Here is a 57,671-nt window from a genome sequence, read left to right on the forward strand (position 1 = left end):
AACTGCATTGGACAGAAGCTCGGAAAGTGGTATATCCTTACGGGCTTTACAGACAGGCTCGAAAGTACCAAAGCGTGTGTTTTCCATCTTTATCTCGCCCAACACCATTTCGGGGTGTTCGACAAAATATCTGTTCATCGTAACACCGTTTTCGTCCGTATCAAGGTGTACCCAGTCTGGCTCTATATCCATCACTCGGTCACGCTTTTGCAAGATAAGAATATCGCTCGTGACCTCCGTGCCTGCGTTTGCCTTAAAGGTGTTGTCTGGCAGACGGATAGCACCTAAAAGCTCGGCTCTCTGGGCAATATACTTGCGTACCTCTGGACTTGCTTTATCCATCGTACCCTTTGAGGTAATGAACATCACAACGCCGCCGGCACGGACTTTATCCAGAGCCTTTGCGAAAAAGTAGTCGTGTATGAGAAATTTCTGGGCGTTGTATCGGCTGTCATTGACCCTTATCTCCCCAAAAGGCACATTACCGAGGACTACATCAAAATGGTCGTCTGGGAGATTTGTTTTCTCAAAGCCCTCAATGGCAATGTTCGCTTTTTGGTAGAGCTGCTTTGCAATCCTGCCTGTGAGAGAGTCGATTTCCACGCCGTGGAGCTTGCTGTTTTGCATACTTTCGGGAAGCAGACCAAAGAAATTGCCTGTACCGCAGGACGGCTCCAAGATATTGCCTTGTGAAAAGCCCAGGCGGTCAAGTGCGTCATACATCGCCTTGATAACAACAGGCGGCGTATAAAAAGCGGTCAGCGTTGACTCCATAGCGGCACGGTATTCCTCTGGGGATAGGCTGGCATATAGCTCCTTAAATTCCTCCGCCCACGCCGCATTGTGTTCATCAAATGCCATAGAAAGACCGCCCCAACCGACATACTGAGATAAGACCTCCTGTTCTTCGGGTGTGGCAAGGCGGTTTTCGATTTCAAGCTCGTGCAGCAGGTTGATTGCCGCCATATTGTTACGGAACTTTTCTTTTGCTCCGCCGACACCGATGGCGTCATCGTTAATACGGAAATTATGACGGTCTACAGCAGGAGCTTCCGTTTTTTCTTCGGGGAGTAATTCGGTTTTTTCCTGTTCCAATAGCTTTTGGATATAGCCGATTTTCTCCACTCGGTTTATCGGAAAACCCACATTGTTCTGGAATGTGATGTCACGCAGGGACACATCGCCGCTGATTTTGCCAATGTTCTCAATGAGATATTTACGGTTATCTATGATGATTTCCCTGCCTATGAGGTCGTCTGCGGATTTCTCCATTTCAATGGCAGGAGCTTCTGAGCCATTCATTATATCGGCATACGCCTGTGGTTTTTCTTTGGCTTCCTCGGCTGTCCTGTACCAATCACTTTCGGTAGCCATAATCTCATCAAGGAGCTTCTCGTCCTCTTTGGTCAGCTCGGTGTGCTGTTCCAAGAATGGGATAAACTCACCTCTGCCACGGAGCAGGCTTTCTCGGTCATCTCCATATAGCTGTTCGCCCTTTGGCGATAAGGCATAATCGTAAAAATTCTTAATGTGGGCAATTAAATCACCCTCACCATCGCCAATATCAAACCGCCCTTCATAGTTAAATTCCTCGCCGCCGATAACAGCCTTGATAACAAAATCGGTCTTGTGATACCACCCGATATTTTTATCGCCCTCACGCTCACGGTGCTGTTTCTCGTCCAAAATACCAAGCAGCTTATTCCCCAGAGCAAAGCTCAAATCCGTATAGCGGTCATTAAACTGTCTGTCATAAAAGGCAGGGTGTTCGGAAAAACCGATAGAAAACTGTATTCCGTCCTGCTTTTTCTCGGACGGTGTTTCTGTCCTCTGTTTCTCGGTTACGACCACTTTCAAATGGTCATTTGCAGGATTTTCCGTTAGCTTTTCTTCAAAGTCGGCTCGGCTGTATTCCTGTCCCAAGATAGGGAACTCGGCATTTTGCAGATAAACCTTTTCCTCGGTAAGTGTTGCAATCTCATATTTATCCGCACCGATATACACCACATCGCCCTCATTGTAGAGGTAACGGAGTGGGTGCAGCTCCCTTAATTCCTCGGTAAACTTCCACCCATTACTGCGGCTGAAAACCGAGGTCGTTTTCCATTGTACCTGTGCAAGAAAGTCTATGAGCTGTTGAACAGTTGAGGGGTCGGACAGGTGCTGTTCCATTTGCTCGGCGGTAACATCTGCAAGGTCGCTTCGTTCCACAGCAGATAACAGGTCTTTTTCGTACCTGTCCAAGTCACGGATAAAGTCAGATAGCCGCAAAGCAAGGGTATCCCGTTTGTCGGCAGGCGGCAGGTCACGGTGGGCGTCAATAAAACGCTGCCTTGCTATTTTCCTCTGGGTGTCAATCTCATATTGGGGAGCTGACACGCTCTCCAGATAATCGGCATAATGGTCTTTTTCTTTCGGATTGAGATAGCGGTTATCCTTAATCAGCTCACGCAGACGCTTTTCAACCTGTGACCATTTCAACACAAGGTCGTGATTGGTATAAGTGCCGTTTCGGTCAATGGCAAGACCTTTGCTGTCATGCCAAGAATGACCGCTGAAACCATCGGGGAAGATGTGCGTACCGCCGCCCGTTCCATACTCATTTTTAAGGAACTCAATATTTTTCTGTCTGTCCACGCCCTTTTGGAATTGGCGGTAGATGCGGTATTTTCCGTCCGCAACACCGCTGCCTTTCTGAAGCACGGAGTCAATATCTTCTTTGGAAATAGCAAAAGCAGAGGCTTTTTCGTCCTCTGCTTTTGCTATCATTTCGATTTGTTCATCTACGGTTGGAAGATTGACCCTAACCTCATCCTCTTTGGCAACGCTTACTTGTAAATCAGTTCGGTCAGTATCACTTCCTCCGCTTGGCTGCGGATGTTGTTCATCAGTCCGACCCACTGCATCGGTGCTTTCTCTTTCAGTTCCTCTGTCACGCCCTGCTCGGCTGAGAGCTGCTTCGTCAGAAGCTCCAACCTCTGGAGTGCTGTCTGCTCTACCTCGTGCAGATGCCCGTTCAGCCTGCCCGATGTCAGCAGATTGAGATAGGTCACTCGCTTGTGCTTCTCCAGATAATCCCTGTGCATCAAAGCGTACCTGCCAAGCGGAAGCTCTGGCTCTGTCGGTAATGTTAGGTCGGGAATAAGATAATCCCCCTGTCTGCTGTAAGTGATTTTGCTCATTGTATTCGCTCCTTTCGGGTTGTTGTCTGCCTTTATCATACTGAGCCTGCGTTCTTTGTGCAAAGGTGCGATTCTGGTCTTTTTCCGCCATTTGCACATTTCGGATAGACTGTGAGATTTCCCGTAACGCCATTTCCGCAATATCGCTCGTGGCAACGCCGATGGCGTTTATCGTTGCAGGGGTATTGAAATTTACAATATCCGCAAAATCATCACGGTCAAAAAACTCATTCGTATCCAGACCGCAGCGGCTGATCAGCATAAAAGCAACGCTGTTTGCTGCCAGCCGCCTGTAAACGACTTCTATATTAAAGTCATCCAGTTCTTCCAAAAAGCTGTCTTTCGTGCAGTCCTTTAACTGAGAAAAATAGTCTTGCAGATTGTCCTCCACGGCGTTCTTTGCCGTTTCCATTAAGGCAGAAGCAAGGTCAGTGCTTTCCACATCTCCAAACCTGTCCGAGAGCCTTTCCATAACAGCCTGCTCGTATCGCTCATCCATCTGCCATATCGGAACAGGGCGGCTGCCATAATAGCCCTCGTGGGTGTCGGACACATCAAAATAGTATTTCAGCGTATTCCTGCGACCTTTCGGGTCAAATACGGCAATACCCTTGCTGTCCTTATTGACCCAACGCTTGAATTGCCTGTTCCAAGTTTCGAGCTTCGCAACGGCGACAGCATCGGGGCGTTGGGCGTATATTAAAAGCTGTTCGTCAAAACGGCATTTATAGTTGCGGCAGGCAGAGGACAGAAAGCCCTGCCACGCCTGCGGATTTTTTGCAACCGCAACGCCTGTACGCCGATACAGCTCTGTGATTAGCTGATACTTCGCAGCCATTCAACCTACACCTCCTTATCGTTTTTGTTTCAAATATTCCTGTTTGCTCACTCCGCACCACCGCCAAGAAAAGCAATGACCTTGTTCGATTTAATGCTCTTTTGCAGGTCATTGATGAGAGTAATATCCGCAACCGTGATGCCCTGCATAGAAAGAATATCGTCCATAGTCATAGCGGCAATCGCTTTTTCATCGGTAAAGCCTGCTTCCAAGACCTTATTCAAGACCTTGACGGCTTTCTGATTAACAGCCATATTCTAAATCCTCCTTATCGTTCTAAATCCTTGTGCTTCGGTGTTTTCTGCGGCGTTTGTTCCGCAGGTTTCGGCTCATAGGTCGCCCCGTTTTTCTGCATACGCTCGGCAAACTCGCAGATGTGGTACAGATTGCTGCCGACTTCGGTATGGTATTCATCAATAAAGCGGCAGGGATACTCCCGTTTCTCTCCCCAAGAGATCTTGACAATGACCTTTCCGCCGTCTGGGATACGGAACAGTTCTTTATATTGAGGGTCAATATAGCGGATACCTTGTTCCGCTTTCTGGATATGCTTATCAAGCCATTCCTTCACATAACAATAGCAATAAAAATTATAGTCGCCTTTGGTGGGATTGCATCGAAGCAGAAAAGCGTGTTTCTCCGTATCTACACGGAAACCGTACTCAGTACAATAGTTGCCCTTTATCGCACTTTCGGGAAAATGCCTTGCAAACGCACTCATATCATAGCGGTTATGCAAAAGCCCTTTATCCTTCCGTAAAGCATTGATGACCGTATCAAGGTCTGCCTTAAATTCGTCAGATTTCCATTGGGGTCTGGTATCAAACCAAGTGGTGTAAAAGCCATAGCCCGTTGTGGCAAAGTCTCCACGCAGATGCCCGATAGTGCCTGTCTGCCCCTCAAGCTGCATACTTTGGGCATAGGTGTATTTCTGTTCTGTCGGGGTTAAAGGTCTTGTCTTTATTTCATTACTCATTCGGCTGCTCCTTTCTTTCCTTTTTCTCCTTCTGCTCGTCTAAAATCTTGCGGATACAGACATCGCAGAAAATAACTAACCCGTCCTTATATCGGGGATAAGGACAGGTCGTGCAGTCATATTTTGATTTATCGCTCACGGTCATCACCGTTTTTCTGCTTTTGTGCAGGCTGATTATAGGGCATACGGCACTCTGACTGGTATCGTTCATTCAGCTTTTTCCGTGCATCATCAAGCTCATTCGTGTAATAACCCCAGAAATAATTTGAGCCGCCCTTGCAGTACCAACACACATAAGGGTTGGGTGCGTTGGGATTGTGACCGATGACAAACTCTGTACTCCCGATAGTACAGCTCTCGATGATTTCATAGTTCTGATTGGAGCGTTTTTCTTCGTCCATAAGCACCTCTCTATTCTTTGGCATAACGCCGATAGGCTTTCTCGCCCGTGGCTCTCATTTTCTGAACAGGGCGGCTCCCTGCAAGCTCTGGATGCTGTGCCTGCAGCTTGCGGCGTGTCCTGCTGACGCTCTCAAAGCTCGGCAGACCGAGATATTTGTGCTGCGTCATTATCTCTGCAAGCGGCATTGCCCCTGCATCCTTCAGACAGGCATTACAAAGTGCAAGATATAGCACCATATCGTCATTTCTGGCATCTTCATTCTTTTCCAGAACAGCCCTGACTTTCTTTTCAATGGTTTTAAGGTTTTTCATTGTTACCTCCATAAAGGAAAGGGCGGCATCTTTCAGCCGCCCAGACCACTTACTTTTTCTTTCTGTTACGGATATTCAGCCATACCGCCGCACCCACAATGAACACGACAAGCACGATTGCGATAATGGTTTTAGCGTCCATCAATTAGTCCTCCTTTTTCTTCTTTCTGTTCTTATAGCCGACAAATCCGAGAACGCCCGCACCGACAACAGACAGAGCTGCAAGGCTTACCCATAAGCCCAGATTGAAGTCATCGCCTGTTTTCGGGGTATCCCTGAACTCATTGTGCATCTGCACGATAGCCGTAGCGTCCACCTTGACCGTTGCCTGTTTATCGGCAGGCAGGATATATCCTGCGGAAGCCTTGTTACTTACTTCGGATACGGTATAGTCGCCAATCCGCAAGCCCTCAATCACGATTTCTCCGTTCTTATCTGTCTTAAAGGTCTGGTCATAGTCCACGCCTGTCACACGGAAAGAGAAGCCCTCCACCTTACCGTCAGAGGAAGTCTTTACGATTTTAAGAGAGCCTTTCTGTGCTGCATTGATAAATCCTACACCCGCCTTATTTTCCACGGTGTAGGTCTTGCCGTTCTCCTCAACGGATACGGAATACACATTTTCGTCAAGCACAAAACCTGTCGGAGCTTTGGTTTCCTTTACCAGATATTTGCCGAAGCGGAGTTCACTCATCTGGTAAACGCCGCCGTCAAGTTCTTTCATTTCGCCAAGCAACGTATCGTCTTTATCCAGTTTCCCATCGCCATTGGTATCGGAGTAAACCTCAAATACCGCACCAGACAGCTTGTTGTCGGGATAATCCTCATCAACCTTTGTCAAAGCGATATTGCCCTTAATGAAGTAGTTGACAAGTTCGATTTCCACAACTTCGTCCACCTTGCCGATAGTCACGGCGATTTCTTCCTCGGAGAGTACATATCCCTTCGGGCTTTCGATTTCACGGATTATCCAAGTTCCATACGGTACTTTGGCAAAAGAAAAACTACCATCATCTTTTGATGTGGTAGCTACAATCGCATTTTCCTTTGTAAACTCGGTAGTTCCTGTCTTAAAGATACCGATAACTGCACTGCCCAGAGCTTTTCCATCCTCATCAGATTTCTTACCGCTTACAGAGCCGTAAATAATGTCATTTGTGATAGCTTCGCCCTCATTGGCTATGATGCGGACAGTTTCGGTATCCTGTCCTGCGTATTCAAAAATAACAGGGTATTTTGCATCGCTGACAATATATGCGGAGTTGGTCGAGGTTTCCTGCACATAATAGCTGCCCATCGGCAGGTCGCTGATAGCTTTCCCGTGACCGCTTTCATCAAGGGAAATGACCTCAATCAGACCGTCCGCAGGAATGGTCTTTCCATCTGCGGCTGTGAGTTCCTCCGCCGCATACAAGCCAAAGGTCACATCAAAGATTTCTCCATTCTTGCCAATGCCGTAGGCTTCATCAATGGCAAGGCTCTTGATGAGGTCGATTTCAACACGCTGTTTTTCATTATAGAAAGAAGTAGCCGTTTCCGTTACATCAACATTCTGTCCTGCATACACAAGCTCAACAGAACGAACTTCCTCATTCAGCACCATTCCATACGGAGCTGTGATTTCCTTAACCTCATATTTTCCGAGATACAGTTCTTTGGATTTTGCTGTACCGTCCTTTCCTGTCGTAACGGTATCCACAACCTCGCCCTTGTTTGCTCTGACCGTTCCGTCCAGAGTGACAATATCCTCGGCTGCGGTAATCTCATAGACTGCACCCTCAAGACCGCTGACAGAGAAAATCGGCTGATACAATCCCTTATCGCCTGCCACGGAGCTGAATACTTCGCCAGACTTTTCTACTGTAATTGTACCTTTCTGTGCCATATTGGAACGTACTACCTCAATAACGGTAATGCCGCTTTCTTCCTCGGAATTTTCCTGCACCACATCAAAATAAACAGGCTCGGAATTTAAGACATACCCATACGGGGCTTGTACTTCCACAAGGGAATAGCCTTTGCCGTATTCCAATGTCTGCGGTGTGATTAGGTCGCCGTCTGCCGTAGTATAGAAGGTGTCAATGGTCGTCACTTCGGGATAAGTGAAAGTCATAGTCACAAGATTTCCATTTGGGTCGTAAATCTGGAAGCCTGCACCTGCATACGGGATTGTATTGCCTGTTTCTGCATCTTTCTTTACGATTTTGATATAGCTCTCAAAGTTAGCGTTGTTGATAAGGTAGCGGTAGGTCTGACCGTCCTTGCTGATAAACACATCAAAGTCTTTCATCAGTTCACGCCCCTCCCAACCAAAGGTCTGGCGGACGGTATAAATGCCATACGGCATATCCTTTGTCTGGGCAAAACCGTTCTCGTCACATGTCAGCACATCACGCTCGGTTTCCTTTGCATTTTCATAGCTGCCTGCGGATTTGAGGAACACTTCAAATACCGCACCTTCTTCGGGTGTTTCAATCTGGGTTTCCCCGTTATCCGTATGCTTGATGAGTGCGATATTGCCTTTGATGACCTGTTCATTCACATCGTTTGCGGTACTGTTAAGCTCTACCGTGTATAGTTCTGGTTCTGCACCTACCTTGTGGATTGCGGTATCCAGAAGATACCCCTCGGACGGGCTGATTTCACGGACAGTCCAATCATTATCACAGATATAATACTTGGTCGTAAACTGACCGTTTTCATCAGTCGTGTAGGTGTCAATCAGTTCCTCACCTTTATAGATGCCGTAAACCGCACCTGCAAGGGAAGCGTCGCCCTGCGGAGAACCTGTTTCTGCATCGGTCTTTGTCACAGTCACTTGGAATTTCTTCAACACATTGTCGAAGCTGCGTTTTGTGACCTTGTTCCATTCAATCGGAGCTGTCTGGGAAGCAGGAACGACATAGCGGACTGCGGTATCCACTTCCTCAACCACATACGGGGTATCGCCACTGATAAGGACATTTTCAAACTTAGCTAGTCCGTTTTTATCAGTCACGGCATACTCGTCAACAGGCAAGCCGCTTAAAGATGTGCCATAAAGGTGGAATTTCATTCCCTCCACCAGATTGTCCTCGGAAGTCTTAACGATTTCCAGACTGCCACGCTTCAAAGTATTGCTGAAGGTCACAGTAGAGGTTTTTCCTCCGATAAGTGTGACAGTCTGGGTTTTCTGCGGCTCATAACGGTCAATAGACTGTTCTGTGACCGTATAAGTGCCAGGGAATAATCCCTCCACGGAGACAGAGCCGTCCTTTCCTGTCTTAACTGTTTTATTGAAGTTATCACCTTTGATTGTAAAAGAGATGCCCTCCACAACTCCGTCCTCAGAAGTCTTTTTGAGGGCAATCGTGCCTGTCGGCGTTTCGATATTGATATATGCAGACACGGTATCAGCATTCTCCACACCTGTTACCAAATCCTGCAAGTTCGGGTCGCCATAGGCAATGAGCTTTGCACTGCTGCTGACAGTCGGCACATTGTTCCTCTTTGCCGTAATGCGGACAGAACCGCTGATAGCTACGGTGGAGCTGATTGTCAGCTTATTTCCAGACTTCGATACACTCACATTGCTGTCAGAGCTTGAAAAGCTGTAATCGGAAAGGACGCCGTTGCTGTCCGTCAATGTGATGCTGTACTTTCCGTCCTTGTAGGCAAGCTCCTTTGTGATGTCATTCTTACCGCCCGACATAAAGCTCGGAATGGTGTTATGCTCACGCAGCATTGCAACAATCTGGTCATACACTGCCCTTGCTCCGCTGTTGGCATAATTTGAACCGAAGTGCAGGCTGTAAACGGTGGTGCTTGTCTGGTTATATGAGCCTGTGGCTTCACGGCAGCCTGTGACAAACTCCCATACGAGGGTCTGCGTGGCAAGCCATTTTTCATCATCACTTCCCGACAGATTATTTCGGTTGCCCTGATACCCATAGAGCAGGGCAAGCCCAACCACCTTTTTCTGATTGGCTGAAAGGGCGTTCCAAGTATCAGAGGAAGCCTTTTTCAAGGTGTTTCCTGTTTTCAGCGGTACTCCCGGCTGAATACAAAACGCATTCTCACCGTCCACAAACATACGGTACTTGTAATTTCCCGTTCCGCCTGCGGTATAACCGCCGATATTCGCACTGGAATTGTACCTCATCGCATTACCGTTGCTGTCATAGGTGTGGGAAAAGGAAATCGTCCCGATGTCACCCGCAGCAAACGCTGTCGCAGGCATTATGGATAATGCCGTGACCGCAGCCATTACAAAAGCCGCAGCCTTTTTGAATAATTTAGGGATTTTCATAGTTACCTCCTGTAATTTGGATTGAATATTTTACCTTACTGACCGAAAAAAGCTGCCCGTTATGGACAGCTTAAAGTATTTCTTTTCTCGGATAGTTACTGGCAGTAGTTAGGGGGTGAGGTGTGGAGAGGGGGAAGCCAAAATAATGGCTATGCACTCAAATGGGCAGACCTCGCCCTCGGTGTGTGGCTATCTCTCGTGAGCCTTGTTCCGCTGCAAGTGTCGGTTATAAAACTCCAACGCCTTGACAACAAAATCCGTTTCCTGCCCTCTGGGAACAGTCTTGGGAATGAGCTTGGTTATCCTCTCGTCACGGAAAGCAGGTTTTCCCTTCTGGTTGGGCTTTTCTTCCTCCATAATGGACTGGATAACCTCGGAAGTGAGCTTGCCGTATTGGTTATACTTCTTCATTTTGATAGCCTGTGCCAATGACGGGGTAGCATCGTTGTACTCCATTGCTTCAAGCAAGGTGTATTGCTGTTCCTCGGTCAGATAGGAAATTTCAACCGCAGGACGGAAAGCAATCTGCCGTTCATCTACCATTTGCAGGATTTCGGGAACAAGCTCGGTTAGACGGATATAGCGGCGTATCTGGTCTTTGCTTTCTCCAACAAGTTCTCCTAATTCCTTATCAGAACGCCCTTTTGATAAATTAGTCGCCAATGGCGACGCATTTTCTTTTGGGGGTCTGCCTGCCTGTCGTTTCATAGCTTCCAACCGCATTTTATACGCAAACGCTTTCTCACTCGGCAAAATAACAGAGCGTTGGAGATTACTTTCCACCATAACAATAATGGCTTCATCACGGGTAAGCTCTTTGACCTCGCATTTCAGCGTTTCAAGTCCTGCAAGTTCACAAGCCTTTTTTCGCCTGTGACCACTGATAAGCTCATACCGTCCGTCCTCTTTTAAGCGAACTGTCGCAGGGGTCATTACACCGTTTCGCTTGATACTCTCAACAAGCTGTTCCATATCCTCGTCCATTAAAACCTTGAACGGGTGGTCTGGAAACTCGTCAATCTCCGATATGGGAATATCCCTTATCTTAGAGAGCTTTGCTTCCTCACGGCTTTCGTCCGTCTGAAAAAGGTCATCGTATGCAGTCAGCTCGATTTTGGTTTCTCTGCTTCTCGCCAATCTCTGCCACCTCCTTTCCGAACTGCTCATAGGCTGCGGCAACCTTGCCGCTTTTGTCGTAGGCAAAGATACTTTTGCCCTCTGCGGTAGCTTCCACCGCACGGATAGAATGAGGTATCTCGGTATCAAACACCTTGATTTTCTGACCGTATGCACTTTTGACCGTTGCCGTAATCTCCTTAGAAATGTTGGTACGGGGCATTACCATAGTCATTAAGATACCGTCTATCCGCAGCTTTGGGTTGATTTGCCGCTTGACCATTGATACGGAGCGAAGCAAAAGCTCCAAACCTTTAGCCGAGAGATAGTGGGGCTGTGTCGGGATAATCACGCTGTCAGCCGCCGCCAGAGCATTGATGGTTATCATGCCTAAGCTCGGCATACAATCAATAAGCACATAATCGTAATTCTTTTTAACCTCATTGACATAGGTTTTCAGTACACGCTCACGGCTCATTGCATTGATTAGCCTTACCTCAAAGCCCGACAGCTCAATGTTTGACGGAAGCAGGTCAACGCCCTCTCTGTGATGGATAATACCCTGTGAAGCATCAAGCGTTTTATCGTCTATGATGTTCTGCATCACAGTAGAGAGCGTTATGGGAATATCGTCTGGTCTGTTATAACCCAGAGCCATCGTGAGATTTGCCTGTGCATCGGCATCAATCAGCAGGACTTTTTTACCCTGCTGCACCAGACTTACACCCAGATTGACCGCTGTGGTTGTTTTTCCGACACCACCTTTCTGGTTAGTCAGAGCAATTACTTTGCAATTTGACATAGATGCGTCCTCCTTTCACATAGATTTAGCCACTTTGTCAAGGTGGCTATGTAAACAGTACCAGAGAACGCAAAAAAGCCGCCTACTCTTAAAATCAATAAGAATAAGCGGCTTTGTAATTTGCCTTAGACATATTCAATTTTCATTCTCTTGGTCGGTGCATTTATGACCTTAAAAATAAGCTCGTCAATACAATCCGTATATCTGCCTTGCTGAATAAGCTGATTTTTTAACTCTACAAGGCTATGTATTAAAAGTTTTCTTTCGTGGCTATCCAAATACAGATGATTAAATTTCTCTCTCATAAGCACACCTCCACTTCTTTAGCTTCATTATATTTGAAAACGGGGGAAAGGACAAATCTGCAAAAGGGACAAAAAATAAGCGTACCACTATTTCTAATGATACGCTTATCATATTTAACTGTTAATCAAGGTCTATGAATACCCTTACAGTGGTATCTCTCCACTGATTTTTCCTTACATACTGTCCGTTAGCCTTCCGATAGGCTGCTGCCTGCTCGAAACTAAGCGGCAATTCAAAGGAAAGAGAACTCCTACCTATTTGCGATAGCAGCCTGAGCAGCAGCAAGTCTAGCAATTGGAACTCTGAATGGTGAGCAAGATACATAGTCAAGACCGATCTTGTTGCAGAACTCAACAGATGTTGGGTCGCCGCCGTGCTCACCGCAGATACCGCAGTGGAGCTTTGGATTAACTGGCTTACCAAGTTCAAGAGCCATTTCCATAAGCTTGCCTACGCCGTTCTGGTCGAGCTTAGCAAATGGATCGTTCTCGTAGATCTTTGCATCATAGTAAGCATTGAGGAACTTACCAGCGTCATCTCTTGAGAAACCGAATGTCATCTGTGTAAGGTCGTTTGTACCGAAGCAGAAGAAGTCAGCTTCCTTAGCGATCTCGTCAGCTGTAAGAGCAGCTCTTGGGATCTCGATCATTGTACCAACCTCGTACTCAAGGTCAGAGCCAGCAGCCTTGATCTCAGCGTCAGCAGTCTCAACAACGAACTTCTTAACATACTTAAGCTCCTTGATATCATTTACCAGTGGAATCATGATCTCAGGCTTAACTGTCCAGTCTGGGTGATTCTTCTTAACGTTGATTGCAGCCTTGATAACAGCCTTTGTCTGCATCTTAGCGATCTCAGGATATGTTACTGCAAGACGGCAGCCACGGTGACCCATCATTGGGTTGAACTCGTGAAGTGAAGCGATGATAGCCTTGATAGTCTCAACAGGCTTGTTCTGTGCCTTAGCAAGAGCCTCGATATCAGCCTCTTCTGTTGGTACGAACTCGTGAAGTGGTGGGTCAAGGAATCTGATAGTAACAGGGTTACCCTCAAGTGCCTCATAAAGAGCCTCGAAGTCAGCCTGCTGCATTGGCTCGATCTTAGCAAGAGCAGCTTCTCTCTCTTCAACTGTATCTGAGCAGATCATCTCTCTGAATGCAGCGATTCTCTCAGGGTCAAAGAACATGTGCTCTGTACGGCAAAGACCGATACCCTCAGCACCCAGCTCTCTTGCCTTCTTAGCGTCAGCAGGAGTATCTGCGTTTGTTCTAACCTTCATTGTTCTGAACTTGTCAGCCCAGCCCATGATTCTGCCGAACTCGCCAGCGATTGTAGCGTCAACAGTTGGAATGATACCATCATAGATGTTACCTGTTGAACCGTCGATAGAAATGTAGTCACCCTCGTGGAACTCCTTGCCTGCGAGTGTGAACTTCTTGTTAGCCTCGTCCATAACGATATCTGAGCAGCCAGATACGCAGCATGTACCCATACCACGAGCAACAACGGCAGCGTGTGATGTCATACCGCCTCTAACTGTAAGGATACCCTGTGAAGCCTTCATACCTGTGATATCCTCAGGTGATGTCTCAAGTCTTACGAGAACGACCTTCTCGCCTCTCTCGTTCCAAGCCTCAGCGTCATCAGCTGTGAATACGATCTTACCACAAGCAGCTCCTGGAGAAGCGCCAAGACCCTTGCCCATAGGAGTAGCAGCCTTGAGTGCCTTTGCGTCGAACTGTGGGTGAAGAAGTGTATCGAGGTTTCTTGGGTCGATCATTGCAACAGCCTCTTCCTCAGTTCTCATGCCCTCATCAACGAGGTCACAAGCGATCTTAAGAGCAGCCTGTGCAGTTCTCTTACCATTTCTTGTCTGAAGCATATAAAGCTTACCGTGCTCAACAGTGAACTCCATATCCTGCATATCTCTGTAGTGATCTTCAAGTGTCTTACAAACCTTGTTGAACTCAGCGAATGCCTCTGGGAACTTCTGCTCCATTTCAGAGATGTGCATTGGTGTACGAACACCAGCAACAACGTCCTCGCCCTGTGCGTTTGTAAGGAACTCACCGAACAGACCCTTAGCACCTGTAGCTGGGTCTCTTGTGAATGCAACACCTGTACCGCAGTCGTCACCCATGTTACCGAATGCCATGGACTGAACGTTTACTGCTGTACCCCATGAATAAGGGATATCGTTATCTCTTCTGTATACGTTAGCTCTTGGGTTATCCCATGAACGGAATACAGCCTTGATAGCGCCCATGAGCTGCTCCTTAGGATCAGTTGGGAAGTCAGAACCGATCTTAGACTTGTACTCAGCCTTGAACTGGTTAGCCAGTTCCTTAAGATCCTCAGCGTTCAGCTCAACGTCCTGCTTAACGCCCTTCTTAGCCTTCATCTCGTCGATAAGCTCTTCAAAATATTTCTTACCAACTTCCATAACCACGTCAGAATACATCTGAATGAATCTTCTGTAGCAGTCCCAAGCCCATCTTGGGTTACCAGACTGAGCAGCGATAGTCTCAACAACTTCTTCGTTAAGACCGAGGTTAAGGATTGTATCCATCATACCAGGCATTGATGCTCTAGCACCTGAACGTACAGAAACGAGGAGTGGGTTCTCCTTGTCACCGAACTTCTTGCCTGTGATCTCTTCCATCTTTACAATGTACTCGTTGATCTCTGCCATGATCTCAGGATTGATCTCACGGTTGTCCTCATAATACTGAGTACAAGCTTCCGTTGTGATCGTAAAGCCCTGAGGAACAGGGAGACCGATATTTGTCATCTCAGCAAGGTTAGCACCCTTACCGCCGAGAAGCTCTCTCATGTTGGCATTACCCTCAGAGAAAAGATAACAATACTTCTTTGCCATTGGTTTTTTACCTCCAAAAATTTTTTGAATTCCGAAGCGTGCGGACACAATTATCCCGTCGCCCACGGTTACATATATATTATAACAGATTTAAAGCCAAATTACCATAGGTTTTTCTCACTTTTATACATAAAATCTTATACAATATTTGCTCACTTTTTATGTGCAATATGACAGTTTTTAAATACCAACACATAAAAAAGCCCTGCTGAAATCAACAGGGCTGAAATGTCTATTTTGTCGGTGGAAGCAGCTGCCTCTGCAGAAAATACCTACTTATGTCCGATACCGCAGACAAACGGCAATATATGACATGCCGTACATTTATAATGCGCTGAACGGGGTGCGCCACGCTTATTTCTAAGTCACCTATATCATACCATATCCGCAAGCATTTGTCAATAGCAAAATGCAAATAAAAAGCCCTGCTGAAAACAACAGGGCTGAAAAGTCTATTTCGTCGGCTGGAAGCCAAGATACCCAAGATACCTGTGACTTATGTCCGAACACAGCAGACAAACTGTGATATATCTGGTCTTTCGACAACTATATTATATCACATTACGGCTTATTTGTCAACACTATACCACCTGAAAAAGATAAAATTTCAGATAATCCGTTTCAGGCACATTGAGAAGTATCGGGTGGTCAGGGGCTTGCTGTCTTGCTTCAATAAGCTTGAGCTGAACGCCTGCGTCCTTTGCAGCACTCATTACCATTTTCACAAACAGCCTGTTCTCCATAAAATGCGAACATGAGCAAGTGGCAAGATATCCGCCCCTTGGCAGAAGTCTCATCGCCCTGTAGTTTATCTCCTTATATCCCCTCTCAGCGCTTCCCACTGTTTTTCTGCTCTTTGTGAAGGCAGGCGGGTCAAGGATTATCATGTCATAATCAGCCTTTTCTTCAAGAAGCTTCGGGAGCAGGTCGAAAACGTCTGCACAAAGAAAATCCATTCTGTCCGTCAAACCGTTTCTCTCAGCATTCTCCCTGGCCGTATCAACAGCGAACTGTGAAACGTCCACCGCCGTAACGTGCCTTGCACCGCCCATTGCCGCATTGAGTGCGAACGAACCTGTGTGGGTAAAGCAGTCAAGGACCTTCTTGCCCTTTGCTATCTTCGACACCGCAAGGCGGTTATATTTCTGGTCAAGGAAAAATCCAGTTTTCTGACCGTTTTCAACATCGACCTCATAGCGTATGCCATTCTCCATTATCTCAGTGATATTTGACGGTGGCTCAGGGAGAAATCCAGCCCTATACCAGCCCTTGTACTGTTCCAAGCCCTCCAGCTTTCTGATAGCGACATCGTTACGCTCCATTATGCCAGAAACTTTAACTCCGTCCTTTTCAAGCTCTTCAACAAGAAGCCTGAATATCATATCCTTTATCATATCCATGCCGTAGGAAAGCACCTGCGAAACAAGTATATCTCCATACTTGTCGATAGTAAGCCCCGGCATGCCGTCAGCCTCACCAAAAATAAGCCTGCAAACCGAAAAATCGTCCCCCATAACAGTTTTTCTGTAATCTATGGCATAGCGGATACGTCTGCGGAAAAAGTTTTCCGAGAAATTTTCATTTGCGTTGTCAGATAAGATCCTTATCCTTATCTTGCTGTTAAGGCTGAGAAAACCAGTTCCAAGATAAGAGCCTTTTTCAGAGAAAACATCGCAAAGCTCACCGTTTTTCAAGCCCTCAGGCTCGTTTCTCAGTTCGTCACAATACACCCATGGGTGACCGTTTTTCAGGGACATTTCCCCTTTTTTCGATATAGTGAACGCAGGATAGATTCTTTTGCTTTTCATTATTATACCTCACAATCAAGATTTGTCGATTTGTCAGATATAATTATACCACAGCATACCCATTTTTGCAAGACGATACGCAACAATAACAAAATGCAGAGGACAGCGTCCCGATAGCCATGTCCCACAGCAATAAAAATATGTATCGCCGCACCCGAAAATTTTCAGATGCGGCGTTATATGGGGGATTATAACATCAGCACTTTGTATTACAAAGCGCCAAAATGAAGAAAGCTTATTTGTCCGCAGGGTCAATAAACTCGATAGGGTCTATCCACTGACCGTTCTTTTTCAAGCCAAAGTGCAGATGAGAAAGCTCTGCCGCTTCCGCCTGAGCAGTGTCGCCCACAGCACCTATGACCTCCCCTGCATTCACCTCGTCGCCCTCCTTGACGGACATTTCCTTTGACAGATTGTAGCAATGCCCTACAATGCCGTTTCCATGATCGATAGTCATGCAGTTGCCCCACAGAGGGTCGTCCCATATCTTTGTAACAGTGCCCTTGTTCATCGCCTTGACAGGCTCGCCAAGGTCAGCTTTGATATCAACACCATCATGGGTTTTCCAGTAGCCGAGAGTTTCCGACTTCACAAGCTCGCCATTAGAAAACGGCTCTAATATCTCACCGTTCACAGGCATAACATTTGGCTGCGTCTGAATGTCCACATCCGGCTTGGAGCTTTCGTCCTTTTTAACGTCCGTTTTCTTGTTATCAGCCTGCTTTGGCGCAGTGCTGTCAACGCTCGAAATAGTCAGATTGTCGGTGATATCCTCCATAGCCTTGTTATATGCAGCTATACCCGCACCGCCAAGAGCCAGCAGACACGCCGCAAGTGTAATGTAAACACCCTTCGCTCCCAGAGCCTTGCCTGCGTGTGAATTTCTGATACTGAATTTTTTCATACACACAAAACCTTTCTCCGATATGATTTCCGCAGCCACTGTTGCGCCCACGGCAGTCTTATGCTATCGGCGGCATAAGTCCTCTGGCATTATTTTTGACATATACGGGTAAAATATTCACAGCAAAATAAAAATACCGCACCCAAGCTTTCACCCAAGTGCGGTATTCCCTATTTCTAATCACATTTATGTAGGGGACGGCGTCCTCGACGTCCCACAAAGTCCAAATTGTCCCTATCCGTTTTGTATCTTTCTTTTGTCCTCTCAGCCTTACCTATCCTGCGGTTTTTTCCTCACAAACTTATACACAACCCCTGCAATAGCAAGCACCGCCGCAACTCCTGCCAGACAAAGGCAGACTATAACATCATAGCGGCTGTTGTCAGCACCTTTCACCGAAACTATCTCAGACAGTTTCATGCCGTTCCATGCATTGCTCAGCACAGTCATTGCCGCTACCCATACCACAGATGCCGCAAAGCAAAGTGCACACTTGAAAAAGCCGTTCACCTTTAGATACCTTATAATAAGGAACACAGCCCACACCAATGCCACACAAGCCACCGTAGCGGCCATGCCTTCACGAAGGTCTACCACGTCACCGTATTTCAGCGTACCATAAATAACGCAGGCAAAAGTCAGTACCGAATCCGCCGCCATGCACACAAGCCCCTTGCTGTTTCTCACATACTTTTCAAGCTGTTCACTTCTCAGCACAAAAGGCAAAAATACGATAGCCTCCCCAAGGAGCGTTCCAAGCACCGCCATAACAAACCAATCCCCGTGTGAATAAACGCACCCTGCGACGTAAAGAAGCATAAGCGAAACTGTTGAAGTCCCAAGCGTCCACAGTGCCCTATTCTCCCTCACAAGCACAGGCACATTGATGAAAGAAAACGTCAGCATCAGCGACGTGATAAGCACCATGAACCAACCTATACCACCATGAGCCACATTATAAATAAAGCTCGGTATTATCGCCGCAAGATAGCCTATCCCAGTTATGATAGTGTACCCCCGAACAAAGCTTTTATAACTTCGCGCCATAAACTCAGCCTCTCTCTGCTGATTGTCCTCGCTCGCCGTGCAAAGCTCGTGCTCAGAAATGCCCAGCACCCTGCAAAGTCCCGATATCATCGTTATATCAGGATATGATACCCCTCTCTCCCACTTGCTCACTGCCGACTCAGTAACATAAAGCTCCTTAGCAAGGTCTTTTTGAGAAAGCCCCAGTTCTTTTCTTTTTGATTGAATGAATTTTCCAAGAGTAATTTTATCTTCCATAGCATATCACCTTTCAATTTGTTCGGAGCGCACTCTCTATGGTCAACATTATAGCCCACGGCTTTGAAAAAGTCAACAAAATCGGGCTGGACTGTCAGTCAAGCCGCCTATCTACGCACTTTTTCACATCTTTTTCATCTTATCACTGCCCTATCCACACCCACAAAACAGCACAAAAAATCGCCCTGCTAAAAAGCAAGGCGTTACTGGAGCGGGTCAGAGGGATCGCACCTCCATCTCCTTTCAGGAAGAAAAGTATTCTGGTAATTGAAATAAACCCGCAAAAAATATGAAGTCCTTACTTATCGTAAGGACTTTTTTGGAGCGGATTACGAGGCTCGAACTCGCTACCTCCACCTTGGCAAGGTGGCGCTCTACCAGATGAGCTAAATCCGCATTTGGTGCTTCCGGACGGAATCGAACCATCGACACGAGGATTTTCAGTCCTCTGCTCTACCGACTGAGCTACAGAAGCAAAACAATGGCGACCGGAATGGGGCTCGAACCCACGACCTCTAGCGTGACAGGCTAGCGTTCTAACCAGCTGAACTACCCGGCCATTGAAAAAAATAACTTCAAACTTTTCGAGTTCAGCTCTCCGAGAATGAAGAATAATTATTATCGTTGACAGGCAAATCTCTTTACCTGTCACGAAATAATTGGTGGGAACAACAGGGCTCGAACCTGTGACCCTCTGCTTGTAAGGCAGATGCTCTCCCAGCTGAGCTATGCTCCCTTTTAGCTGGTTTGTTGTTTTCAGGACTTTGTTTTGTTGTGTCCCTCACAACAGTATCTATTATACACTATCCCACTCTGTTTGTCAACACTTTTTTTGATATTTTTTATGTTTTGTATCATTTTACAATGCTAGTCCGATATTTTTAAAAACTTATGTGCATTTGCAACATCAAAGCCGCATTTTTTGCCTCGAAATGGGCTTTTTCATCAGGCTTTCCCCCAAAAAAATCCGCCGAGCCACACGCCCGACGGATAAATTTTTTTCAAGAATTATTTTTTATCAAGCTGTTTTTTGAGCTTTTCCTGCTCCTGCTCCATAAGCTTCATAAGTTCCTCCAAGGAAGCTGACGCTGTCTTTGTCTGCTGTGCAGGCTTTGCCGCAGGTTTTGCCTTTGGCACAGGCTTTTTCTCAGGCTCAGGGGCTACAGTATCCTCAGTTGAAGCCGCCTCGTCAAGAAGCTGTGAAGCTCTCTCGTAGTAAGAACGGTCTATCTCAGCACGCTCTTCCTTTTCCGCAGGTCTTTCAAATATAGTTTCCTCGACCTCTTCTACTTCCTCGATAACTTCCTCCGTTTCAGCCTTCTCTTCACCCTCAGGCTCAGCCTTGTGGTGAGAAGCTATCTCGTCGTCAACGTGCTTGCGATGTTTTGCGATCTGCTCGCCCTCGTTCTCGCCGCCGAACAGGAAATCGTCAAGAGTAACGCTCTCTGCAGGTTCTTGCTCGTCATCGTCCTCTTCCTCATCATCTGAAGAATGAGTAGCGATAGCAATTATAAGCTCGATAACAACGAGCAGGAATATAGGAACAACAGCGCACACTATCATGCCGAATGTTGACGACATGAACGTAAGCACCTTGCCTGCTGTCATATAATATGTAGAAGCTACGCCCACAACGTTCTTTGAGCTTATCTCATAAAGCTTTGCAGGGTCTTTTTCCTGATAAACAGTGTAAACAACGCCGTTGTTATCGTCAGTTGAAGTGATGTCATAAAGCCAGAACACGCTTGTTCCAATATCAGGCACGTTCTCGCACACAACTGCCTCGCCTATCTTGTCTGTGCTAGGGGTCATGTTCGATGTGATAACAAGTGCGCCGTCAGGAACTCTGTCACCCATGCCGTCACCATTCATTATGTACAGACTGTAGCCTGCAATGCTCGGTGTAACGTTCTTGTTTTTGAAAACACGTCCCACTCCCACAACTATAAGCATTTCCAGAATAATAAAAACAATAAAGAATATCAGCACGTTCTTGCCTGCTGATGACTTCTGCTTAGTAGCACTGCTCATACTAAAAATAACATTCCTTTCCAAGATATATCCAAAATATCATATTTTATCGCACTAATACATTTATTATATCACAAAGCGACGCAAATTTCAACACATTTGAGCATATTTTTTTGCTTTTGAGAAAATTACTCATTTTTGTAAAGTATTATCGTGACAGTACACAATTCGTCATTTTTTATGACCGCATATTTCGAGGTAGACCAATCTCCCCCAGCCTGACTGTATGCACGCCTCAGCACGTCAAAGATAACACCGCTATTCTCATCAAAGAGAGTATCCACAGCCTTGTCATACATTTCACTGTCAGCACATTTTAGCCTTGCATATCCACTGTCAGCCATTGCTTCCGCCACAGAACGGCACATCATCTGAACGACATCATCACCGCTTTGAGCATACAGACCGTTTCTTCTGTAATAATTTGCCCCCGAGGAAAATGCCTCAGGATAGTTCAAAAACTTGTTGTCGTCCGCTGTATGGTCTTTTGCACACTCGGCGTCAGTGATGCCAAAATAGTCATAGCGGATATAGTCCTCCCCTGCATCTGTCACAGGATCGTCCCAAGTGAGGTCAACGTTCGTCCATTCACCGTCTATCATGACCTTGTTCCATAAATGTGGCTGAACAGCTCCGCCGTCATAGGCTTTGCCTGCCACAGGTATGCACTTTATACCCGCCTTGGAACAAAGTATCTGCATTGCCTTTGCATACCCCTCGCACACAGCCTTGCCCTCTACAAGACAGCCATATGCAGAATAGCAATTTTTTGCTGTATCGTCATAGTTACACTCAAGAATTATGCTGTCATGGAAATACAGCACCTTGTCATAATCCGACCAGCCCTGCTCAATGCCTGCAAGTATCTCCCCGACCTTTTTATCCAGCTTTTCTTTCTCAGCCTGCGCTTCCTCAGCGGTCTTGTCATATGTGACCTCCACAGATGTCACATATCCATCTCCGTCAATGCAGATAGTATACTGTGAACCCATATAGTCGATATAAGGACAAGCCGAAGTAAGCATGGAGATAAACGCACCGATATCGTCCTTGCTTATAACTCCCTCAGCCAGCTCCACAGAGCTTTCAAATTCGCTCAGCCCTTTGTAAAGCTGTGAAAACACACGTTTTTCGTCAGTACAAAGAAAATCGGCGATATACTCTGCCGTGTCAGGTATCTCAAGTGCCGTAAAACTCTCGTTTCTGCTGTCAAGCCCTGTTTCAGTATGTCTTTCCGAACTGGCTTCAACATACGCATGAGTGTTCACAAAAGTATTTTTTGAACGGTTTTTATTTTTCTCTCCCGTTCCGCCTAAGCTGCACCCCGATGTGCAGATAAGCACTGCCGCTGTGAGTGCGGCGACCATTTTCTTTTTTTTCAATTTTTGTCCTCGATTTTTACACAAAATTCTGTCTGTATATTTCAGCCCTTAGTCCGTGACCTCTTCATTATCTCTTTTTATCACAGCCCTGAGCCGTTCTATTTTCTTTTCATGTATCGACAGCACCTTAAACTCAACGTTTTCCCAATGCACTGTCACCTTTTCGTTATCCTCAGGCACATGGCCCAGCAGGTCCATAACGAATCCGCCTATAGTGTCATAATCCACCTCGCCGTGATACTCCTTGCCAAGAGCCTCCATAACGTCGTCAAACGCCGCTGTGCCTACCATATCATAGCAGTCAGAAGATACCTTCTGTATCTCCTCCGTTTCGTCATCATATTCGTCCTGAATACTACCCACGATAGTTTCAAGCAGATCCTCCATAGTAATGATACCGGCTGTTCCGCCGTAATCGTCCACCACAACTGCTATCTGTGTCTTATCTTCAGTGAACTCTTTGAAAAGCTCACCACACTTGTTGCTCTCAGGCACAAAGGTTATATCTCTCATGAACTCCTTTACAGGACGTTCTTTCTTATCCTCTTCAAACACCAGCCTGAGCAAGTCCTTTGCGAATATAACACCACTTATGTTGTCGGCATTGTCGCAGTAAACAGGTATTCTCGAAAAGCCCTCGCCTATAACAAGCTTCACAGCCTCCGAAAGCGTGGAATTTTCTTCTATGGCAACCATTTCTGTGCGGTGTGTCATAACTTCACGAACTTCGATATCGTCAAAATCAAAAATGTTGCTTATCATTTCCGCCTGACTTTCCTCGATACCGCCCGTTTCGTTTACAGCGTCCACCATCATGAGGATCTCTTCCTCAGTGACAGCGTCCGCCTTGTTTGTTGACTTAACACCAAACAGCCTTAATATCCCTGCGGATATTGCTCCACTTACTATCGCCAATGGGCTGAACACCGCCAAAAGTGCCTTGTAAGCCACACAGCTATTTAGAATAAATCTCTCGCCCACCTTGCCTGAAATGCAAAGCTTTTTTGGTATGCCTACGCCAAAAGTGCATATAACAAGGGCAAGCAGACAGCTTATTATAACAAATGAACATATGCCGATAATATAATACGAAGCCTGAGTATATACATCAAAAAGCTTGTGAAGCTTATTTGAAAGCGGTGCATAAAAGTAGATCGCTCCCACCACCGAAACTGCGATTATCATAATAGAACGTGCGATGAGGTTTGTCGCAACTACCCTGCCCGTTCTGCCAAGCATAGCCGCAAGCCTTATTGCCTTCGGGTCTTTGTCCTCCTCAGCCATTTTCTTTAGCTTTGCGTCATTGAACTCCACCGCCGCATTTTCGCACAAGGTAAGAAAAGCCATAAGCAATATTACCGCCGCACAAACACCTATTCCCGTCCACAGTCGCCCGACATCGTCCATAAAAAAAATACCGTCCCTTTCACATAGGCTAAAAAGCTCGCCTTTTTATCATATACTATTTATTATAGGCAACATATGCTTCTTTGTCAATAGATATTGTCACAATTTTTCACATTCTGCCTGAATTTCATATGGGCAATTTTAGTTATGAAAAAAAGCAGATGAGCCGCAAAGCCCATCTGCTTACATCAAACAATATTATTTCTCTGCCGCACCTATCTTGGAAACTGCGTCCCTAGTAGTGTTTACGTCCTTAAGGCTCTTTGTAAGCACCTCAGCCGCCTCAGAAAGCGACTTGTTCAGATTTTCAGAAAGTGCCTCACGGATAGCCTTGTCCTTAGCCTTAGCCTGCTCAACGATATCAGCCGCCTGCTTGTTAGCCTCTGCAGCTATCTGCTTTGCATAGTCAGCCGCCTGCTTGATGATCTCCTCCTGAGCCACAAGCTTCTTAGCCTCGTCCTTAGCCTTCTTTACGATCTCCTCGGCTTCCTTGTTGGCCTCAGTAAGGATATTTTTCTTATCTCTTGTCATATCCTTTGCACGCTTTATCTCACCCGGAAGGTTAAGTCTTATGCTGTCGATGTATTCACGCATCTGCTCAACATCGATCATTTTTTTCTGTGAAAACGGTACGCTTGAAGACTTGTCAAGCAGTTCGTCCATAAGTTCAAGTATTTCCTCTACCGTCATTTTAAACACCCTTTCATTACTGATCTATATTATTGGCAGGCTTATAGAGCCTGTCAGTGATCTTGCTCTGTATCTGTTTCGGCACAAAGCCTGTGATATCTCCGCCGAAGCTTGCGATCTCCTTTACAACGCTTGACGAAAGGAACATATTCTCTCCCGTAGTGGTGAGAAACACCGTTTCAGCGTCATTGTAAAGCTTTTTATTTGCAAGAGCCATCTGGAACTCATACTCAAAGTCAGACACAGCCCTAAGTCCCTTTACGATAGCATTAGCTCCTGTTTTTTGCAGATAATCCGCCAGCAGACCGTTATAACAATCCACCACCACATTATCAAGGTGCTTCGTGGCTTCAATTATCATTTCCATTCTTTCTGTAGGTGTGAAAGCAGCCCTTGATTTATTAGCATTAAAGGACACCAGTACTATCACCTTATCGAAAAGCTTTGAAGCTCTGTCGATTATATCCAGATGACCCAGCGTAACAGGGTCAAAGCTTCCCGGGCAAACAGCGATACGCATCAATAGTCCACTTCTTTCATTGGTATCTTATAGACCGTCAAAGCGGTCTTACCGTATTTATATCTCTTATGAAGCTTAAATCTGCCGTAGCTTTCTCCAAGCTCAAGCTCCTTTTCATGCTCGCACACAATGATAGCACCATCATTGAGCTTGCTCTCCACAAGCTCCAAAGCCTTTTCAACTATGCCCATTCTGTAAGGCGGGTCGATAAAAACTATATCAAGCCCGGATTTGGCAACTTTAAGATATTCCAGACTATCCATGCAAAGCACACGGGATTCCTTATTGAAGCCGCATGAATCCACATTATCCTTGACGATAGCCACAGCCTCAGGATTGCTGTCCACGAAAACGCAGTGACTAGCCCCACGGCTGAGAGCCTCTATACCCATTTGACCGCTGCCTGCAAAAAGGTCAAGCACCGAACTTGCTGGTACGTCAAACTGAATAATGGAAAAAACAGCCTCTTTTACCATATCTGTAGTTGGTCTTGTATCCAACGACTCCAAAGTTTTAAGCTTTTTTCCCCTGCAGGAACCTGTAATAACTCTCATAAAAAATAACTCCAAAATAAAAGTATACAATCATTATACTATATTAATTACCATTTGTCTAGACTATTGGCCGATATTTTTTTATTTTTTATACCACACACAAAAAGGGACTTCACAGCGGAAGTCCCTTTAGTTATTTTAATTACGCACTCTAAGAAACAAGCCCTCAGTTGAGATTACTTTCTCTTAGAAACTACGATAGCTGCACCTGCGAGAGCGATACCTGCAAGAGCGATACCTGCTGTTGCGCCTGTAGCTGCTGTGTTATCAGAAGCTGCGCTTGAAGATGTAGCAGTTGCTGTGCCTGTTGTACCAGCCTTTGAAGAAGTTGTTGCGGCTGTGCTGTTAGCCTTTGAATCAGTCTTGCTGTCAGACTTAGAATCCGTCTTGGAATCATCCTTTTTGCTGTTTGAATCTGTGCCAGAAGTAGCAGGAGCAACAGGAAAAGCGTTAGCAGCCCATATCCAGCCCTCGTTTGTTGAGCCGTCATCGAACTTCTGAGCCTCAGCGTTTACAGTACCTGACTGAGCGATAGAAATTGTGTAAGAGCCGTCGCCGTTGATAGCAGTATCCTGGCAGTCAACGTTTGTGTCGAATCCACCTGCGCCACCTGCGATACCTACGCACTTGTTAGGGAAGTAAGCTGGCTGTGCAACCTTATCCTTTTCTTTGTCATCTGGATTTCTGAAATCCCAAGTGCCGTCAGCTTGGAAAGATACACCAGCATTGCCTGTTGTGTCACCAAGACCTTCAATTGTGAAGTCAATAGTGATGTACTCACCAGCGCCTGCTACAGTGTAGTCAGTGATCTCTGATGTGAACTTGCTGTTCCACTTGTTGATGATCTGGAAGCAGAGCTTGTCTGAATCAGACTTGCCAGGAGCAGCACTTACGTTAAACTCCTGTGAACCGATCTTTACCTTAAGATCCTTACAAGTAACGACCTGACCATTTACAAGAGCCTCATCGTTATCGTTGTACTCACATGGGATATCTGTAGCGATGAACAGATAGTTGTAAGCTGTTGAATCAGCAGCGAAAGCTGTTACTGCCATAGCTGTTGTAGCTATAGCTGCTGCAGCCATGCCTGCGAAAATCTTTGTAAGTTTCATTTCTAAAACTTCCTTTCTTAAATAACTTTAAGTATATTGTACTTTATTTTCCGAAAAATTTCAATCGGCTGATTTAACAAATATGATAACGTTTTCTTATGCAATCACAACAATTTGTACTATTGATTTTTAGAAGTATAGCCCAATTTCCGCACTTTGCAAAACTTTTTTATCTTATGTAAAAATACTAAACCGTCATTTATCAAGCTTTTTCTTCTGCACCTTTCCAGTCACTTTCAGCACGATACCTCTAGGAGCAAATTTAGCCCCTGCATAAAGTGCCTTTATAGACTTCTCAGGGATAATGATGAGCTTTCTGCCGAACATTCCCTCAAGAGCCTTTTTTGCACAAAACTGTGGTGTTATGGAGCTTACGCCGAACTTGCAGTTTGCAACGTCATTGAACTCCGTATCCACAGGACCCGGGCATACCGCACAAACGTGTACCCTGCTGTTTCTCGCCCTCAACTCCTCATATATTGCGCTGGTAAGGCTCACAACATAAGCCTTTGAAGCATAGTATGTTGCCATCATAGGACCACCATACATAAGCCCTGCCGAGGAAGCTATATTCATTATATAACCCCTGTCAGCGGCAACAAAGTCTTTCAAAAACAGCTTTGTGAGCATATGCACCGCTGTAACGTTGGTGTCTATCATTTTAAGTTCAGTGTCCAGAGGAAGCTTGTCAAAGCTGCCCACTGCACCAAAGCCTGCACAGTTCACAAGCACTGATATCTTCTCGCTCTTTGTTTCCTCATAAAGCCGCAGACATTCTTCCCTGTCAGAAACGTCGCAAACTACCACCCTTGTGTTGTCACCAAGCTCCTCCGCAAGCTCTCTGAGCCTTTCCTCACGTCTTGCGCTGAGTATCACACGAAAGCCCCTTGCAGATAGATCTCTCGCTATCTCTCTGCCAATTCCCGAGCTTGCGCCTGTTACCAAAGCCGTCTTAGCCATTTATATCATCCTCCACCCTTTTCAGGGATATTATTTGATTTTTGTCATATCAGTATATCACATTAGTATCACCCTGTCAAGTGTGAGAAAGATGTAAAATACGCAGAAAAGCATCGCAAAAAACTGAATAAAAATGTCAAAATCTCTTGACATTTACTTTAAAGTATGGCATAATGTTAATATAATTTTAAGAAATAGAATAAAATTAAACTGAGAAATCAAAGAACAAAGAACAAGGAGATAAAAAATTATGAGTTGTACCCTTTGCATACTTGCCGCAGGTCTTGGAAGTCGCTTCAAAGGCGGCATAAAACAGCTTGAACCTTTCGGACCAAACGGTGAGATAATAATGGATTATTCTATCTATGACGCCGTTGAGGCAGGCTTTGACAAGGTCGTATTCATTATAAGAAAGGATATCCGTGATGCCTTTGATAAAATGATAGGCGACCGTATCTCAAAATACGTCAAGATAGATTACGTTTACCAGGAGCTTGACTGTCTTCCGGAGGGCTATTCCGTACCTGAGGGACGTGTTAAGCCATGGGGTCACGGTCATGCAGTCTGCTGTTGCAAGGACGTTATAAATGAGCCTTTCGCAGTAATAAACGCTGATGATTTTTACGGCAAGGAAGCTTTTGTGAAGCTCCACGATTTTCTCTGCAATGAAAACTCAGATTGCAAAAAGCTTCATCTTGGCATGGCAGGCTTCATACTGAAAAACACTCTAAGCGACTTCGGTGCAGTGAACAGAGGCGTCTGTGAAGTGAAAGACTCTATGCTCACAGACGTTGTTGAAACCTACAATATCCGCCGTGAAAAAGACGGCAAGGTCTATTCAGGCAAGGAAGAAACAGCCGAGCTTGACGAGAACTGCTATGTGTCAATGAATATGTGGGCTTGCCCTGACGGCTTTATAGATAAACTCAATGGTATGTTCACAGACTTTATGAAAGAAAATAAAGACAGCCTGACAGCGGAGTTTCTCCTCCCTGCGGGTATCGATACAATGATAAAAACAGGTGTTGCAGACTGCAAGCTTCTGGAAACTCACGATAAGTGGTTCGGCGTTACATATAAAGAAGATAAGCCAACCGTTAAAGCCGATATCGCAAAGCTTATAGAGGCTGGCGTTTATCCTGAAAAGCTTTGGAAATAAAACTTTTTCAAACAAATAAAACAGAATAAATTGTCAACAATAAGTCGGGCAGAACAAATTCTCCCGACTTTTTTGCGTCAGTTTGTAAAAAGTGAAGAAAATCCTTAATTCGACTAAAAAGCACTTGAAAAAGGCTGTAAAATGTGTTATGATAATCTTTGAAACGGATCTGCATTTTTGCAGGTCAGGAGAGATAATATAAGAGGTAGTATAATGGAGAGCCAACACGGTAGCAATTTGAAAAATATAAGAAAAAAAAGAGCCACAGCACAGCAAAGCATAGTGTCATTGAGTTGTCTTGTGTGCATAGCATTTGCGGCAATATGGGGTTTCCATGCAGGAAGCGGCAACAGCAGGGCTGTGGAAGCAAAGAAGATGTCAGCTTCAAGCTCTGTGGCAGAGAACGAAAGCTCCGAGAGCAATGCGGACAGCTCTTCTCAGGCAGAAAGCATGGTCGATGAGAGCGGCATAGATGAAAGCCTTACTGACAGCTCAGTTACCCATGATGACGCCGACGACCTTTCCGACGCAGTTTTCATAGGCGACTCACGAACAGTTGGTCTGCAAAACAACTGCGATAAACCAAAGGCAACGTTCCTTTGCTCTGTGGGAATGCACATCGACACCGTTATGACAGACCAGAACATCACCCTCTCAAACGGCAATGCAGGCACTGTTATCGACGCTCTTGGAGAAAGACAATATGGCAGAGTGTATATAAACCTCGGCACTAACGAGCTTGGCTGGCCTTATATCGACACCTTCAAGGATTATTATACACAGCTTATCACAAAAATTCAGGAGATACAGCCTGACGCTGTTATCTATGCTGAATCTATCCTCCCTGTAACAGCTTCAAGAAGCTTGCAGGGCGACGCCATAAATAACACAAATGTAGCCACATTCAATCAGGCTATCTCAGAGGTGGCACAGCAGACAGGTATAAATTATCTTGACTGTACCTCCGCTGTAGCAGGCGCAGACGGCACTCTTCCGGAGGAAGCCTCCTCAGACGGAATACACCTTATGAGCGAATACTGCGACAAGTGGCTCAACTATATAATCGACAACACATAAGAAAGGAAAGAAGAATTATGAAAACAAAGAAGATACTCTGCACTCTTATGGCAGTTATGTGCATTGGCACAGCAGCACTTACAGGCTGCGGTTCAGACTCTGACAGCAGCACAGCAAACTCCGCAAATTCAGCGGCAGCCGCTCAGACAAACGAAAGCGTTGACGTAACAGCCGTTGCGGACAAGCTCAAGAACGGCATAGAGTTCAAGGACGAGCTCGCAGAGCTTGACGAAGCAAAGATAGAAAAGATAATCGGCATATCGGCAGACAGCTATACAAAGGCTAAGGTCTATGTAAGCTCATCAGGAGGAACAGCCGAGGAGATAGACTGCTTTGAAGCCAAGGACGCAGACAGTGCAAAGGCTATCGCAGATACACTTACAGCAAGAGTCGAAAGCCAGAAAAAGGTTTTTGAAAACTATGTTCCGGAGGAAATGACAAAGCTTAATGACCCTGTTCTTGTAACCAACGGCAATTATGTTTACCTCTGTCTTTCAAACGATAACGATAAAGCAAAAGAGATAATAGGCTAGGAGTAATAAATATATGCTTTTTTCAAGTACAACATTTCTGTTCGCTTTCCTGCCTATTGTACTGATAACGTATTATATCGTCCCACGCATAACACGCAATCTGGTGCTGTTTATTTTCAGCCTTGTGTTTTACGCATGGGGCGAACCTGTTTATATCGTCCTCATGATAGCTTCCACTATCGTTGCGTATATAACAGGACTATTGGCAGACAAACAGCGTAAAAACGTAAAAAAATACACTCCGCTCATCGCAATGATAGGAGCGGTGGTGTGGAACATCGGGCTTCTTCTGTTTTTCAAGTATACCGACTTTTTCATCGGTGCGGCAAACAGCATTTTCGGCACGCAGATAAAGACCTTGGGTCTTGCCCTCCCTATCGGTATCTCATTCTACAGCTTCCAGACCCTTTCCTACGTTATCGACGTTTATAAAGGCGAAGTAAGAAGTCAGAAGAACTTTCTTGACCTTGCCACCTATGTTGCCCTTTTCCCACAGCTTATCGCAGGTCCTATCGTAAGATACATCGACGTTGCGGAACAGCTCAAAAAGCGTAACGAGAGCATAGAGCATTTTGCACAGGGCGTGTGGAGATTTTCCATAGGTCTTGGCAAAAAAGTCATTCTCGCAAATACTATCGGCGAGCTTTTCGACACTATCTCAAACTCAGCACAATCCGAACTGAGCGTTGCCGCAAGCTGGCTGGGCATAATAGCCTATACCTTCCAAATATACTTTGACTTCTCAGGCTATTCCGATATGGCGATAGGTCTTGGCAAAATGTTCGGCTTCGACTTTCTTGAGAACTTCAACTACCCTTACATCTCCACCTCTATCACAGACTTCTGGAGACGTTGGCATATGTCACTTTCAAGCTGGTTCAGAGATTATGTCTATATCCCACTTGGCGGTAACCGCAAGGGCAAAGCAAGACAGTGCCTTAACATCATGATAGTATGGTTTCTCACAGGCTTCTGGCACGGTGCGAACTGGAACTTTATGCTATGGGGCGTGTACTTCGGTGTGATACTCCTATGTGAAAAGCTTTTCTTGGGCAAAGCCCTGAAAAAGATACCTGCATTTTTCCAGCACCTCTATGCACTTCTTTTTATAGTCATAGGCTGGGGAATATTCTCCTATGAAGATTTCGGCAAGCTCACACAGAACTTTAAAAATATGTTCGGCGCAGGGGGACTTCCTCTCATAAATCACCAAACAGTGTTCTGGCTCGCACAGTATGCAGTAACAATAGTGATACTTGTGATAGCTTCAACACAGCTTCCAAAAAAGCTCTGCCTTAAGCTTCAGATCAAGTGTCCTGAAATATGCGGCTGTATACTCCAACCGCTGTTCGCATTAACACTTTTGGCAGTTTCCACCGCCTACCTTGCAGGTAATTCATTCAATCCGTTCCTGTATTTCAGATTTTAAAGGAGGACGGCAGATATGAAAAAACAACTTAAAAACTATATTATGATAGTGTGCTTTCTGCTGTTCATATTTGGCTTTGCAGTGGCAAGCTTTATTTCCGAGGATCGTGAATTCTCCGAAAATGAGAACCGCTATCTCCAGCAAGCCCCTGAATTTTCATGGAAGAAACTTGAAAAAGGCGAGTTCACATCGGATATCGAAAGCTATATGTCCGATCAGATATTTATGAAAGACCAGCTTGTGAGTCTTAAAACAGTCACCGACCGCACGCTTCTGAAAAACTATCAGAACGGTGTATATTTCGGCAAGGACGGCTATTATCTCCAAGACTATCAGGAAAACAGACCTCTTATCGAGAAAAATATAAGCTGTCTTAACGATTTTGCTGACAGCCTCGATAAATCCGTCGACGTAAGCTTTCTTCTTGTGCCGAATGCAGTTTCCGTTATGTCAGACAAGCTCCCTGCGGTCACACAGACCGACGATCAGCTTGAAAGCGAAAAGTATATAAGCTCTATCCTCAGTGACAGGATAAACCTCTGCTTCCCATATGACCAGCTCAAAGACGCCGCAAAGTCCACGCAGGTTTTCTATAAGACCGACCACCACTGGACAGCCGAGGGCGCAAAAGTGGGATTTGACGCACTTATGACAGCCATGGATGAAGATATCCCACAGGTATCCTACAATATAGAAACTGTAAAGGACTTTCATGGCACACTTTATTCAAAAGCCCCAACAGACTTCTCCGCTGCTGACGAAATGCACTTCTACACAAACCCTGACAACAGCGTAAAGGTAAATTATGTTGAAGAAAACAAACAAACAGACACCCTTTTTGACGATTCATTCAAGACCAAAAAGGATAAATACTCCACATTCATGGGTGGAAACTTCGCCCTCACGGAAATAGAAACAAACGGTGAAAGCGATGAACACGTCCTTATTATAAAAGACAGCTACGCAAACACAGTTATGCCATACTTTGCCGACAAGTATAAGCACATCACAATGATAGATATGCGTTATTACCACATCATGGATAAGACCGTCAGTGAATATGTAAAAGACAACGGCATAACAAAGGTCATTTTCCTTTATAATATGGACTTTGTGAACACCGATAACAACTTCATCTGGCTTGAATAACTCAGCAACAATTAGGGGCGGCCATTGGTCGCCCGCTATTTTTATCACACCCATATATAACGTCAACGTCAAACCCACAGAAAGAAGGACATAAAATGACACTTACCCCCTACAAAAGAAAAGCCTTTTATTATGAAACAGACCGCATGGATATAATCCACCATTCCAACTACGTCCGCTGGCTTGAGGAAGCCCGTGTTGACCTTATGGAACAGCTTGGCTGCCCTTTCCACGAAATAGAAGAACGTGGCATAGTTTCTCCTGTCCTCTCTGTTGAAACACACTATAAATATCCCGTCCGTTTCGGAGATGAGTTTGAAGTGCGCTGTAAGCTGTCAAAGTTCAACGGCTGTGCCTACGAGCTTGACTATGAGGTCTTTGACCTTACCACTCAGAAAACAGCCTGCCTTGCCCACACCTCCCACTGCTTCACCACCTCCGACCTTAAGCCTGTAAGACTAAGAAAACATTATCCCGATATCTACGAGAAATTCCTATCCGCATATCAGGCAAGTGAAGAATAAGCAAAAAAAATGTACAGCTCCCGAGTTTCTTCTCGGGAGCTGTACTTTTGTGTAAAAAAATGACAGACGTGACCTGTCACGAAGAAAGCAATCCATCAACGCCCTCACGCCACTTTTCAAAGCTGCACAAACCAAGCTTTGCCCAGCGACATTCCGAGCATAGTATATCAAATGCCTTTTTATCCATTTTGCTTCTCAGCCTTGTCAGCGCACTGCGATAATTCTCAACCGAGTGACATTCTATCTCAGAAAGTCTGCAAACCTCGCTGTCTTTCTGTGCCACCGTTCCGCCACAGCCGTCAAGCAAACAACCGTCCTCCGTCCTGTTTGGGCAGTGCTGACATATCATATCTCCGCTGCACACAAACCGAACCGCAGTGTCCTCGCTCTCCAATCTGTCTTTCACAGACTGCATATTCACCGAAAAGCCGTCACTGTAGCCTTTTCCCTGAAAAAGCGGCAGGCACAGCAGATGATGAAATCTAAGCTCAGGCTCTCTTGTAAGCATAGCAACCTGTCTTTGCAAGTCTGCTTACAAGCTCGATGCTGATAAGGTAAGCAGCAACAACAGAGATAATGTCCTTTACAAGATAAGGAACAGAAACAAGAAGGATAGACTTGCCGATAGAAATATTAGCAACGATAGCGTACTGGATAGCACCGAGCAGGTGGTCGCAAGCAAGACCTGCGATACCAAGCACGATAGCGATGACCTTACCGCTTATCTTGTCAGAGCAGAACTTTGCGCCAAGACCACAAAGAAGAGCCATAACGATAAATCCGTAAATGAATCCACCTGTATACCCTACGATAACGGAAAAACCGCCTGACCAGCCAGCGAATACAGGCACGCCTATAGCGCCCAGCAGACCATAGACCAGAGCAGACACAGCACCGCCCTTCCAGCCGAGAAAATATCCTGCCAGAGCCACAGCAAAAGTCTGGAGCGTAACAGGAACGTGAGTAGGAAGCGGAATAGTTATCTGCGAAAGCACAGCGATTATAGCCGTCATAACTCCGATACCGACTATTTGTTTTGTTTTGTTTTTAGCATTGTTATTCATTGTAAACCTATCCTTTACTTTTTATTTGACAATTAATATTGTATCACATACCGAGCCTATTGTCAACCGAAAATATCTATTTCGGTATACAATTATAAGGCGTCGGTAAACGATACTTTTATACAAATTTAATAACAAACAGTGAAAACACGGCATTGCCCTTCCGAACGGGACACCGAGGGCGTCGTCCCCTACAATATTTCGGGCAACTTCCTACCACCGCAAAATCGCTACACTCGGTGCTGTCTTTTACTTCGTACTTGAGCACTACTCTGTTCAGCTTTGCCAATTCCTCATTCCTCATTCCTCACTTCCTCGCTCCCCATTGTGCATTTTGCCCTTAAATCCTACTAAATTGATAGAATTAATATCAATTTTCACAAAAATGCGAAAAATCATCTTAAACCTATTGACATTCCTCTATGGGTGTGGTATAGTATAGATACGCTAAAACATACTAAACGACTAGGATTAATATGAATTGAAATGAGGCGTTGAAAATGAGTGTAAAAATACTGAAACTGAAAACAGCGTACGATTCACGAATGTGTATGTGCTATATATGTTGCTGTTAAAATCAGCATAAAGTTCAGTAACAAAAATTTTTATCGGATTTAAAAAACATCAATTTAATGAAAGAGGTAATTTAAAATGAGCGCAATAAACGAAAGAAATCTTAAATTTGAAACACTCCAGCTCCACGTTGGTCAGGAAACAGCAGACTCTGTAACAGATGCAAGAGCTGTTCCTATTTATCAGACATCATCATACGTTTTCCATAACTCACAGCATGCCGCTGACAGATTTGCTCTTAAGGACGCAGGCAACATCTATGGCAGACTTACAAACCCTACCGAAGACGTTTTTGAAAGACGTATCGCAGCTCTCGAGGGCGGCACAGCAGCTCTTGCAGTCGCATCAGGCGCAGCAGCAGTAACATACGCTATTGAGAACGTAGCCCTTGCAGGCGATCATATCGTAGCTGCAAAGAACATCTATGGCGGCACATATAACCTGCTTGCACACACTCTTGTTGATTACGGCATCACAACAACATTTGTCGATCCGCTTGACCCAGCTAACTTTGAAAAGGCTATCAAGGAGAACACAAAGGCTCTCTATATCGAAACTCTTGGCAACCCTAACTCAGACGTAGTTGATATAGAAGCTATCGCAAATATCGCACACGCACACAATATCCCACTTCTCGTTGACAGCACATTCGCTACTCCATATCTCGTAAGACCTATCGAGTACGGCGCAGATATCGTTATCCATTCTGCAACAAAGTTTATCGGCGGTCACGGCACAACAATCGGCGGAGTTATCGTTGAAAGCGGCAAGTTTGACTGGAAGAAGTCAGGCAAGTTCCCACAGTTCACAGAACCAAACCCAAGCTACCACGGTGTAAGCTTTGCAGACGCAGCCCCTGGCGCAGCATTTGTAACTCGTATCCGTGCGATCCTTCTCCGTGATACAGGTGCAACACTTTCACCGATCCACGCATTCATCTTCCTGCAGGGTCTTGAAACACTGTCCCTGAGAGTTGAACGTCATGTTGAGAACGCACTTAAGGTAGTTGACTTCCTTAACAAGCACCCAAAGGTAGAAAAGGTAAATCACCCTTCAGTATCAGACGATCCAAGCCAGCAGGCACTTTACAAGAAGTATTTCCCTAACGGCGGTGGTTCTATCTTCACATTCGAGATAAAGGGCGACGCAAAGACAGCTCAGAACTTCATCGACCACCTGAAACTCTTCTCACTTCTTGCAAACGTAGCAGACGTTAAGTCACTGGTTATCCACCCAGCATCAACAACACACGCAGAGCTTAACGAAGCAGAACTTGCAGATCAGGGTATCAAGCCAAATACTATCAGACTTTCTATCGGCACAGAGCATATCGACGATATCATCTACGATCTCAGCGAAGCATTCGACGCTATCTAATAAAAACCTTGCCATTACGGTTTTTACCTTAAATACAGACCTCAATATAGAAACGGCTGACAGGCGAAAAGCTTGTCAGCCGTTTTTGTACCCACAAAAAAAGCAGGGCAACAACAAGCCACCCTGCTCCATAAAGCAAAAAGTCAGAAAAAATCCTTCGCCACAAGGCGATACCTTAATTCCTCACTCCTAACTTCTCACTACTTCTCCAGCTCAGAGATCTTATCCACTCTCCTCTGATGTCTGCCACCCTCAAACTCCGTTTCAAGGAAAACGTCCACCAGCTCGATAGCCAAGCCTGCACCCAGCACTCTCGCACCAATACAAAGCACGTTTGCGTCATTATGCGCTCTTGTATACTTAGCAGAGAAATAGTCAGAACAGCAAGCCGCTCTTATTCCCTTTATCTTGTTTGCGCTCATTGACATTCCAATACCAGTTCCGCATATGAGTATTCCCATTTCGTATTCGCCCGAAGCCACTTTCTCGCAAACTTCCTTTGCCTTGTCAGGATAGTCTACTTTCTCTCCTGCCTGAATACCAAAATCAGTGTATTCCACACCCTTTTCGTCCAAATGTGCCAATATCTCCGCCTTAAGCTCAGGACCTGCATGGTCACATCCAATAGCAATTTTCATATTAATTTCCTCCTATTTATCCCTATGTGCCTTATCCTTTTCCGCCTTTGTAGCCTGCAAATATGATACCTCCAGCCTGTCCGCCGAAACCATTATCTCAGGCTGAGCCTCCACCGCAAGACACAGCGATGAAGCCCTCTGCAGCCTGTTCACATAGCTTGCAAGCTGAACATTTTCGTTGTCAACGAAATATTTCGCCTTTATCTCTGCCGCACAATCACCCACAAGCATTGTCTTTTCAGAAAACTCTCCCGAAAAAACTTCCTCCTCAGGGCAAACTCTGTCAGCGGATATCCTCGTGACAACGCCATTTTTGCACTGAAACTCGCCTGCGTAAACTATCTTAGGCCTTGCCCTCATAACAGAAATTATCCTGCCCTCAAAATCTATGCAGTTGTAAGCCAGCGAAAGCAGAGTGGAAACTCCTGCGCTTTTTAAACTCTCACAGCCAAAGCACATTCCCTTTACAGCCGCCACGCCTATTCTAAGTCCCGTGTAAGACCCCGGACCCTTTGCAATGGCCGCACAATCAAGATCAGTGTAAGTAAGCCCTGTTTCCTCTAATGCCTGCTTCACCATAGGCAATATCACCTGAGAATGAGTGAGCTTTGTGTAAACAGACTTCTCCCAAAGAAGCTTCTCTCCGTCCGTCACCGCCACTGAAGCGACCTTTCCGCTGGTGTCAATAGCTAATATCTTCAAATCTATCATCTCCCTCAGGTGCAGTTATGCTTATCTCCCTGCTGTCCTCGTCAATGCGCTGAATATCTATCCTTATAGCGTCCTCAGGAAGCTCCTCCGCAATATTCTCCGACCATTCCACCGCAAGCACAGTGTCTTCGTCCATGTAGTCAAAAAAGCCTGTAGTCTCCAGATCGTCCGCCGAATTTATGCGGTACATATCAAAGTGTATAAGGCTGAGACTGTCCCCACGGTATTCGTTCACCAGTGCGAACGTGGGCGAAGTAACCTCGTCGCCAAGCCCCATGCCAATGGAGATCCCCCTGGTAATAGTAGTCTTTCCTGCACCAAGACCACCGCTGTAAGCGATAAGATCTCCGCCTTTCAGCCGTCTGCCTATCTCCTCACCCAAAGCGATAGTTTCCGCCGCAGATGATGTTTTGTATACCTTTGTCAACCTATCACCTCATTTGACCGTCATCTTCTGTATAGCCCACAATAAAAAGGCTGTTTTTATTCATAAGCTGATAAATGCTCTCCACCTCTGTCTTGTCCGCCGCTGAATTATAGCAGTTGTAAACATACAGCCTGCCCTCCTCTTTAACAGCGAAAACCGTATGGATACCGCTGAAAATATTCAACCCGATATGGTAAGAAACTATCACAGGCTTGCCCTCGTCAACAGCCGCCTGAGCCTCCTCAGCCTTATAAAATCTTTTGTATCCCACTCCCATTGCCTTAAAAAGACCGCTTATTTTTCTAGGATTAGACCCCAGCGAGCCGTCTGCCGCAATAAGAGCATTCTTTTCAAAATCATAAGCAAGCTTAGCCATGTCAGGCTCAAAGCCCTCGTATGTGAGATAATTATAAGCGGCAATGACCTCACAGCCTACCCCTGCGAACCTGGTTTCGCCAAGTATTAGATCGCACACAGGGGGATTTTCCTGCCCGTATTTCACAAAGCCATCTATCTTTATGCCCTTGTTGTGAGCATAATTTTCCGCAGCCCTGCCGCTGTCAGTTTCCTTGTAAGTGTCCTCAAAAAGCCGCCACTTCATATCGTCCTCCGGGCTGTCGCCCTGAATATCGCTCTCATCACCGACCTGCGAGCTTTCGTCAACTTCCATGCTGTCACTATCCACCACAGAGCTTTCCGCAGTAGTGGTAAAAGCCGAATCATTGAGCCTTTCACTGTCCGCCTTGTTTCCGCATGAACTGAGCATTATCCCGAGAAACAGAATGACCGCAAGAATTTTCATCACAGCTCACCCTTGTCCTTGAAGTAGTTTAGCATAAGATCCACCATTCTGCCATAGGACTGCTTGCCGTCCTCAACGCCGTTGAGCTTCAGAGATTTTTCCATTGCCTTGTCAGATATCTCCCCCACTGCCTCGCTGTCGAAAACAGTGTCCTTAGCCTCGTCAACGCTCCGCCAGTAGTCCCAGTTTGCTTCCATATCAGCCCACACCTCGTCGCAGATAGAGCTGTCAAATTCTATCTTCTTATCGTCAGAAGCGTAGTCAAAAATCTTGTTTCTAACCTCGCCAAGCGCCGCCAGATAGCCCGAATAGCGGTAATCCGCATTATTCGATCTGTCGCACGCCATAAAGGCGATAAAGTTCGCCTCGTCCTCCTGAATGTAGCCTTTCGTATGAGCAAGCTCATGGCAGATAGTGTCAGGAAGCTTCGCCTTATACATATCCTGATTGTAGTTCGCCTCCATAGAGAACGGGAAATAGATGCCCATAAGGTCCATTTGGCTCATAAAGAACGAGCATTTTATAGCTTTCGGAGTGACATAAAATCCCTCGAGGTTTTTAAATTCGCTTCCAAGCCCACGCATGGCCTCCTGAGCCGTCTTGTCAAGGTCAGCGGTCAGCACGAATTTTCCCTTGCTGTCACGCTCCACCTCTTTGCTAAGCGCATTTATCTCCGTAACAAGCTTGTTGCCAAGAGCTTCAAGCTCCGTCCTAGTGTGCTGTTCAGTGGGTATGCCATTAAGCTCTGCAAAGCTTGAACAATGATAAAGAACAAAGCAGTTAAAGGTCTGCACCGTCACCACAAAAGTGACTATCCACATATAAACAAGCCCGAAAATTTTCGCAGTTTTCTTTCTCTTGCCTTTTCTGACTATCACAAGCACCAGCATAGCCACCAGCGAAAGCGGAATACCGAAAACTGCTACCGCAATAAGCAGTTCGCCAAAAGAGAACGGCAACAGCGAAGTGAGCCTGCCATATGTATTTTCCCAAATTGGAAAAACGTGAGCCGTATACCAGTCGCAGAACGCCGTACTTTTCCAGGCGATCACGTTCAGCACAACGCTGACTGCCACAAGGCAAACGCAGGCAATGACCTGCCAGGAGAGATGTTTTTTCTTGCCGTTCTCAGGCATTTTCACACTTTCCGCACTCTTTTTCACCGCTGTATCTGTCACTGCCGCTCACCTCGGTTCATGTTTTTTCACTCTGCTATCTCAACACGCCTGTTTACCCGACTTATTATCTGCTTACCTACAAATTATCTTATCGCACAAATCGTGTAGGGGCGAACAGCGTTCGCTCGTCTTGATCGCCTACATGGTTTGTATAAATTCAAACCTCGTCGCTCCCAAAAACGGGACGTCGAGAGCGCCGTCCCCTACATTTGCCACGCCGCAAAATCGCTCCGCTCGGTATTTACTCTATCAAAGTGACTTGTTCGGTCGGCTATGCCAATTCCTCACTCCTCACTTAAACGGCTTAGAACAATCCGTAGATATTGCCCTCATTATCGCAATCGATATTATAAGCCGCGGGCTTCTTAGGCAGACCAGGCATTGTCATAATATCGCCCGTATAAGCTACCACAAATCCTGCACCGGCTGAAAGCCTTACATCTCTTACTGTTATCTCATAATTCTCAGGCTTGCCAAGCTTTGTCGGGTCGTCAGACAGTGAATACTGCGTCTTAGCCACGCAAACAGGGATATCCCCGAATCCAAGGTCAGTGATCTCCTTTATAGCCTTTTCAGCCTGCTTTGTATAGATCACGCCGTTTGCACGGTATATCTCTTTCGCAAGTATATCAAGCTTATCCTTGATAGGGAGCTTCTCGTCATAAAGTGGCTTGAACTCAGACGGCTTTGTTTCGATAGTCTTGCAAACCTTTTCCGCAAGGTCGATACCGCCCTCAGAGCCTTTTGCAAAAATCTCAGCCAGTGAGAACTCAACACCCATTTCACCGCAAACTCTCTCGATAACAGCCAGCTCAGCCTCAGTATCAGTATGGAATCTATTTATAGCCACAACTACAGGCACACCGAACTTGTGCATATTCTCAATATGAGTTTTCAGGTTTACGATACCCTTTTCAAGAGCCTCAACATTTTCGTTAGTAAGCTCAGTTTTCGGAACACCGCCATTGTATTTCAATGCCCTTACAGTAGCCACCAGAACTACGCAACTTGGTTTAAGACCAGCGTATCTGCACTTAATATCAAAGAATTTCTCAGCGCCAAGGTCAGAGCCGAAGCCAGCCTCAGTGATAGTGTAGTCAGCAAGCTTCAAAGCAAGCTTTGTGGCTCTTACTGAGTTACAGCCGTGAGCGATATTAGCGAATGGACCGCCATGGATAAGCGCAGGATTGTTCTCAAGCGTCTGAACAAGGTTAGGCTTCAAAGCGTCTTTCAGCAAAGCAGTCATAGCACCGCAACCGCCTATATCCTTAGCATAAACAGGCTTTCCGTCAGTTGTGTAAGCAACGAGTATCTTCTCAATTCTAGCCTTAAGGTCAGCCAGATCGGAAGCGAGGCAAAGAATAGCCATTATCTCAGAAGCGACAGTTATCTGGAAAGAATCCTCTCTAGGAATACCATTCACCTTTGAGCCAAGACCGATAACGATATCTCTCAGCGCTCTGTCATTCATGTCAAGGCAGCGCTTGAAAAGTATCCTTCTCTGGTCAATGTGAAGCTCATTTCCCTGCTGCATATGGTTGTCGATAAGGGCGCAGAGCAGGTTGTTAGCCGCAGTTATAGCGTGCATATCTCCTGTGAAGTGCAAATTGATGTCTTCCATAGGAACGACCTGAGCGTATCCACCGCCAGCCGCACCGCCCTTGATACCAAAAACAGGACCAAGTGAAGGCTCTCTCAGAGCGAGCATAGCTTTCTTGCCTATCTTGTTCATAGACTCAGCCAATCCAACGGAAATAGTGGTCTTGCCCTCTCCTGCAGGCGTAGGGTTTATAGCGGTAACAAGAATAAGCTTACCATCTGGATCATTTTTAGTTTTAGCATAAAGCGACTCAGAAAGCTTAGCCTTGTAGTGACCATAAGGCTCATATTCATCTTCTGAGATGCCGAGCTTAGCAGCGACCTCCCCAATTTTGAGCATTTTCGCCTGCTTTGCGATTTCGATATCTGACAGCATTTAGATCAAGTCCTTTCGGAAAAATTTTTAGTATATCGGTAAAGACCCATATAAAATATCATACGCTATGTATTATATCACATATCCGTGATGATTTCAATATTTCATATGTAAACAAACTATATAAACCGACACATTTCCGAACATCGCCCCACAAAAAAGAGCCGCCCCGCATTCCGCAGGACGGCTCAAAATAACTATAAGAATTATTTCTGAATATCGTTATCGTTAAATGGATCTCCACATTCTGGGCAGAACTTAGGAGGATTTTTCGGATCTTCAGGCTCCCAGCCGCACTTGTCACACTTGTAAAGCGGCTCTGATGCAGGCTTTGGCTTTCCGCACTCAGCGCAGAACTTGCCCTTGTTCACTGCTCCGCATGAGCAAGTCCAGCCTACTGGCTGCTCAGGCTTTGGTGAACCGCAGTTTGCACAGAACTTTCCTGTGTTCTCTGTGCCGCATGAACACTTCCAGCTGTCTGCTGCCGGCTTTGGCTCAGGCTTAGGCTGTCCGCAGTTAGCACAGAATTTTCCTGTGTTTTTTGTTCCGCAAGCACAAGTCCAGCCGTTCTCAGGTGCAGCCTGTGTTGGTGCAGCCGCTGGAGCTGCCTGCTGTGGAGCTGCCTGTGCAGCCTGCTGATTCATCATGTTCTGCTGCATCTGCTGCTGATACATTGTTGCGTCCATTGGCTGACCCATCATGCCGCCTGCCATGCCCATGCCCATAAAGCCTGCCATAACACCGTTTGAGTTGCTTGCCGCTGCCTCTCTTGCCTTGTTGATAGACATTCTGTCCATAGCATAGAGCATTGAAGGATCACTTCCAACAGTTTTTGCCTCCTGGAATTTTGCGATTCTCTGCTTTGACTCTTCGTCCACGTTCAGCTCAATAGCAAGGCTTGTTATCTTAACACCCTTTGTAGCCCACTTTTCTTCAAGCTCTGCATTCATTGCTTCAGCAAGCTCATCAGGATAAAGACCAAGCTGATCGTATGGTATTTTCTGAGCAGATATCCTTGTAAGAGCCTTCTGGAACTTAGGTGTCATGTCAGCCTTAAGCTGGCCGAGAACTGCCACGCCGTCAGGGCTGTCAACAGTAAGTACCTTATTTACGTTCTGAACAACGTTCTCATAGAAGTTCATAGGGTTTACGATCTGAAGTTCATACTGACCATGACCCTGTGCGTTAAGAGTGAGGTTCATTTCGCCGTCTCTGAATGGTATCTTGCCGAAGCCTATCTTGTTTCCAGGCAGAGGTCTGAGGTTTATGTAGATAAGACGCATGGTGTTCATAGCCTGACCACCTGCTGTAAATCTTCTGCCTATCTCCTTGATAGAAGCGCCAAGGTCACCCCAGCCGCCGCCAAGAAGTGACGGAGATACAGTTGAATCATACTTATACTGACCCGCTGTTTCCTGTGTACCAATAACAAAATCGTGTACTCTGCCATTCTCGATAAGCAAAGCCGCCTGATTTACCGCAACGTCAAAGCGTGAACCGTTTGAGATAACGCCCTCTGTGCCGTTGTTCACAGTCTTTCCTCTCTTAACAAGAGTAGCCGGCTGGCAGAGTATCTTAGTTGACATATCCTCACATCTGAAGTACTCTACTACCTGATCGGCAAATGTTGAGCCGACTGCTGATGTAAACATCTTAATAAGTCCCATAGTTAAATTCCTTTCGTTGTCTGTATTATTTCACCCCAAGGGGTTTTAAACTTGTCTATCTCAGCATGGATATCCTGCTGACTTTCCATGTGCGCTCTACAGAGCTGTGTATCTCAGAACCGCAGTAAGGACAAACCGAACCTGCGGTGTCCACAGGTGCTCCGCAGAACTGACATATAAGGCTGGCGTTTTCGCCCTCTATCCCCATTGAAAGATAGTATGAATAATCCGCCTCATAAATGTGCTGTGCCTTTATCCCGTTGAGCTTGTATTCAAGAGATACCTGAAACTTTGCCGTTGCAGCGTCATGATCTCTATGATAAGACGCCACCTGCGACTTGTGGATATGTATATCGTCATAATGCTTTGGCGTAACCGTTGACAAGTTGTCTTTTGCCATCGTGGCTGCTCTCTGCTTGAACGCTTCGGTACAGTATTCAAGCTGATTCTCGCTTGCTTCTCCGTTTATAACAAGAAAATATTTCATCACAGTATTTTCCACTATGCTCCTTGCTATATTTTCATCATAGTCAGGAAAATCTCTCTTTATGTTGTTCACCACATTAGGATCAACATAAGTAAACTGCATGGCGTTGTTCTGTCTTTCCTCAGTTGCGTCATTTATGGTCCTTAGCAGGTCGTTGGCACGGCTCAGTTGTCTGCCAATGGTGTTCGATACCGCTTTTTTCACAGAATATATCACCGCTATACCACCGCCTATGGCGACCACTATAACTATTATTTTTATTATAAGTGCCGTTGATATTTCAGGCATTTAGCTGATACCCCCTACTAGAATATTCCCATTATCTGAAGTATAGCTCCGATAATATATCCGCCCACGCCTCCAAGAAGCGAGTAAGCCACAAGCTTTCCCTTGCTTATAGGCAGGTTTCCGATAAATTTACCTGTCTGACCATTCATTGCAAAGAAATAAGGCTTATCCTGATAGGTTGTATACAAAAGCCATGTTGGAAGCATAGCGTATTTAACGTCCTTTATCTCGGTGTGCTTTTCATATGACTGAACGTTTACGCTGTTGTAGTTACAAGTATTTCTAAGTTCGTCACGAGTTGTGTTCTCGATACGTTCTTTAGCCCTAGGCAGGCACTTATCCTTATCCTCGTCATATCTTTCTGCAAGATATCCCGAAAGATAACCTGGGTTGAACGCTGTCATTTCCGAGTAATCAAAAGGCTCGATAGAGTCCATAGCGTCATCGTCAGTCTTTGAAGAAGCGTCCACAGGAACAGCTTTGAAATCGAGGGTTCCGTTTCTGTAAACTGAATAATACTTTTTCTCAGTGTATCTGTAGTTTCCGGAAGTCCATGTTCTTGTGTTTATACCCTCTGCAGTAATGGAGCCTTCGCAGTTTCCTGAATAGAGCCAAAACGGGATATAAACGCCCTGCATCTTGTCCACTACCCTATCGCAGTTGAAATCTTTCGGTGTAAGAGGCTTATTGCTGAATTTTTTGAAAACGTCCATTACCTGAGTTTTCGGCACTTTGAAAGGTATAACATAGTCAGGGGAGAAATTGTCTATTATCTGCTCTCCCATTATTACCGCATTTCCGCAGTAAACGCAAACTGTTGCTGCAGTTGAGCGGTCGGTGATTATCTCCGCTCCGCAGTGTGAGCAGGTGTATTTTACAAGGTCATTTCCTACAGTTCCGTCATTTGACATACTGTATTCGTCCTTATCGACCTCTTCATGCTTTTCAACATTATCCTTGTTCAGCTCTTCAGCCTTTTTAGCGTCGCCGCCAGCCTCTTCAAGGTCTTTCAAAGTAAACTGTCCGTCGCAGTATTCACATGCCCAGCAGTTTTTGTCAGCACTCCAGAAAAGCTCCGCTCCGCAGTTAGGGCATTTATAAGAAATATTAACAGCCATTTTTCGTACCCCCTATCAATCGTCTTTTATCTTAGTCTTATCAGTGGTGGTACGCAGATAGGTGTCGTTACGCCCAGTGAGTTTAAGATTACTCTTTATGTATTTATCTGCCTTGGTAGCTTTCTGTTTTGTGCGGCTCATTGAGACAAGCACAAAGCCTGTTATAAGTCCTCCCGGTATAGCAAAGCACATATTTGTTCCCACGCTCACACTGCTGTCGGCATATGCCATGACAGGGGTGAAAAACAAATTGCAGGAAATAAGTGCAAAGCCTAATGTGCGGTATAGCTTTTTCAACATTTTTTCTCCTCCCAACTCCATATTTTACAGCCTTATGCCATAAAAGTAAAATATGTTCACATATATTTATGATAGCAGAAAATGCTTTTCATGTCAAGAAATATGTCATAATACGTTAAAGAAACGTTCTTTTTTGTTCATTTAAACATATTTTTATACCCCTCATTGGTGTTTTTAACGATTGACAGCCGTTCTGTCAGGAATCAGCGTTATTCAGCGGTTTTCTGCTCGTCAAGGTCAAGAGATATCAGAGGGTTTGCGTCATTAGCCACCTTAGGCAGAACGCCGTCCCACTTATCGATGGTCTGATACTTTATAAGCTCGTTTGAAAGAGATTCAGAGATAGTCTTGTTGGCTTCTGCCTGAGCTTCAGCCTTGGTCTTTATGGAAGTTGCCTCAGCGTCTGCGGCAATAACCTTTTTCTTAGCCTCCGCCTCAGCTACAACTATAGCCTGCTCCTGCTCGGTCTTTGTTTTCAAAAGATTCTGCTCTGCTACCTGCTTTGCCTCTATGGCTTCATTAAATTCAGATGAGAAATCAAAATTCACAATGTTGAATTTCTCTATCTCGATACCGTATTCGTCCACCTTTGAAACGAGCTGTGCCTTTATTTCCTCACCCACCTGCGCTCTGTCAGTGATAAGCTGTTCAGCCGTATATTTTGCACATACCGACTTCATACATTCCTGCACTGTTGGCATAAGGATAACGTTCTCGTAATCTGAGCCGATATTCTTGAAAATGCTTGCAGAAGAAGCCGACTTTATTCGGAAGTTCACCGCTATGGTAGAGTTCACAGTCTGCAAGTCCTTTGAAACTGCGTCAGCGTCAGCCTGATAAACTTGTATCTTGTTTGACACTGTTGTTACACGCTGTGCAAAAGGCACTTTCAGATGCAATCCTTCGTTGAGTGCAGTGTCTGATACCTTGCCGAAGGTCGTCACAACGCCCGTACAGCCTGCCGGAACTATGGACACGGAGGATACGACCACTATTATAGCCGCAACTGCCGCCGCACAAATGCCAACGATCTTTCCTGTTTTTCTTGTTGAAATGTCAATGACCTTTTCTTTGCTCATGATTTTTTCCTTTCATATAAAACAAAGTCTTTCGACTTGCCGTCTAACCAAAGGCTTTCTGTCCTTTGGTTTAATATGATTATATCATAAGCCTTACAAATTAGCAAAGTCCGACAGAGTTCGGGGAAGTCAGCGGAAGTCAGCAGTGAACAGATTTTTTGATTTAGCTCGCTGTATCTCTTGCAATCTCGTCTATTCTCGTTCGTTCAAATCCGCTCGTTATTTATGGACGAAAAAATTCGGCACAGGTCTATAGCCATATTTCAATATATGTAAAAGCTAATATGTTTATATCATTGCCTGCAAAAAAGGCATAAAAAAATCGGACTCATTTTACTGCGTCCGAATTTTTTATCAATGTATTGATGAAAGAGCGGGCGACCCAAGGTCGCCCCTACAGATAGGTTTGCTAGCTCTTTTTCTTTGCACTGGATTTTACCGCTGTGAAACTCCACACAAGTCCAACCGCGATCCAGAAGTATGGTGATGAGGTAACAGAACTTATGTTGAAAAATGCCTGTATCAGATAGCAAAGAACCGCCGCTGATACTGCACAGCCCGTCCAGCCGTTTTTGTCTTTCATAAAGCCTGCTACGAGCTTGCACATTTTTACTATAGTCATAATAAGGAATACTATTGTAAGTGCAAAAATGATGAGTCCTCTTGACTGCAAAAGGTCGATATACTCATTATAAGAGCGGTCTATTATAGCACCCGACTCGAATATCGTTCCCCAGTTGTCTGGACCTGTTCCCCAGATAAGGTTTTGCTCGGCAGTATACATTCCGTCGTCCCACAGATAAGGATATATCCACTGTTCGGTATCATCGCCTCTGCCTGTGCCTGTGATAGAAAGTCTGTCGAAGCTGTCATGGAAGATTATTTTCTCGTCCATAAGTCTGAACTCGTTTGAGGCGAAAAGTCCAGCAAAGATCCCTCCTGCGACTATAAAAGCCACAAGGCAGGCTATAAAAGGCTTCTTATCCTTTGCAAAGCCCGACTTTACAGCGGCAATAATAAGAGATATAACATAAACCGCACCAAGTCCCAAGATAGCAGGGACAACACAGGCGAGGATATCAGCCGCTGTCATAAGGGCAAGGGAGATAGCATAGAATATCTTTCTTGCCTTTTTATCATCATAGAGCATACCATTAAGTGCAAAGGCAGATATCACTGTAAGCACTGCCGCCAATGCAAAAGGAGTACACAAAAAGCCTGTTGCGATATATTCCTTTGTATAGGTCATACCGCCTGATGAGAAGCCCGAGAATATCTCTTTGAAATAGTTTGGAACTATTTTTGCGGTAGCAGGTATAGCCTGCAAAATTCCCACGATAGCTTCAAATGCGCCTATTCCTACGATAAAGTCTGAAAGCTTTATCCTGCGGTCGTCAGCCGTAACTGTCATTCCTGCGGCAAAAAGTCCCCAATAACCAAGTATGGTGAGCATACCCTCGGAGCGGTCGAGATAGCCGTAGAAAGATGTGAAAATATCCGCTGAAAGCAAGCAAGATATCACCGACAGAAGCACCACCGCAAGTGGTACGATAAGGCTCTTGTTGTCTTTAAGCTCCACCTGCTTTTTCATGTTGGCAATAAGGAAAATGATAAATCCCACAAAACCGACCGCAAGCACAGCGGCGGATATAAAGAATATAAATTTTTCGTTCAGATAAAGAGTACGGTTGACGCTTTCGTCCATACCGTATTTGATATTCTGTGTGAAATAATACGGAATTGTGATAACGCACAGAACAAGCACAGCTATAATGCTGTAAACTCCGCACAGCTTTTGTGCAGATTCGGCAGACATATTCAGAATAAAATCCGACTTTTCCGAACTGCCGAAAAGGTGCTTTTTACCTTGATTGGTAGTGACCTCTTTTTTCTCTTTTGCTTTTGACATAAAAAATCCCCCAAAAAGCATAGATATTTTATTATTTTATAATTGAAAATTAAAAATACATCGCCGCAGGCGATACCTTAATTCCTCATTCCTCACTCCTCATTCCTCACTTAAAGCGAAGCGGTGCGGGGAAATAAAAAAGCAGGCAAACCCTAAAGTCTGCCCGCTGTTTACACAATTTACTTTGCGTATTCGATAGCTCTGCTCTCACGGATAAGATTGACCTTGATCTGTCCCGGATAATCCATTTCAGTTTCGATCCTCTTAGCGATCTCACGAGCAACGAGCACCATTTTTTCATCGTTGATCTTCTCAGGCTGTACCATGATACGAACCTCACGGCCTGCCTGTATAGCAAAGGATTTCTCAACGCCCTCGTAGGACGTGCAGATCTCCTCAAGCTTCTGGAGCCTCTTGATATAGTTCTCATAGTTCTCGCTTCTTGCTCCCGGTCTAGCGGCGCTTATTGCGTCTGCCGCCTGAACAAGTGCCGCAACAACAGTTCTTGTTTCAACGTCGCCATGGTGAGCCTCGATAGCATGAATAACTTCAGGGCTTTCCTTGTACTTCTTACATACGTCAACACCTATCTGAACGTGCGAGCCTTCTATCTCATAGCTGAGAGCCTTTCCTATATCGTGGAGCAGTCCTGCTCTTCTTGCCAGATTTGCGTCAACGCCAAGCTCTGACGCCATCATTCCTGCAAGGTGAGCGACTTCAATAGAGTGGTTGAGCACGTTCTGTCTATAGCTCGTTCTATAGCGCAGACGTCCAAGAAGCTTAACAAGCTCGTGGTTCACGCCGTGAACATTGGTTTCAAGAATAGCTCTCTCGCCCTCCTGCTTGATCTTCAGCTCGACTTCACGCTTAGCCTTTTCTACCATTTCCTCAATGCGTGTAGGGTGTATACGTCCGTCCTGGATAAGCTTTTCAAGTGCGATCCTTGCGACCTCTCTTCTCACCTGATCAAAGCACGAGATGGTGATAGCCTCAGGAGTATCGTCAATGATAAGATCAACGCCTGTGAGAGTTTCGATAGTTCTGATATTTCTTCCCTCACGTCCGATTATCCTGCCCTTCATCTCATCATTAGGCAATGCAACGACTGACACTGCTGATTCAGATACCTGATCGGCAGCACACCTTGAGATAGCAAGCGAGATATACTGTCTGGCCTTAGCCTCACAGTCATCCTTCACCTGATTTTCAAAGTTTGTGACCCTCACAGCCTTTTCATGCACCAGATCCTCGTCCAGCTTTGAAAGCAGATAATCCTTAGCCTGATCAACAGTGAACTGAGATATCTTTTCAAGCATATCAAGCTGCGACTTCTTGATCCTGTCAGCCTCAGCCACCTTTTCGTCAGCATTTTTCAGCTTGTTCTGGAGAGTTTCTTCCTTTTTCTCCAAATTATCGAGCTTTCTGTCGATAGACTCCTCTTTCTGCTGAACACGTCTTTCCTGTCTGGAAACTTCGATCCTTCTCTCTTTAAGCTCTTTTTCCGTTTCCTGGCGTGACTTGTGGATCTCGTCTTTCGCCTCGATCAATGCCTCTTTTTTCAGAGTTTCAGCGTTTTTCTTTGCGTCGTCAACGATACGCTCCGCTTCCTTTTCCGCAGAGCCTACAGCAGCTTCGGCTGTTTTTTTGCGATAGCTTATACCCTGTTTGAAGCAGATAAATCCGCTCACACCGGCACCAAGAACAAGAGCAACTACACATAGTAGAATAGCGATACCTGGTTCCATGTATAGCTTTCCTCCTTCTTAGAAAGTATGGATATCCATATTTTGTGCGTAAAAAACACATGAAAAAAGATATCCACCTGATATTAAATTGTAAAGATACAAAATTGCAAAATTTATTTTATAAAAAACATCAGAATAATACAAAAAACTATACTTCATCTTTCAGTTATATAAAAATTATAATGCATAATATTATTGTATAATAAAACTTCTCTGTTGTCAAGAATTTTTTTAGTTAAATCCACAAAATTATATATTTTCTAACAAACCCCTTGACAAGCGGGTGAAGAGGTGTTAAAATGTTAGTCGAAGCAAAAGATAAAGTCTTTTGCAGTTATACTTGAAAGCTTTGACGGGGAAGCCCCTCGGCGAAAGGTCTTTTCAGAGAGCACCGCACGTTTTTATACGAGCTGTGAGCGGTGTAGGACTATGCAGAGTGAGGATACCGCCCCTGAGTGCGCTTAATACACGCCGCAGGCTCAGCGTTAAAGGAGCAGCTAATGAGTTGTGCAGGAAACTGCGCATGAAGTTGGGTGGAACCACGATATCATCGTCCCATAGGATATTTGTATCCTATGGGACTTTTTTGTTATGTAAGAGGGTGATGATACTATGAAAGACAGGAAAGCCATGAAAACAAGGCGTATCCTTGCGATCATTTGCTATACCATTGGGTTTTGCGCTTATGGTGCAGCGGGATATGTTTGCTGGTTATCATGGAACGGGACTATATCCGACAAGCAAGGGTTTCTCACCTTTCTGCCCATATGGATAGTATCATACTGGTTCAACACATTTTTCTCTCAGCTTGTTTGCAGGGTGAAAAAAGACGGCTCCAGGCAATGGGCTATCAAAAAAAGGGCAAGGCACATTTTGAGCGACATTTCAACGGTGCTGAGCGTAGTGCTTCTTTGCTTCTGGATATATGTGTATGTTTCGCAGTATACTGAACTGCTGAACTTCAAATAATATGACTGTAGGGGTGACCTGAGGTCGCCCACAAAAAAAGCGTGTGATATGTGACGCATTACAAAAAGAAACAACGTGTTTATGCACGTTATAATAAAGAATTACAATATTATATAAATCGGAGGAATCAAAAATGATCAAGCTGAAATTAAAAGACGGCTCTGTCCGTGAGATCGAAAAGGCAATGCCTGCAAGCGAGATAATCAAGGATATCGGCATGGGACTTTACAAGGCTGCCTGCTGCGTAAAGCTGGACGGCGAAGTTTTCGACATGAGAACTGTCGTTGACCATGACTGCCATTTTGAGGTCATGACTTTTGACTCAAAGGCTGGTAAGGAAACTTTCTGGCACACAGCTTCTCACCTTATGGCGCAGGCTGTAAAAAATCTTTACCCTGAGGCAAAGCTTGCAAGAGGCCCTGCTACAGACACAGGCTTCTACTATGATTTTGAGGTAGAAAAGCCTTTTACGCCTGCTGACCTCGAAAAAATACAGGCTGAAATGAAGAAGCTTGCAAAAGAGGGATATGCTTTGGAGCGTTTTGAGCTTTCTGCTGACGAGGCTATAAAGCTCATGGAGGAAAGACATGAAGATTACAAGGTAGAGCTTATCCACAAGCATGACGATAAGGGCGAAAAGCTTTCATTCTACAAGCAGGGTGATTTCGTTGACCTTTGCGCAGGTCCACACATAATGAGCGTTGCGCCTATCAAGGCTGTTAAGCTTCTTTCATGCACAGGTGCATACTGGGGCAAGGCAGAGGACGGCAAGCAGCTTTCAAGAATTTACGGAACCGCATTCCCTAAGGCTTCAATGCTCGATGAGTTCCTTAAACAGCAGGAGGAAGCTAAGCTTCGTGACCACAACAAGATAGGCAGAGAGCTTGAATATTTCACAACTGTTGATTGTATCGGTCAGGGACTTCCTGTTATGCTTCCAAAGGGCGCAAGAGTTATCCAGCTTCTCCAGCGTTGGGTAGAAGATGTGGAGCAGGCAAAGGGCTGTCTGCTTACAAAGACTCCGCTTTTCGCAAAGAGAGATCTTTATAAGATATCAGGTCACTGGGATCACTATCTTGACGGAATGTTCATTCTTGGCGACCCATATGACGAGGAAAAAGAGTGCTTTGCACTTCGTCCGATGACTTGTCCGTTCCAGTATCAGGTATTTCTTAACAGACAGCGTTCATACAGAGAGCTTCCAATGAGATTGACAGAGACTTCTACGCTGTTTAGAAACGAGGACAGCGGTGAGATGCACGGTCTTATCAGAGTAAGACAGTTCACTATCTCTGAGGGTCACTACATTCTCAGACCTGACCAGCTTGAAGAGGAGTTCAAGGGCTGTTTGGAGCTTGCTAAGTATTTCCTTGACACTGTTGGTCTGCTTGATGACTGCACATTCAGATTCTCCCAGTGGGATCCTGCTAACCCTAAGAACAAGTACGAGGGCACGGCTGAGCAGTGGGAGCACGCACAGGCTGCAATGAAGACTATTCTTGACGACCTTGGCGTTGATTACGATATCGGTATCGACGAGGCTGCGTTCTATGGTCCAAAGCTCGACATTCAGTACAAGAACGTTTACGGCAAGGAAGACACGCTTGTTACTATCCAGATAGATATGCTTTTGGCTGAAAGATTTGGTATGTACTATGTTGACAAGGACGGTCAGAAGAAGCTTCCTTACATCATTCACAGAACTTCACTTGGCTGCTTTGAAAGAACACTTGCTTATATGCTTGAGCATTTCAACGGCGTTCTTCCTCTGTGGCTTGCTCCTGAGCAGGTAAGACTTCTTCCTATCAAGGAGAGCCATGCTGAATACGCTCAGAAGATAGCTGACAGAATGACTGCTATGGGCATGAGAGTAACTGTTGACAACAGAGATGAGAACATCGGTACTAAGATCAAGGCTGCAAGACTTGAGAGGATACCTTATATGCTCATCATTGGCGACAACGAGGTAAACAGCAACACTGTTACTGTTCGTTCAAGAAAAGAGGGCGAGCTTCCTGCAATGCCTGTTGACGAGCTTATCGCTAAGCTTGATGAAGAGATAAAGACTAAGGCTAAGTAATCGGCTTTGTTATACAGACGTTTTATGCGATACCGCACAGGGGGAGTTTCTCTTGTGCGGCATTGCCGTTTATAAAATATGGGGCGGACAGGATAAAATCCGCTTCGGGAAAGAGGTAATAGATGAAATCAGATATGATCTGGACGCTTGTGGCATTTGCATTCTATTTGGCAGGAATGCTTCTCATCGGTGCTGCATATATGAAGAAAACAAAAAGCTCCGAGGACTTTTTCCTTGGTGGCAGAGGACTTAACGGCTGGGTAGCGGCACTTTCTGCTCAGGCTTCTGATATGTCAGGCTGGATGCTCATGGGTCTGCCTGGCGCTGTTTACGCATTCGGAACGGGGCAGATATGGATAGCTGTAGGTCTGCTTATCGGCACTATACTTAACTGGGCGATAGTTTCGGGCAGACTGAGAAGATACACTATAAGAGCGAACAACTCCTTGACGCTTCCTAAGTATCTTGAAAACAGATTTGAGGACAAGCACAAGATAATGCTTTTGGTATCGTCGGTGGCAATCGTCATATTCTTCCTTGTTTACACAGCGTCTGCTCTTTCGGCAGGCGGAAAGCTTTTCAACTCTATATTCGGTATCGACTACAAGATATGCCTTACTATCGGTGCGGTAGTAATTTTGGGCTACACTTTCATGGGTGGATTCATGGCAGTATGTGTAACGGACTTTGTTCAGGGTCTGCTCATGCTGGCAGGAGTTGTGACTATACCTATCATCGCATTTTTCCTTGTTGGAGCAGGAAATGTTATGGACAACATCACTGCAAGCGGTGTTGAGGCACATCACTATCTTAACATATTCAATGATGAAAAGGGTCAGACCCTTTCAGCCATCGACATAATCTCTCAGCTCGGCTGGGCGCTTGGTTATTTCGGTATGCCGCACATTCTGGTAAGATTCATGGCTATAAGCTCTGAAAAAGAGGTAAAAAAGTCAAGAGTCATAGGCTGTGTATGGTGTGCTATATCACTTTGCTTCGCTTGCTTTATAGCTATCGTGGGCAGGGCTTATCTTGTGCCTGCACTTGCAAACAACAAGTCTGAGAATGTTTTCATCGAGATGATACAGAAGGTATTCAACTCCGATATCGGTCTGCCATTCGTCGGCGGAATTTTCCTTTGCGGAATACTGGCTGCCATAATGTCAACGGCTGATTCGCAGCTGCTTGTAACTGCCTCATCGGTATCGGAGGATATTTACCACTCATGTATTGCACCTAAGGCAGAGAGCAAGAAGGTACTGCTTGTGAGCAGGATAACGGTTCTTGCTGTAGCGGTAGTGGCATACATAATAGCACTTGACCCTAACAGCAGTATAATGGGTCTTGTTTCAAACGCATGGGCAGGACTTGGAGCTTCGTTTGGTCCGATAATACTTATGTCCCTTTATTGGAGGAGAACAAACCTCGCAGGTGCGGCGGCAGGCGTTGCCAGCGGTGCGTTATCGGTAATAATCTGGGATTACATACCGCTTATAAACGGACAGACTTTAGGTGACAGGACCGGGCTTTACTCATTGGTAGTAGGTTTTGCGGTAAGTCTTATACTTATCATTATTGTGAGCCTTTGCACAAAGAAGCCGTCCGAGGAAATGCTGAAGGCATTTGATGATGTCAAGAACGGTGTGAACTGCGGTTGTGATGAAAAAGCATAACAAAGTAAAAGGTCCATGGGTACGCCCACGGACCTTTTGTATTTTATCTTTTAGCTATCATACTTTTCCTTATTTTCGCATCTGAATTCCGTAAACACCGCTTTATTGCCTTTATCCTCATATTTCTGAGCGTAAAGACCAATAACAACTCCCGTGAAATTACCTGCAAGCTCAGTAGACAAAAACTTCGTTTGTGCTCCGCCCAAGTCTATATCTCCCGAAAGCGTTTTCGCCGAGAAATTGTATGTAAAGTTGGAAGCATTACAGCAAAGCACAGCCGAGCTTTCTCCCTGCGGCAATGCTATGACATGATCCTCATGGCGAATATCGCCTATGCAAAGTCTGCGGAACAGCTCGACACCTTTATCCATGCGTCTTAATGCTATCTCATAATGCTGATCGGGGGTCATGTAGAACACCAATCCTGCTTCGCCCTCTGTTATCTCGACTTTGCACTCCACGTATAAATTCATTTCTTTCTGTCTTATGCAGATAAAAGCAGGCGAGCCGTCTGCCTCAAAGATCGTATGCTCGTTTGGCTTAAGCTCAAAGCGTTTTTTATCGAGCTTATAAAGGTTCATATCGGGGTTTTGCATAAAGCACCACTCACGTCCGACTTTGGTATTCTCGAAAGTGTATTCTTTCCAAAACTCCTGCCTGATATCCCCGAGTCTGTCGGTTTCAACTTCCTTGCGAGTTGTGCCATTATCGCCCATTGTGAACCAGCCGTTCTCGTCGAAAGTCACTGGTACGAGATAGACTTCTCTGCCTGTAATGTGGTGCATCACCCACATATTTATCATTCTGAACGCAAGGTGGACGCACCAGAAGTTGCCGTTTTCGTCCTCCACAAGGTCACCATGACCGCACCCTTGTATCTCGTATCCACCGAGATTTCTGTTTGTGAGGACTGGGTTGTGAGGATAATTCTCAAAAGGACCGTAAGGGGTCTTGCCCTTGGCGTAGACTATCATATGACCGTATTCCGTGCCGCCCTCAGCCGCCATAAGGTAGTATTCGCCCTTTATTTTGTAGAGGTGTGGGCTTTCAAGGAAACGTCCGCCTGCACCTGTCCATATGGTCTTGCTTGGCGTGAGCTTTTTGCCTGTTTCGATATCTATTTCGCACTGTGTAACGCCATGGTTGCCCTCATCGTCTTCACCATTGGACATAAAGTAGGCTTTGCCATTCTCAAAATACAGTGACGGGTCGATACCGCCCTGCTGAACATAAACAGGCTCAGACCATTCACCGTGGATATCGTCAGTATAGACATAGAAGTTTCCGCCATTTGTGACGTTAGTCGTTACCATGTAAAATCTGCCGTTATTGTATCTGATAGTTGGGGCATAGATGCCGCCCCAAGAGCCTGCGCCCTCCAATGGGAGCTGACTTTTTCTTGTGAGAACATGACCTATCTGCTTCCAGTTCACAAGGTCGTCGCTTTCATATAGAGGAACGCCCGGAAAAAACTGAAAAGAGCTGCAAACAAGATAATATTTGCCCTCAGCCTTACAGATGCTAGGGTCGGGATAAAAGCCTGATATGACCGGATTTATGTACTTCATATTGTGACCTCCGTTTATATTTTACAGATATTATAATCTATTTCAGATGGCTTTTCAATAGCTTCTCGTGCAGTATGAGTGAATTTTTGTGCAAATGAAAAAAACAATTTCCGTTTACGATTTTGGAAGTGGGTAGTGGCGATCAATTGGTACGGATATCTAGGCGGAATAGTAGCTTCGATGGGCAAATGCTGTTCTCTCCTATAGATTTTTTGCGGGGATATATGTTAAGTTAAACGTTTTTGATAGCGTGTTCAGTATAAAAGTTACAAATTGTAATTTTTGCTCCGACATTTGTTCGTATGGCATATAACAGTCTATATTTGGGGGATATATTTGAATATAGAACTTGTGTTTCTTGTGAAAACAAACAAATATTTTAGTCATTTCGGCAAAAAGCGATAAAATCTGTTGTCAAAT

The 57,671-nt window shown here is 45.3% G+C and carries 49 protein-coding genes and 4 tRNA genes (1 of these 53 only partly in view); 11 read left to right on the top strand and 42 right to left on the bottom strand.

Features of this window, described 5'->3' with window-relative positions; genetic code table 11:
- The 14 genes from AB5123_RS00505 to AB5123_RS00570 all read right to left on the bottom strand — a co-directional run.
- Window positions 1-2,769, bottom strand: partial view of an LPD25 domain-containing protein gene (locus AB5123_RS00505; RefSeq protein WP_306769517.1) — the start only. Its footprint begins 3,744 nt before the window's first position; the window shows 2,769 of its 6,513 coding nt (coding positions 1-2,769); its start codon is at window positions 2,767-2,769; its stop codon lies off the left edge, out of view.
- A gap of 59 nt (window positions 2,770-2,828) precedes the next feature.
- Window positions 2,829-3,281: a TnpV protein gene (locus AB5123_RS00510; RefSeq protein ID WP_306769511.1), complete on the bottom strand. Its 453-nt coding sequence runs from the start codon at window positions 3,279-3,281 to the stop codon at window positions 2,829-2,831.
- Between the two features lie 786 nt (window positions 3,282-4,067).
- Entirely contained in the window at window positions 4,068-4,274 is a 207-nt protein-coding gene (locus AB5123_RS00515) for a hypothetical protein (RefSeq protein ID WP_008703446.1), read from the bottom strand.
- 14 nt (window positions 4,275-4,288) lie between these two features.
- Window positions 4,289-4,996, bottom strand: a complete 708-nt coding sequence (locus AB5123_RS00520) for a hypothetical protein (RefSeq protein WP_368364441.1) — start codon at window positions 4,994-4,996, stop codon at window positions 4,289-4,291.
- A 128-nt stretch (window positions 4,997-5,124) separates the two neighbouring features.
- Window positions 5,125-5,397 carry a hypothetical protein gene (locus AB5123_RS00525; RefSeq protein WP_347043606.1) on the bottom strand — a complete coding sequence of 91 codons (273 nt, stop codon included), beginning with the start codon at window positions 5,395-5,397 and terminating at the stop codon, window positions 5,125-5,127.
- Between the two features lie 10 nt (window positions 5,398-5,407).
- Entirely contained in the window at window positions 5,408-5,710 is a 303-nt protein-coding gene (locus AB5123_RS00530; protein ID WP_008703450.1) for a hypothetical protein, read from the bottom strand.
- Window positions 5,711-5,855: 145 nt separating this feature from the next.
- Window positions 5,856-9,998: a SpaA isopeptide-forming pilin-related protein gene (locus AB5123_RS00535; RefSeq protein ID WP_347043607.1), complete on the bottom strand. Its 4,143-nt coding sequence runs from the start codon at window positions 9,996-9,998 to the stop codon at window positions 5,856-5,858.
- A 189-nt stretch (window positions 9,999-10,187) separates the two neighbouring features.
- Window positions 10,188-11,135 (bottom strand): ParB/RepB/Spo0J family partition protein, encoded by a 948-nt coding sequence (locus AB5123_RS00540; protein ID WP_215650518.1) that lies wholly within the window; start codon window positions 11,133-11,135, stop codon window positions 10,188-10,190.
- On the bottom strand, window positions 11,089-11,916 hold the full coding sequence (locus AB5123_RS00545; protein ID WP_008703456.1) for a ParA family protein: 828 nt from the start codon (window positions 11,914-11,916) through the stop codon (window positions 11,089-11,091). The genes AB5123_RS00540 and AB5123_RS00545 overlap by 47 nt, the downstream gene beginning before the upstream one ends.
- A 125-nt stretch (window positions 11,917-12,041) precedes the next feature.
- Window positions 12,042-12,221, bottom strand: a complete 180-nt coding sequence (locus AB5123_RS00550) for a hypothetical protein (RefSeq protein ID WP_006857231.1) — start codon at window positions 12,219-12,221, stop codon at window positions 12,042-12,044.
- Window positions 12,222-12,472: 251 nt separating this feature from the next.
- Window positions 12,473-15,100 carry a pyruvate, phosphate dikinase gene (gene ppdK, locus AB5123_RS00555; RefSeq protein WP_117865754.1) on the bottom strand — a complete coding sequence of 876 codons (2,628 nt, stop codon included), beginning with the start codon at window positions 15,098-15,100 and terminating at the stop codon, window positions 12,473-12,475.
- A gap of 581 nt (window positions 15,101-15,681) precedes the next feature.
- The gene (locus AB5123_RS00560) at window positions 15,682-16,908 is read right to left on the bottom strand and encodes a class I SAM-dependent rRNA methyltransferase (RefSeq protein ID WP_368364442.1); all 1,227 of its coding nucleotides are present in this window, start codon (window positions 16,906-16,908) and stop codon (window positions 15,682-15,684) included.
- A gap of 235 nt (window positions 16,909-17,143) precedes the next feature.
- Window positions 17,144-17,812 carry a M23 family metallopeptidase gene (locus AB5123_RS00565; protein WP_038672965.1) on the bottom strand — a complete coding sequence of 223 codons (669 nt, stop codon included), beginning with the start codon at window positions 17,810-17,812 and terminating at the stop codon, window positions 17,144-17,146.
- Between the two features lie 270 nt (window positions 17,813-18,082).
- Window positions 18,083-19,096 carry a helix-turn-helix domain-containing protein gene (locus AB5123_RS00570; RefSeq protein ID WP_051706325.1) on the bottom strand — a complete coding sequence of 338 codons (1,014 nt, stop codon included), beginning with the start codon at window positions 19,094-19,096 and terminating at the stop codon, window positions 18,083-18,085.
- A gap of 38 nt (window positions 19,097-19,134) precedes the next feature.
- Between AB5123_RS00570 and AB5123_RS00575 the strand changes: the two genes are divergently transcribed.
- The gene (locus AB5123_RS00575) at window positions 19,135-19,389 is read left to right on the top strand and encodes a hypothetical protein (RefSeq protein ID WP_302839091.1); all 255 of its coding nucleotides are present in this window, start codon (window positions 19,135-19,137) and stop codon (window positions 19,387-19,389) included.
- 27 nt (window positions 19,390-19,416) lie between these two features.
- Here the strand turns inward: AB5123_RS00575 and AB5123_RS00580 are convergent.
- The 12 genes from AB5123_RS00580 to AB5123_RS00635 form a co-directional block, all read right to left on the bottom strand.
- Window positions 19,417-19,492, bottom strand: a tRNA-Gly gene (locus tag AB5123_RS00580).
- A gap of 3 nt (window positions 19,493-19,495) precedes the next feature.
- A tRNA-Phe gene (locus AB5123_RS00585) sits at window positions 19,496-19,571 on the bottom strand.
- A 7-nt stretch (window positions 19,572-19,578) separates the two neighbouring features.
- Window positions 19,579-19,655 (bottom strand) — tRNA-Asp (locus AB5123_RS00590).
- Between the two features lie 101 nt (window positions 19,656-19,756).
- Window positions 19,757-19,832 (bottom strand) — tRNA-Val (locus AB5123_RS00595).
- 272 nt (window positions 19,833-20,104) lie between these two features.
- Window positions 20,105-21,127, bottom strand: a complete 1,023-nt coding sequence (locus tag AB5123_RS00600) for a hypothetical protein (RefSeq protein WP_117891252.1) — start codon at window positions 21,125-21,127, stop codon at window positions 20,105-20,107.
- Window positions 21,128-21,255: 128 nt separating this feature from the next.
- On the bottom strand, window positions 21,256-22,509 hold the full coding sequence (locus tag AB5123_RS00605; protein WP_337811866.1) for a transglutaminase domain-containing protein: 1,254 nt from the start codon (window positions 22,507-22,509) through the stop codon (window positions 21,256-21,258).
- Between the two features lie 48 nt (window positions 22,510-22,557).
- Window positions 22,558-23,916 (bottom strand): hemolysin family protein, encoded by a 1,359-nt coding sequence (locus AB5123_RS00610; RefSeq protein ID WP_330019602.1) that lies wholly within the window; start codon window positions 23,914-23,916, stop codon window positions 22,558-22,560.
- A gap of 198 nt (window positions 23,917-24,114) precedes the next feature.
- Entirely contained in the window at window positions 24,115-24,606 is a 492-nt protein-coding gene (locus tag AB5123_RS00615) for a hypothetical protein (protein WP_022288084.1), read from the bottom strand.
- A 16-nt stretch (window positions 24,607-24,622) separates the two neighbouring features.
- Window positions 24,623-25,126 (bottom strand): pantetheine-phosphate adenylyltransferase, encoded by a 504-nt coding sequence (gene coaD, locus AB5123_RS00620; protein WP_046441497.1) that lies wholly within the window; start codon window positions 25,124-25,126, stop codon window positions 24,623-24,625.
- The gene (gene rsmD, locus AB5123_RS00625) at window positions 25,126-25,680 is read right to left on the bottom strand and encodes a 16S rRNA (guanine(966)-N(2))-methyltransferase RsmD (RefSeq protein ID WP_368364443.1); all 555 of its coding nucleotides are present in this window, start codon (window positions 25,678-25,680) and stop codon (window positions 25,126-25,128) included. The genes coaD and rsmD overlap by 1 nt, the downstream gene beginning before the upstream one ends.
- Window positions 25,681-25,856: 176 nt before the next feature.
- Entirely contained in the window at window positions 25,857-26,792 is a 936-nt protein-coding gene (locus tag AB5123_RS00630) for an NPXTG-anchored protein (protein ID WP_278461195.1), read from the bottom strand.
- A 195-nt stretch (window positions 26,793-26,987) separates the two neighbouring features.
- Window positions 26,988-27,752: an SDR family oxidoreductase gene (locus AB5123_RS00635; protein ID WP_278461193.1), complete on the bottom strand. Its 765-nt coding sequence runs from the start codon at window positions 27,750-27,752 to the stop codon at window positions 26,988-26,990.
- Window positions 27,753-28,002: 250 nt separating this feature from the next.
- On the opposite strand from AB5123_RS00635, the gene AB5123_RS00640 reads away from it, so the two are divergent.
- The 6 genes from AB5123_RS00640 to AB5123_RS00665 all read left to right on the top strand — a co-directional run bounded on the left by AB5123_RS00640 (window position 28,003) and on the right by AB5123_RS00665 (window position 33,623).
- On the top strand, window positions 28,003-28,911 hold the full coding sequence (locus tag AB5123_RS00640; RefSeq protein ID WP_302833485.1) for a sugar phosphate nucleotidyltransferase: 909 nt from the start codon (window positions 28,003-28,005) through the stop codon (window positions 28,909-28,911).
- Window positions 28,912-29,124: 213 nt separating this feature from the next.
- Window positions 29,125-29,988 carry a GDSL-type esterase/lipase family protein gene (locus AB5123_RS00645; RefSeq protein ID WP_038670714.1) on the top strand — a complete coding sequence of 288 codons (864 nt, stop codon included), beginning with the start codon at window positions 29,125-29,127 and terminating at the stop codon, window positions 29,986-29,988.
- A gap of 17 nt (window positions 29,989-30,005) precedes the next feature.
- Entirely contained in the window at window positions 30,006-30,521 is a 516-nt protein-coding gene (locus AB5123_RS00650) for a DUF4358 domain-containing protein (RefSeq protein WP_288162811.1), read from the top strand.
- Window positions 30,522-30,534: 13 nt separating this feature from the next.
- On the top strand, window positions 30,535-31,950 hold the full coding sequence (locus AB5123_RS00655) for an MBOAT family protein (protein ID WP_288162810.1): 1,416 nt from the start codon (window positions 30,535-30,537) through the stop codon (window positions 31,948-31,950).
- A gap of 15 nt (window positions 31,951-31,965) precedes the next feature.
- Window positions 31,966-33,099 carry a DHHW family protein gene (locus AB5123_RS00660; protein ID WP_337812645.1) on the top strand — a complete coding sequence of 378 codons (1,134 nt, stop codon included), beginning with the start codon at window positions 31,966-31,968 and terminating at the stop codon, window positions 33,097-33,099.
- Between the two features lie 95 nt (window positions 33,100-33,194).
- A complete protein-coding gene (locus AB5123_RS00665; protein ID WP_337812646.1) occupies window positions 33,195-33,623 on the top strand; it encodes a thioesterase family protein in 429 nt (142 codons plus the stop codon).
- A gap of 76 nt (window positions 33,624-33,699) precedes the next feature.
- Here AB5123_RS00665 and AB5123_RS00670 read toward each other — a convergent pair whose 3' ends face one another.
- Both AB5123_RS00670 and AB5123_RS00675 read right to left on the bottom strand, forming a co-directional pair.
- On the bottom strand, window positions 33,700-34,131 hold the full coding sequence (locus AB5123_RS00670) for a DUF1284 domain-containing protein (RefSeq protein ID WP_051706313.1): 432 nt from the start codon (window positions 34,129-34,131) through the stop codon (window positions 33,700-33,702).
- Complete coding sequence (locus AB5123_RS00675) at window positions 34,112-34,687, bottom strand: biotin transporter BioY (protein WP_117923416.1); 576 nt, start codon at window positions 34,685-34,687, stop codon at window positions 34,112-34,114. The genes AB5123_RS00670 and AB5123_RS00675 overlap by 20 nt, the downstream gene beginning before the upstream one ends.
- Before the next feature lie 651 nt (window positions 34,688-35,338).
- Between AB5123_RS00675 and AB5123_RS00680 the strand changes: the two genes are divergently transcribed.
- Entirely contained in the window at window positions 35,339-36,637 is a 1,299-nt protein-coding gene (locus AB5123_RS00680) for an O-acetylhomoserine aminocarboxypropyltransferase/cysteine synthase family protein (RefSeq protein ID WP_368364444.1), read from the top strand.
- A 200-nt stretch (window positions 36,638-36,837) separates the two neighbouring features.
- On the opposite strand, the gene rpiB is transcribed toward AB5123_RS00680, so the two are convergent.
- The 13 genes from rpiB to rny form a co-directional block, all read right to left on the bottom strand.
- Complete coding sequence (gene rpiB, locus AB5123_RS00685; protein ID WP_022287992.1) at window positions 36,838-37,275, bottom strand: ribose 5-phosphate isomerase B; 438 nt, start codon at window positions 37,273-37,275, stop codon at window positions 36,838-36,840.
- A 12-nt stretch (window positions 37,276-37,287) separates the two neighbouring features.
- A complete protein-coding gene (gene tsaB, locus AB5123_RS00690; protein WP_117891245.1) occupies window positions 37,288-37,977 on the bottom strand; it encodes a tRNA (adenosine(37)-N6)-threonylcarbamoyltransferase complex dimerization subunit type 1 TsaB in 690 nt (229 codons plus the stop codon).
- The gene (gene tsaE, locus AB5123_RS00695; protein ID WP_117891244.1) at window positions 37,958-38,413 is read right to left on the bottom strand and encodes a tRNA (adenosine(37)-N6)-threonylcarbamoyltransferase complex ATPase subunit type 1 TsaE; all 456 of its coding nucleotides are present in this window, start codon (window positions 38,411-38,413) and stop codon (window positions 37,958-37,960) included. Before tsaE ends, tsaB begins: the two co-directional genes overlap by 20 nt.
- Before the next feature lie 4 nt (window positions 38,414-38,417).
- Window positions 38,418-39,215 carry a C39 family peptidase gene (locus tag AB5123_RS00700; RefSeq protein ID WP_117891243.1) on the bottom strand — a complete coding sequence of 266 codons (798 nt, stop codon included), beginning with the start codon at window positions 39,213-39,215 and terminating at the stop codon, window positions 38,418-38,420.
- Window positions 39,215-40,393, bottom strand: coding sequence for a DUF3810 domain-containing protein (locus AB5123_RS00705; RefSeq protein ID WP_287216301.1), 1,179 nt, complete (start codon window positions 40,391-40,393; stop codon window positions 39,215-39,217). The genes AB5123_RS00700 and AB5123_RS00705 overlap by 1 nt, the downstream gene beginning before the upstream one ends.
- Before the next feature lie 304 nt (window positions 40,394-40,697).
- Entirely contained in the window at window positions 40,698-42,368 is a 1,671-nt protein-coding gene (locus AB5123_RS00710) for a formate--tetrahydrofolate ligase (RefSeq protein WP_117927656.1), read from the bottom strand.
- A gap of 206 nt (window positions 42,369-42,574) precedes the next feature.
- Window positions 42,575-44,035, bottom strand: coding sequence for an SPFH domain-containing protein (locus AB5123_RS00715; RefSeq protein ID WP_022287998.1), 1,461 nt, complete (start codon window positions 44,033-44,035; stop codon window positions 42,575-42,577).
- Between the two features lie 55 nt (window positions 44,036-44,090).
- Window positions 44,091-44,810 carry a hypothetical protein gene (locus AB5123_RS00720; RefSeq protein ID WP_195220418.1) on the bottom strand — a complete coding sequence of 240 codons (720 nt, stop codon included), beginning with the start codon at window positions 44,808-44,810 and terminating at the stop codon, window positions 44,091-44,093.
- A gap of 17 nt (window positions 44,811-44,827) precedes the next feature.
- Entirely contained in the window at window positions 44,828-45,928 is a 1,101-nt protein-coding gene (locus tag AB5123_RS00725) for a hypothetical protein (RefSeq protein ID WP_368364445.1), read from the bottom strand.
- Between the two features lie 15 nt (window positions 45,929-45,943).
- Window positions 45,944-46,228, bottom strand: a complete 285-nt coding sequence (locus tag AB5123_RS00730) for a hypothetical protein (RefSeq protein ID WP_022288001.1) — start codon at window positions 46,226-46,228, stop codon at window positions 45,944-45,946.
- 209 nt (window positions 46,229-46,437) lie between these two features.
- Complete coding sequence (locus tag AB5123_RS00735) at window positions 46,438-47,307, bottom strand: prohibitin family protein (protein ID WP_051706308.1); 870 nt, start codon at window positions 47,305-47,307, stop codon at window positions 46,438-46,440.
- A gap of 409 nt (window positions 47,308-47,716) precedes the next feature.
- On the bottom strand, window positions 47,717-49,216 hold the full coding sequence (locus AB5123_RS00740; protein WP_302839082.1) for a hypothetical protein: 1,500 nt from the start codon (window positions 49,214-49,216) through the stop codon (window positions 47,717-47,719).
- A 179-nt stretch (window positions 49,217-49,395) separates the two neighbouring features.
- Window positions 49,396-50,961 (bottom strand): ribonuclease Y, encoded by a 1,566-nt coding sequence (gene rny, locus AB5123_RS00745; RefSeq protein WP_038670686.1) that lies wholly within the window; start codon window positions 50,959-50,961, stop codon window positions 49,396-49,398.
- 612 nt (window positions 50,962-51,573) lie between these two features.
- On the opposite strand from rny, the gene AB5123_RS00750 reads away from it, so the two are divergent.
- The 3 genes from AB5123_RS00750 to putP all read left to right on the top strand — a co-directional run bounded on the left by AB5123_RS00750 (window position 51,574) and on the right by putP (window position 55,683).
- Complete coding sequence (locus tag AB5123_RS00750) at window positions 51,574-51,930, top strand: hypothetical protein (RefSeq protein WP_270762399.1); 357 nt, start codon at window positions 51,574-51,576, stop codon at window positions 51,928-51,930.
- A gap of 133 nt (window positions 51,931-52,063) precedes the next feature.
- Complete coding sequence (gene thrS / locus AB5123_RS00755; protein WP_117923423.1) at window positions 52,064-54,010, top strand: threonine--tRNA ligase; 1,947 nt, start codon at window positions 52,064-52,066, stop codon at window positions 54,008-54,010.
- A 122-nt stretch (window positions 54,011-54,132) separates the two neighbouring features.
- Entirely contained in the window at window positions 54,133-55,683 is a 1,551-nt protein-coding gene (putP, locus tag AB5123_RS00760) for a sodium/proline symporter PutP (protein ID WP_337812649.1), read from the top strand.
- Between the two features lie 50 nt (window positions 55,684-55,733).
- Here putP and AB5123_RS00765 read toward each other — a convergent pair whose 3' ends face one another.
- Complete coding sequence (locus tag AB5123_RS00765; protein ID WP_337812650.1) at window positions 55,734-57,251, bottom strand: family 43 glycosylhydrolase; 1,518 nt, start codon at window positions 57,249-57,251, stop codon at window positions 55,734-55,736.
- Window positions 57,252-57,671: the final 420 nt, after the last annotated feature.

This window comes from Ruminococcus sp. RTP21204st1_B2_RTP21204_210225 (assembly GCF_040914135.1).
Lineage (GTDB): Bacteria > Bacillota > Clostridia > Oscillospirales > Ruminococcaceae > Hominimerdicola > Hominimerdicola aceti.

Coding starts and splice junctions, on each gene's coding strand:
- AB5123_RS00765 (WP_337812650.1), bottom strand. CDS start 57,251: ATGAAGTACATAAATCCGGTCATATCAGGCTTTTATCCCGACCCTAGC.
- AB5123_RS00680 (WP_368364444.1), top strand. CDS start 35,339: ATGAGCGCAATAAACGAAAGAAATCTTAAATTTGAAACACTCCAGCTC.
- thrS (WP_117923423.1), top strand. CDS start 52,064: ATGATCAAGCTGAAATTAAAAGACGGCTCTGTCCGTGAGATCGAAAAG.
- AB5123_RS00725 (WP_368364445.1), bottom strand. CDS start 45,928: ATGGCTGTTAATATTTCTTATAAATGCCCTAACTGCGGAGCGGAGCTT.
- AB5123_RS00700 (WP_117891243.1), bottom strand. CDS start 39,215: ATGAAAATTCTTGCGGTCATTCTGTTTCTCGGGATAATGCTCAGTTCA.
- AB5123_RS00650 (WP_288162811.1), top strand. CDS start 30,006: ATGAAAACAAAGAAGATACTCTGCACTCTTATGGCAGTTATGTGCATT.
- AB5123_RS00565 (WP_038672965.1), bottom strand. CDS start 17,812: ATGAAAAAATTCAGTATCAGAAATTCACACGCAGGCAAGGCTCTGGGA.
- AB5123_RS00545 (WP_008703456.1), bottom strand. CDS start 11,916: ATGTCAAATTGCAAAGTAATTGCTCTGACTAACCAGAAAGGTGGTGTC.
- AB5123_RS00510 (WP_306769511.1), bottom strand. CDS start 3,281: ATGTGCAAATGGCGGAAAAAGACCAGAATCGCACCTTTGCACAAAGAA.
- rpiB (WP_022287992.1), bottom strand. CDS start 37,275: ATGAAAATTGCTATTGGATGTGACCATGCAGGTCCTGAGCTTAAGGCG.
- AB5123_RS00610 (WP_330019602.1), bottom strand. CDS start 23,916: ATGGACGATGTCGGGCGACTGTGGACGGGAATAGGTGTTTGTGCGGCG.
- AB5123_RS00660 (WP_337812645.1), top strand. CDS start 31,966: ATGAAAAAACAACTTAAAAACTATATTATGATAGTGTGCTTTCTGCTG.
- rsmD (WP_368364443.1), bottom strand. CDS start 25,680: ATGAGAGTTATTACAGGTTCCTGCAGGGGAAAAAAGCTTAAAACTTTG.
- AB5123_RS00740 (WP_302839082.1), bottom strand. CDS start 49,216: ATGTCAAAAGCAAAAGAGAAAAAAGAGGTCACTACCAATCAAGGTAAA.
- AB5123_RS00520 (WP_368364441.1), bottom strand. CDS start 4,996: ATGAGTAATGAAATAAAGACAAGACCTTTAACCCCGACAGAACAGAAA.
- AB5123_RS00675 (WP_117923416.1), bottom strand. CDS start 34,687: ATGAATAACAATGCTAAAAACAAAACAAAACAAATAGTCGGTATCGGA.
- AB5123_RS00600 (WP_117891252.1), bottom strand. CDS start 21,127: ATGAGCAGTGCTACTAAGCAGAAGTCATCAGCAGGCAAGAACGTGCTG.
- AB5123_RS00710 (WP_117927656.1), bottom strand. CDS start 42,368: ATGCTGTCAGATATCGAAATCGCAAAGCAGGCGAAAATGCTCAAAATT.
- AB5123_RS00635 (WP_278461193.1), bottom strand. CDS start 27,752: ATGGCTAAGACGGCTTTGGTAACAGGCGCAAGCTCGGGAATTGGCAGA.
- AB5123_RS00735 (WP_051706308.1), bottom strand. CDS start 47,307: ATGAGCAAAGAAAAGGTCATTGACATTTCAACAAGAAAAACAGGAAAG.
- AB5123_RS00665 (WP_337812646.1), top strand. CDS start 33,195: ATGACACTTACCCCCTACAAAAGAAAAGCCTTTTATTATGAAACAGAC.
- AB5123_RS00515 (WP_008703446.1), bottom strand. CDS start 4,274: ATGGCTGTTAATCAGAAAGCCGTCAAGGTCTTGAATAAGGTCTTGGAA.
- AB5123_RS00645 (WP_038670714.1), top strand. CDS start 29,125: ATGGAGAGCCAACACGGTAGCAATTTGAAAAATATAAGAAAAAAAAGA.
- AB5123_RS00575 (WP_302839091.1), top strand. CDS start 19,135: ATGGTCAACATTATAGCCCACGGCTTTGAAAAAGTCAACAAAATCGGG.
- AB5123_RS00640 (WP_302833485.1), top strand. CDS start 28,003: ATGAGTTGTACCCTTTGCATACTTGCCGCAGGTCTTGGAAGTCGCTTC.
- putP (WP_337812649.1), top strand. CDS start 54,133: ATGAAATCAGATATGATCTGGACGCTTGTGGCATTTGCATTCTATTTG.
- AB5123_RS00715 (WP_022287998.1), bottom strand. CDS start 44,035: ATGGGACTTATTAAGATGTTTACATCAGCAGTCGGCTCAACATTTGCC.
- AB5123_RS00730 (WP_022288001.1), bottom strand. CDS start 46,228: ATGTTGAAAAAGCTATACCGCACATTAGGCTTTGCACTTATTTCCTGC.
- rny (WP_038670686.1), bottom strand. CDS start 50,961: ATGGAACCAGGTATCGCTATTCTACTATGTGTAGTTGCTCTTGTTCTT.
- AB5123_RS00720 (WP_195220418.1), bottom strand. CDS start 44,810: ATGCCTGAAATATCAACGGCACTTATAATAAAAATAATAGTTATAGTG.
- ppdK (WP_117865754.1), bottom strand. CDS start 15,100: ATGGCAAAGAAGTATTGTTATCTTTTCTCTGAGGGTAATGCCAACATG.
- AB5123_RS00535 (WP_347043607.1), bottom strand. CDS start 9,998: ATGAAAATCCCTAAATTATTCAAAAAGGCTGCGGCTTTTGTAATGGCT.
- AB5123_RS00530 (WP_008703450.1), bottom strand. CDS start 5,710: ATGAAAAACCTTAAAACCATTGAAAAGAAAGTCAGGGCTGTTCTGGAA.
- AB5123_RS00670 (WP_051706313.1), bottom strand. CDS start 34,131: ATGCTTACAAGAGAGCCTGAGCTTAGATTTCATCATCTGCTGTGCCTG.
- AB5123_RS00630 (WP_278461195.1), bottom strand. CDS start 26,792: ATGAAACTTACAAAGATTTTCGCAGGCATGGCTGCAGCAGCTATAGCT.
- AB5123_RS00550 (WP_006857231.1), bottom strand. CDS start 12,221: ATGAGAGAGAAATTTAATCATCTGTATTTGGATAGCCACGAAAGAAAA.
- AB5123_RS00560 (WP_368364442.1), bottom strand. CDS start 16,908: ATGAAAAGCAAAAGAATCTATCCTGCGTTCACTATATCGAAAAAAGGG.
- AB5123_RS00750 (WP_270762399.1), top strand. CDS start 51,574: ATGAAAGACAGGAAAGCCATGAAAACAAGGCGTATCCTTGCGATCATT.
- coaD (WP_046441497.1), bottom strand. CDS start 25,126: ATGCGTATCGCTGTTTGCCCGGGAAGCTTTGACCCTGTTACGCTGGGT.
- AB5123_RS00570 (WP_051706325.1), bottom strand. CDS start 19,096: ATGGAAGATAAAATTACTCTTGGAAAATTCATTCAATCAAAAAGAAAA.
- AB5123_RS00615 (WP_022288084.1), bottom strand. CDS start 24,606: ATGACGGTAGAGGAAATACTTGAACTTATGGACGAACTGCTTGACAAG.
- AB5123_RS00655 (WP_288162810.1), top strand. CDS start 30,535: ATGCTTTTTTCAAGTACAACATTTCTGTTCGCTTTCCTGCCTATTGTA.
- AB5123_RS00525 (WP_347043606.1), bottom strand. CDS start 5,397: ATGGACGAAGAAAAACGCTCCAATCAGAACTATGAAATCATCGAGAGC.